The following is a 42870-nucleotide window of genomic DNA, read 5'->3' as shown; positions in this document are numbered from 1 at the left end:
CCCCGCAGGGCGTCGAACGCAACCACCCTCGGCCCTCCGACCCCTGGAAACGTTCGGCGCCCGAGGAGACGCCCCGGCGCGCGCCCGGCCCCGGCGGAACCCTCCGACCCCGCCCGAGCGGCGCAGCCAACCCGGCCCCCGGCCCCGGCGGACCGCACGCCTCGGAGCGCGGGGGCGGGCCGCTGCGCGGAGCCTTCCCCCACCCCGCCCCTTCCCGAAACCGGGGCTCCGCCCCCAGACCCCCACGCCTCAAACGCCGGCGAGGCTGGATGGGTGCGCCTCAAACGCAGGCGAGGCTGAGTGGGTGCGCCTCAGGACGCCGGCGGGGATGGGTGGGTGCGGCTCAAACGCCGGCGAGGGCGGGTGGGTGCGCCTCAAGAACGCTGGCGGGCATGGGTGGGTGCGCCTCGAACGCCGGCGAGGGCGGGTGGTTGCGCCTCAAGATGCCGGCGGGGATGGAACGGCGCGGTCGGCGCCGGAAGGTCCGGGCAGGCCGCAGAGGGTGCGCGCCCAGGCGCCGGCGGGGCCGGGGTTCGGGCGGGCCTCAGGCTTCCGTGGGGCCGGGGAGTACGTACGGCACCGTCACGCCCAGTCTGTCGAAGCCCAGCCGTTCCAGGATCGGGCGGCTGTCGTCCGAGGCGTCCACCTGGAGGTACGGAATGCCGAGTTCCGCCGCGATGCGGGCACGGTGGGCCACCAGCAGCCGATAGATGCCCCTGCCGCGCCACTCGGGGACCGTGCCCCCTCCCCACAGGCCCGCGAACGAGGTGCCCGGCCGCATCTCCATGCGGGCCGCGCTCACCGGGGTGTCGCCCGCCATCGCGAGCACCGCGGCGATGGTCTCCGGCTCGTCCCGCAGCAGGCTCACCATCTGCTCCCGGATGCGCGGCCGCTCGGTTCCGAAGGCCCGCGCGTGGACCTCCATCATCAGGTCCACCCCGGCCTCGTCCGTCACCACCCGCAGCGTGATCCCCTCCGGCGGATCCACCGGCAACCGCGCGAGCTCGGCGACCCGTCCGATCATCAGCGTCTCGGGCGGCTCCGGCACGAAGCCGGCCGCCCGCAGCCGGTCCCCCAGGTCCGCCGGCCGGTCGTAGTCGTACAGCTTCCACTCGAACTCCGACGCCCCGCACTCCGCGACGAACGCGACCTGCGCCGCGATCTCCGCGTCCGCCGTCTCCTCGTCGAGGTCCGACCAGAGCACGCCGCTCCAGCCGAGCCCGGGCATGATCTGCCGGACCACCGCACCCACCCGCTCGACGCGGGCCTGCGCCGCATCCGGCTGCGCGCCCTCGCGCATCTCGGCGTCGAACCTGGCCCGCACCTTCAGAAGTTCATCAAGATCCATCGTCATGGGCCCCAGCTCATCAGTGTCCGACCGGCCCCTACAACTGCATTAGCCTCAGCCCGTGAACGACGACTCCTCCATCTACACCGGCAAGGCCGCCCCTGACGCGGCCGCCGACCGGGGCTGGCTGCTCGGCCACTTCAAGGACCCCGCCGATCCCCGTCACAGCGAGGACGTGGAGATCAAGTGGGGCGTCCACCCGAAGGGCGACGAGCGGGAGCGGTGGGCCACCGCGGAGAAGCGCACCGCGCTGCTGGTGCTGATCAGCGGGCGCTTCCGGCTGGAGTTCCCCGGCCGGACGGTCGTCCTCGCCGAGCAGGGGGACTACGTGCTGTGGGGGCGCGGAGTCGACCACTCCTGGTACGCCGAGGAGGACGCGGTGGTCCTCACCGTGCGCTGGCCCTCGATCCCGGGCTACCGGGTGGACGAGCCCGACGACCAGCCCGACGCACGGCCCTTGGACCACTCGTCCCGGTGACCTACGTCCCCCACCCCGCCACCGCCCTGTGACGATGCACACGAAACGGGCCAACGATCACGAATCGCTGCGATCGTGGCGGTGTATACCATCTGGCCGCGACCCTGGGGCGACCCCCCGAAGGCGCGGCTGGTCCTTCACGAGTTCCAGCGTTCTTTGCGACGGGCTGTCTCCCGGTAAAGATCCGAACCACCAGGGGAGCACGTCCGTTGGCAGCAATCGCACGGTGGTGCATCCGCCACCGTCTCCTCGCCGTCCTGATCTGGCTGCTCGCCCTCGGCGCGACCGCGGCAGCCGCCGGGACCGCGGGATCGGCGTTCTCCAACGACTACGAGGTCCCCGGCACCGAGTCCGGCAAGGCTCACGACCTCCTGCGTCAGGGCTTCCACGGCCAGGGCGGCGACACCGACACCATCGTGTGGCGGGCCCCGCACCATCAGAGCGCCCGCACACCGGACGTCGAGCAGCGCATGACCCGGGCGCTCGACACCATCCTCGGCCTTCCCGGTGTCGGGTCGGTGGTCGGCCCCTACGGCCCCGGCCCCGAGAGCGCCGCCCAGATCAGCCCCGACGGGCGCACCGCCTACGCCGTGGTGACCTTCGACCGGCAGGCCGACTCCGTCCCCAAGGCCCAGGCCAAGGCGGTGGTCGACGCGGCGAAGAACCCGGCCACCGAGACCGACGGCCTCCAGGTCGAACTCGGCGGCCGCGCCATCGGCCTGACCGAGGCCCCGTCCGCCCACCTCGCCGAGGTCATCGGTGTGGCCGTCGCGGCCCTGGTCCTCTTCCTGGCCTTCGGCTCGCTCGCCGCGAGCCTGCTGCCCATCGCGACCGCCCTGGTCAGCGTGGGCACCGCGTATTTCGGGATCACCCTCCTCGGACACGCGATGCCGGTCGCCGACTTCGCCCCCATGCTCGGCACCCTCATCGGCCTCGGCGTCGGCATCGACTACGCCCTCTTCATCGTCACCCGGCACCGCAAGGCCCTCGCCCGGGGCGTCCCGGTCGCGGAGGCCGCCGAGAGCGCCGTCGCCACCACCGGCCGGGCCGTCGTCTTCGCCGGAGCCACCGTCTGCATCGCACTGCTCGGCATGCTGGTGCTCCGGCTGAACTTCCTCAATGGTGTCGCGATAGCCGCCTCCGTGACGGTGGTCCTGACGGTCGCCGCCTCGGTCACGCTGCTGCCCGCCCTCCTCTCCTTCATCGGCACGCGCGCCCTCTCGCGCCGCGAACGACGCAAGCTCGCCGCCGAGGGCCCGCTGTCCGAGCAGACCACGGGCTTCGCCGCCCGCTGGTCCGCCTTCGTGGAGCGCCACCCCAAGCTGCTCGGCATCGCCGCCACCGCCGTGATGCTGGTGCTGGCCCTGCCCACGTTCTCCCTGCACCTCGGCACCTCCGACCAGGGCAACAACCCGGCCACCTCCACCACCCGACAGGCCTACGACCTGCTGGCGGAGGGTTTCGGCCCCGGCACCAACGGCCCGCTCGCCGTCGTCGCCCGCCTCGACGGTGCCGGCGACCGGCTCGCCGTGGAGCACCTCGCGGAGGCGCTCGGCAAGACGAAGGGCGTCGCCTCCACCGGCCCCGCCGTCTTCAACCGCAGCGGTGACACCGCCGTCGTCACCGTGATCCCCGACTCCTCCCCCCAGTCCCGGGCCACGAGCGAACTCGTCGACCGACTCCGCGACGATGTGGTCCCGCGTGCCGGGCACGGCAACTCCATGGAGGTCCACGTCGGCGGCGTCACCGCCGGCTATGACGACTTCGCCGAGGTCGTCATCGGAAAGCTGCCGCTCTTCGTCGGGGTGGTCGTCGCCCTCGGCTGCGTCCTGCTGCTGCTCGCCTTCCGCTCCATCGGCATCCCGCTCAAGGCGGCGGCCATGAACATCGCCGCCGTCGCCTCCTCCTTCGGCGTCGTGGTCGCGATCTTCCAATGGGGCTGGGGCAGCGAGCTGCTGGGCCTGGGCAGCGCCGGCCCCATCGAACCCTTCCTGCCCGTGATCATGGTGTCGGTCCTGTTCGGACTGTCCATGGACTACCAGGTCTTCCTCGTCAGCAGGATGTACGAGGAGTGGCTGGAGACCGGCGACAACCGGCGGGCCGTCCGGGTCGGCCTCGCCGAGACCAGCCGGGTCATCAACTCGGCGGCCGTCATCATGATCTCCGTCTTCCTGGCCTTCGTACTCAGCGGCGACCGGCTCATCGCCATGTTCGGCATCGCGCTCGCCGCGGCGGTGGCCCTCGACGCCTTCGTGCTGCGCACCCTCCTCGTCCCGGCTCTGATGCACATGCTCGGCGGCGCGAACTGGTGGCTGCCCGCCTGGCTCGACCGACGGCTGCCCAAGATCAGCATCGAGCCCCCGGAGCACCGCCCGCATACGAAACTTCCGGCACAGCGGCCGAGTGAGAACAGCGCGGAGTCGGCCGACTCCGTACCCGTGGCCGGCTGACCGTCCGCAAGGCCCCGCCACACGTCCGCGCGCGGGCCCCGCAGATCGTGGGGCCCGGAGCGGCCCCAACCAGCGGATTCTCAGAAAACTCTCAGACAGGGCACCTACGGTGCCCCGCATGGACACCACCAAGACCCCCCACGCCCCCGAGGCGGAGACCACCCCGGCCGACCTGACCAAGGCCGAAACCGACGTCGAGCCCACCGACGTCGAGCTCACCGACGAGGACCTGGACGACGACGAGCTCGCCGACGAGTTCGACGAGCAGGCCGAGCCGAAGGAGCAGGGCCACGTCGGAGCCGCGGCATCCGCGATCGTGGCCGCGGGCCTCGGCGTCGTGGCCCTCAGCGGCAGCTGGGTCGGCGGCATAGTGTCCGAGCGCGCCGGCGTCGTCGGCCGGCTGGAGCTGAGCCAGACCGCCGACGTGAACGGACAGATCGCCGCCCAGTTCGTCCAGCCCTGGCACGCGACCGCCCTGGTGAACGGCATCTTCGCCGCCCTCGCCCTGATCGTCGGCATCCTCGTGCTGGCCCTGCCCGCGCTCGGCTCCCCCCAGCGCACCCTCCCCACCTGGGTCCGTTCCGTCTCCTGGGCGGGCGTCGCACTGGGCGCCCTCGGTGTCCTGCTCTTCGTCCTCATGTACTTCGACCTCCTCCTGACCATCCCGCAGGCGGCAACAGCCGGCTAGGCACCGCCCCACCACCGGCTAAGCACCGCCTTAGGTGTCGTTGGGCCTCCTCAGGGACCATCGGCCCCGGACTAAGGCCCCCTGCCTCTGCCGGATGCGGCATGCGACCGATGTGCCGGTACCCCCTGGGACGCGAAGCTTGGATCACACCGAACGAGGTGACCGAGAAACGCAACCAGGGAGTACGAGATGTTCGAGTACGAAATCGCCACCGCCCGCCGCGCCGACCTCATCCGCGAGGCCGACGAGTACCGGCTCGTCCGGGAGGCCAAGCAGGCCCGCCGCACGTCCTCTCGAAGCCAGGAACCCGAAGGGGCGGTGAGGGGACACCGGAGCCGCTTCGCCCGCGTCGCGTAACCCGCGCCGCGATCCGCGTGGACTGACACGTGATGAGAAGCGCATCGATATCGAGTGCCGCCGAGCAGGACGTCTGTGCGATGCTCGGCGACGTGGAGACCAGATCTGTCAGCCCGGTGTTCGTCGGCCGCGCCGACGAACTGGCCGTACTCACCGACGCACTGACGCGAGCCGCCGGCCAGGAGCCACAGGCGATGCTCATCGGGGGAGAGGCAGGGGTCGGCAAGACCCGCCTCACGGAGGAGTTCCTCAGTGAGGCCGCCCGCCGCGGCGCCGTCGTCGCCGTCGGAGGCTGTGTCGAGATCGGGGCGGAGGGACTTCCCTTCGCCCCGTTTTCGACGGCCCTGCGCAGTCTGCACCGCGCCCTCCCCGACGAGCTGGCCGCCGCGGCCGCCGGCCAGGAGGACGAACTCGCCCGGATCCTCCCCGAACTCGGTGAAACCCCTCGCGGCCCGCACGACGAGGAGAGCACCGCCAGGCTCTTCGAGCTGACCGCACGGATGCTGGAACGGCTCGCCGCCGAGCGCACCGTCGTCCTCGTCCTGGAAGACCTGCACTGGGCCGACACCTCCACCCGGCACCTGCTCTCCTACCTCTTCAGGACCCTCGGCAGCGGCCGGCTCGTCGTCGTCGCCACCTACCGCGCGGACGACGTCCACCGCCGCCACCCGCTGCGCCCGCTCCTCGCCGAACTGGACCGGCTCCGTACCGTCCAGCGCATCGAGCTGGCCCGCTTCAACCGCGCCGAGGTACGCCGCCAGCTCGCCGGGATCCTCGCCACGCAGCCCGACGAGGACTTCGTCGACTCCGTGTTCGACCGGTCCGACGGCAACGCCTTCTTCGTCGAGGAACTCGTCGCCTCCCGGGAGAGCGGATGCCGCGCCGGGCTCACCGAATCCCTGCGCGACCTGCTCCTCGTCCGCGTCGAGGTGCTGCCCGACGAGGCCCAACGCGTGGTCCGCATCGTCGCCGAGGGCGGCTCCACCGTCGAGTACCCGCTCCTGCGCGCAGTCGCCGGCCTCGGCGAGGACGCCCTGATCGAGGCGCTTCGGGCCGCGGTCGGAGCCAACATCCTGCTCGCCACCCCCGACGGCGACGGCTACCGTTTCCGCCACTCGCTGGTTCGTGAGGCCGTCAGTGACGACCTGCTGCCCGGAGAGCGCGCCCGCGTCAACCGCCGCTACGCCGAGGCCATGGAGGCCGACGGATCGCTGATCCGCGCCGAGGAGCGGATGATCCGGCTGGCCAGCTACTGGTACCACGCCAACGATCCGGCCAAGGCGCTGCCCGCCGTGCTGTCCGCCTCCGTGGCCGCCCGCCGCCGGCACGCCTACTCCGAGCAACTGCGCCTGCTGGAGCGCGCCGTGGACCTGTGGGACAGCGTCCCGGAGGAAGTCCGCGAGGATCTTCGCCCGGCGGACTACACCGACGTGTACCCGCCGTGCGGCTGCGACCCGGCCACCACCCCGCTCCAGCGCCTCGACCTGCTGGCAGAGGCGACCGTGGCGGCCCGCTACGGCGGCGAACGGGAACGCGCCCTGAAGTTCTGCAAGACGGCCTTGCGCACGCTGGACGACGGCCACGACCCGCTGCGGGCCGCCTGGTTCTGGACCGAGCGCTCCCGGCTGGTCGCGAGCCTCGGCCGGGGCGACGGCTGGGACGAGATCGCCAAGGCCCAGGCGCTCGTTCAGGGGCTGCCCCCGTCCCAGGTGCACGCCGAGGTCCTCGTCCGGGCCGCGGGCTGGGGCATGCTCCACGACCCCGGCCCGGGCAACATCGTCGCCGCGGAACGCGCCGTCGAGTACGCGCGGATGGTCGGCGCCGAGGAGATCGAGCTCAACGCCCGGATCACGGTCGGCTGTCTGCTCACCGACTCGGGAGACCCCGAACGGGGCCTGGCCGAGATGCACGCGGTCAGGGAACGGGCCACGGAACTGGGCCTCGCCTTGCTCGCGGGACGTGCGCATATCAATCTCACCTCTCAGTTGGAAAGCCTGGGCCGGTCCCGGGAAGCCGTGGAACTGGCCGAACAAGGGGCCGAACTGGTCAGGAAGTCCCGGCTGCTGGACTCCGAGGCCTGGGTTCGCGGCAACATGGCGGAGAGCCTTTACAGCCTCGGCCGCTGGGACGAGGCCGCCGAGGCGGCCCAGCGCACCCTGTTGGTCGGGCAGAGCGCGGCCCCGCGCGGCTCCGGCGCCTCCCGCCTCGCCTATCTGGCACTGGCGCGCGGCGAGTTGACCGAGGCCGCCCAGCAGCTCGCGGCCGCCCACGCCCACTTCGGCAACCACGACATGCAGCCCCAGCACCGGATACCGCTGTACCGCCTCGCGGTCGGTGTCGCCGCGGGGGAGGGGCGGATCGCCGACGTCCGCGCCGAGACGGCCGCCGCCGTCGCCTACGGGTTCCCGCTCGGACAACACCGCTACGCCTGGCCGCTGCTGCTCGCCTCCGCCACCGCGGAGGCCGACTCCCGGGGACTCCCGGCCGCCGACGCGGACCGGGAAGCCGCCCTGGACGTCCTTCGCGGGGCCGCCCGCGCCCTCGCCACACCAGCCCCGGTGTGGCGGGCCCACGCCGAGTACGTCCGCGCCGAGCTGCTCCGGGCCGAGGCCCGGGACACCGTCGCCGACTGGACCGCCGTGGAGGAGGCCGTCCGCCCGCTGGAACGCCCGTACCTGCTGGCCCGCGCCCGCCACCAGCTCGGCGAGGCCATGCTGGCCGCCGGCGGCGACCGGGAGCCCGCCGCCGCCCTGCTCCGCGAGGCCTACGCCACCGCCGACCGGCTCGGCTCACGCCGACTGCGCGAGGACCTGGCCCTGCTCGCACAGCGCGCCCGAATCCCGCTCACCGCCGCCGAGGCGCCTCCGGTCGCCCCCGCACCGGAGGCAGAACCGGTCGAGACACTCGGCCTGACCAGCCGCGAGCGCGACGTACTGCGCCTGGTGGCAGCCGGCAGCACCAACCGCAAGATCGCCGAGGAGCTCTTCATCTCCCCGAAGACGGCGAGCGTGCACGTCTCGAACATCCTGGCGAAGCTGGGCGTCGCAGGCCGCGGCGAGGCGGCCGCCCTCGCCCACCGGCTGCGGCTCTTCGCCCCGTCCGCGCAGGTCAGTGCCCGTTCGGAGGCTGCTCGCCGAGGCGTATGAGCACCTTGCCGGACTCCAGGTCTATCGGACCCCGCCCCGGGTCGCCGTCATTGACGTCGACCCGGGACAGCTCCAGCCGCTTCTTTTCCTCGTCCGTGTGCTTGCGTCCCGGACTGAACAGCTCCTCGATCATGTTGAACACCGTGCCCACCGCGCCTTTCCGTGCCCTGCCGGGGCCTGCGCCCCCCTGAGCCGGCTATCGCACCGTCAGTGTCAGGATCCTGTCGTCGCCCGCTTCCGGCGACCCGCGCCCATCGGTCTCGCTCGTGACCAGCAGCAATCTGTCCCCGCCGAGTGCCACCACCGTGCGCAGCCGGCCGTACTTCCCCTCGAGGAACGCTTCGGGGGGCGCGACCAGTTCCGCTCCGGCCAGGGGGATCCGCCACAGCCGGTTGCCCTTCAGCCCTGCCATCCACACGGAGCCCTGCGCCCACGCGATCCCGCTCGGCGAGGCCTCGTCGGTCCCCCACACCGCCACCGGATCCCGCATCCCCGGTTTGCCCGCCTTCCCCTCGGCCTCGGGCCAGCCGTAATTGGCGCCGGGCTCGATGAGATTCAGCTCGTCCCACCTGTGCTGCCCGAACTCGGCCGCCCACAGCCGCTTGTCCTTGTCCCAGGCGAGGCCCTGCACATTGCGGTGCCCGTACGAGTAGACGACCGAATCGGCCTCCGGATTGCCGTGCACCGGTTTCCCGTCCGGAGTCATCCGAAGGATCTTGCCGCCCAGCGACTTCTTGTCCTGTGCGAGCCCGGTGTCACCGGTCTCGCCCGTCCCCACGTAGAGCATCTTGTCCGGGCCGAAGGCGATCCGACCGCCGTTGTGGATCGTGCCCTTGGGAATCCCCCGGAACACCGTGTCCGGAGCGCCCAGTTGCTGACCGGCCGGTCTCTTCTCGTCGTAGCGCATCCGGGCGATGCGGTTGTCGGACTCGGTCGTGAAGTACGCGTACACGAGCCGGTCCGAGGAGAAGGAGGGCGACAGCGCGAGGCCCAGCAGCCCGCCCTCTCCGCCCGGGGCGACCCCCGGCACCTCGCCGATCTCCGTCACCGCGCCCGAGCCCACGGCGACCCTGCTGATCGTCCCCTTGTCCCGCGAGGCCACCAGCAGATCGCCGCCGGGCAGCGGGGCCACGCCCCACGGCGACTCCAGGCCCTTGGCGATCTCCCCGGTCACCGTCACCGAGCCCTTCGCCGGGGGACCGGAGACCTCCGGCGAACCGGACGGGCTCCCCGACGGGCCCGGTGACCCCGAGCTCGCGGCGGGCGTGCCCGGTGGGGAACCTGTCGGCCCCGCCCCGGCCCCGCCCGGCGGTGAGCACCCCGCCGCCAGCAGGGCGCCGCACCCGGCCAGCGCCACCGCCGCCAGCACGCTCCGACGCCGCGCGCCCGTGCCCTCGTACATCCTCGATCTGTATCGCATCGCCTTGCTCCCCTCCCGTGCCCCGGTGCCTTCCATCTGTCTCAACAGCTCCGGCCGTACCCCAAGTTCCACCCTTCGTACACTCGATCGAGTGGTTGTGGAGCCCGCGAGGGGGCGGCCCCGCTCAGTCCCAGGCTCCCACCGCCGCCGGCAGTGCCGCGATCTCCTCCAGGTCCCCCGCCGAGAGCCGGACCTCCGCCGCACGCGCGTTCTCCGCCGCCCAGTGCGCCCGGTCCGCTCCCGGAACCGGCACCACCTGCGGCCCTTGCGCCAGCACCCACGCCAGCGCCACCTGCGCCGCCGTGACCTCGGCCCCGTGCCGCCGCGCCACCCGCCGCAGGCCCGCCACCAGCCCCTGGTTCGAGGCCATCGCGTGCGCCGTGAACCGGGGATGCCGTGCCCGTACGTCCTGCGACTCGAAACCCTCGCCCGGCGTGAGCGTCCCCGTGAGGAACCCGCTGCCCAGCGGCATCGCCGCCAAGAACCCCACCCCGCGCGCCGCACACCACGGCAGGAGCTGCCACGCCGCCTGCGGCGACCACACCGACAGCTCCGCCTGTACCGCGCTCACCGGGAACACCTGCTGCGCCCGTTCCAGATGCGCCAGCGTCGTCCCGTACGCCCGGTCCCCGCGCCGCCCCGCCCCCGGCCCGGCCCCCGCACCCAGCGCGCAGAACCCGAGCGCCCGCACCTTTCCCGCGCCCACCAGCTCCGCCATCGCCCCCCAGGTCTCCTCCACCGGGACCTCGGGATCCACCCGGTGCAGCTGGTACAGGTCTATGACGTCGGTCCGCAACCGGCGCAGCGAGGCGTCGCACGCGCGCCGCAGGTAGCCGGGCCGCCCGTCGGCCACCACGTGCTGCTCACCCGCGCGCAGCCCCACCTTCGCCGAGACGAAGGCCTCGGAACGGCGCTCCCGCAGCACCCGCCCGAGCAGCAGCTCATTGGTGAACGGCCCGTACACGTCGGCGGTGTCCAGCAGGTTCGACCCCAGGTCGAGCGCCGTGTGCACGGCGGCCAGCGATTTGTGCCCCCGGCGCCGCGAAGGCGCGTACGCCCAGCTCATCGGCATGCAGCCGAGGCCGATGGCACCCACCGCCAGCGCCCCCGCCCCGATCGACCTGCGCTCCACCCCTGAGTCCCCCTCCCGCTCCGGCAAACAAACTAACGGCTTGATCCGGATGGCTTGGCATAGCCTCGTGATCATGACCTCAAAGACCGGGGACGTCTGGCTCCCCTTCCCCGCCGACGAGATCGCCGGCCTGCCCGATTCCTTCCGCTACCGCCTCTGGGACGGCGAGGACACCTTCCCGGCCGACCCGGCGGACTGCGTCTTCTACGTGACCCCGTACATGAAATCCGCCGAGGTCACCGTGCGCCCGCTGGCGGCCATGCGGGCGGTGGAGGTCGTACAGACCCTGACCGCGGGCATCGATCACGTCCTGGGCGGCCTCGGCGACCTGCGCCCCGGCGTACGCCTGTGCAACGCCGTCGGGGTCCACACGGCCAGCACCGCCGAACTCGCCCTCACCCTGACGCTCGCCTCGCTGCGCGGCATCCCCGGCATGGTCCGCGGCCAGGACCGCGAGGAGTGGCGCGGCGGCTTCTACGACGCCCTCGCCGACAAGTCGGTCCTGATCGTCGGCTACGGATCCATCGGCTCGGCCATCGAGGACCGGCTCGTGCCCTTCGAGTGCGGGCCCGTCACCAGGGTCGCCCGCTCGGCCCGAACCACCGCGCGCGGCCCCGTCCACGCCCTCGCCGACCTGCCCGGACTGCTGTCGCAGGCCGACGTGGTGATCATCGTGACACCGCTGACCGACACCACCCGGGGCCTGGTCGGCGCCGACTTCCTCGGCCGCATGAAGGACGGCGCCCTGCTGGTGAACGTGGCCCGCGGCCCCGTCGTCGACACCAAGTCCCTGCTCGCCGAGCTGGAGTCGGGCCGACTGCGCGCCGCGCTCGACGTCACCGACCCGGAACCGCTGCCGGCCGGCCACCCGCTCTGGCATGCTCCGAATGTCCTGATCACGCCTCATGTCGGCGGCAGCAGCTCGGCCTTCGAGCCGCGCGCCAAGCGCCTGCTGGCGCGCCAGCTCGGCCGGTTCGCCGCCGGGGAGCCCGTGGAGCACACGGTGTTGATCACCGAGTGACGTGGGATGCGCACGCTCCGCGTTCGTTCGGATGCACTCGGTCGGCACAACTCCCGTATTGGTGACGGAGCGTAGAGAAGCTATGTCGCTGAGTGACGAAAGTGGTGTATCGTCCGGAAGAAGGGGCTGCGCCACGAACGTCTGGCGCTGGGGAGTGATCGGACACTTTGGGGGGCGACGGGCGATGCACGGCCAATGGACGAAGGATCCGATGCGGCAGAGCCGCCGGAGGCGACGGTGCCGGGACTGGACTGCGCCGGAACCAGCCGGCGAGGGGGACCGGTGAGTGCCCCGGGGGCGGCGCTCCTGAACCGGCCGTCCGTCTCGCGCGGTGGCAGTGGTGCCGGTGGGGGCAGGAGCCTGGCGATGCAGCTGCTCCTCGCGGTGATCAGCGGCGGGTACGCCGTCGGCGCCGCCCTCAACTGGGGCTCGGAGGAACTCGCCGAGATCATGGGCGACTTCGGGCTCAGTGCCGCCGGATTACTCGCCGCGATCTCCTGCTACTCCTACGCCCGGGCGATCGACAGCCGGGAACGCCCCGCATGGCTGCTCTTCGCCTTCTCCTCTCTCATGGGCGCCGGCGGCAACGCGATCTGGGGCTGGTACGAGGTGATTCTCGGCCAGTCCGTGCCGAAGCCCTCGCTCGCGGACTTCGCCTTCCTCTGCTTTGCGCCACCCGCCATCGTGGGCCTGCTCGTCCTCGCCAAACGCCCGGTCACCCGGGCCGGTTGGGTATGCCTCGGGCTCGACTCCTGGCTCATCGGCGGCTCCCTGCTGACGCTGTCCTGGAGCCTGGCCCTCGCCCACGCGGCGCGGACCGCCCAGTCCGGCGCCCCCGGCAGCGTCCCGCGCGCGGCGCTCTCGCTCGCCTACCCGCTGCTCGACATCGCCCTCGTCTCGATGGTCCTGGTCCTGCACTTCCGGCGCAGCGAGACCAACCGCTCCGCCGTCAACACCGCCATCGCGGCGCTCGCCCTGACCGTGCTCAGCGACGCCCTGTTCACCTCGCCCCTGCTCAGCGCCGAGTACCAGTCCGGACAGCTCCTCGACGCGGGCTGGTTCGCGGGCTCGCTGCTGCTCGCGTACGCGCCCTGGGGCGCCCGGCGACCGCAGCTCGGACCCGACCCGGGCGGGCCCGGGCGCGTGGAGCGCCCGCACAGCCGCCCGATCACCGGCTCGCTGCCCGCGCTGACCCCGTACCTCGCGGCCGCCGTGTGCACCCTCGGCATCCTCTACAACGTCGTGGACGGCAGGAAGGTCGACCGGATGGTCGTCTTCACCGGCTGTACGGTCGTGCTCGCCCTCGTCATCCGCCAGGGCATCATGCTGCTCGACAACATCGCGCTGACCCAGGAACTGGCCCAGAAGGAGAACCACTTCCGCTCCCTGGTCCAGGGTTCCAGCGACGTCATCATGATCGCCGCGCCCACCGGCACCCTGCGCTACGTCAGCCCCGCCGCCGCCGGGGTCTACGGGCGCGACGCCGAGGAGCTGGTCGGCACCGAGCTCGCCACCCTGATCCACCCCGACGACCTCGGCCGGGTGGTCCACGAGGTGCGCCGCTTCCTCGCCGCTCCGCCGACCGAGGAGCCCACCACCCGCATCGAATGCCGCTTCAAGTCGGGCGGCGGCGAGTGGCTCAATGTGGAATCCACCGTCAACCGCCACCAGGGCGGGCTCATCCTCAACAGCCGCGACGTCACCGAGCGGGTCCGGCTCCAGGCCCAGCTCCAGCACAGCGCCGAGCACGACCCGCTGACCGACCTGCCCAACCGGGCCCTCTTCACCCGACGCGTGCGCCAGGCCCTGACCGGCAGGCGCGCGGGGGACCACAGCACCGCCGTGCTCTTCATCGACCTCGACGGCTTCAAAGCGGTCAACGACACCATCGGCCACCAGGCCGGCGACGAGCTGCTCATCGAGGCCGCGCGCAGGCTCCAGGACTCGGTGCGCGCCGGGGACACCGCCGCACGCCTCGGCGGGGACGAGTTCGCGGCGCTGATCCTGGGCGACGGCAGCCGCGACCGCAGCGCCCGCGAGTACCAGGTCCACGAGATCGCGGACCGGCTGCGCACCACGCTCTCCCAGCCGTACCGGATCGCGGGCAGCGAGGTCAGGGTCGCCGCGAGCATCGGCGTGGCCTTCGCCGACCCCGGAATCACCCCTTCGGACCTGATGCGCAACGCGGATCTCGCGATGTACCGGGCCAAGGCCGGCGGCAAGGACCGCGTGGAGATGTACGCCCCGCAGATGCAGGCCGAGGTCGTCCGCAAGGCCGAGCTGGCGGGGCGGCTGCGGACCGCGCTGCACGAGGGGGAGTTCGCCCTGCTGCACCAGCCCGTGGTCTCGCTGGCCACCGGCGAGATCGCCGCGGTGGCCGCGCAGGCCCGCTGGCGCTCGGCGCAGGGGATCCTCTTCACCCCGGCGGAGTTCCTCCGGGTCGCCGAGTACAGCGAGGGCGCGGCGGGCGCGGCCGCGGGTCCGGACGCCACGCGCACCGCCGAGCTGGGGCGCTGGCTGCTGGAGCAGGCCGTGGAGCAGGCCGCCGACCGGCAGCGGGCCGGGCACGACGTACCCGTGGCCGTCCGGATGACCGCCCAGCGGCTCCTGGACCACGCGATGCCGTTGGGCTCCGTCGAGGCCCTGCTGACCAGGCACGGACTGCCCTCCGGGGCCCTCGTGCTGGAGCTGGCCGTCTCCGACCCCAGGGTGCCCTTCGACGACCTGGAGCGCCGCCTGACGGCCTTGCACCGGCTCGGCGTGGGAATCTCCCTGGACGGCTTCGGAAGCGGCTACGCGGCCATCAGCGCCCTGCGCCGCCTCCCCGTGGACATGCTCAAGCTGGACCGGGGGCTGGTGGAAGGGGTCGTCGAGTCCCCCCGGCTGCACAAGATCACCGCAGGTCTGTTGCGGATCGCAAACGACCTCGGCATGCGGTCCGTGGCCGACGGCGTCGACCTGCCCGAGCAGGTCATGGCCCTGCGCGCCATGGGCTGCACGCACGGCCAGGGAATGGCCTTCTCCGGCCCACTGGACGAATACCGGCTGCGCCGCGCGCTCGTGCGCGGTACGTTCCCAGTACCGGGCGGAGCGGTCCAACCAGCCCTGGCCGGTGGTTCCCCCGGGGGCTCCATGGTTATCCGTAGAGGCTCACATAATGAGACGGCCGTCCCACCTACTTGACATCGACCTCCCGCCGGAGGGAAGGTCGGTGCCATGCGCACCCGAATTCTCGTACTTGGAAAGCGCGTCGGCTGAAGCCGGGACCAGCATGTCCCCGCTCAACGCATCCGACGCGCTCCCCTCGCTTGCCCAACGGCACGAGGGGTTTTTTGTTGCACTGGCACAGAGCCGAATCCCGTAAAACCCTCAGCTTCGAGAAGAGAATGCCGATGACCGAGCAGGCCACCGGGGCCCACCATCCGCAGCCGCGGCCCCGTTCCGGCGGACAGCAGTCCGCCGCAGTTGAGCACGTCACGGGCGCGCAGTCCCTCATCCGCTCTCTCGAAGAGGTGGGGTGCGACACCGTATTCGGGATCCCCGGTGGTGCGATCCTGCCCGCCTACGACCCGATGATGGACAGCAAGAAGGTCCGTCACATCCTGGTCCGTCACGAGCAGGGGGCCGGCCACGCCGCCACCGGCTACGCGCAGGCCACGGGCAAGGTGGGCGTCTGTATGGCCACCTCCGGCCCGGGTGCCACCAACCTGGTCACCCCGATCGCCGACGCGCACATGGACTCCGTCCCGCTGGTCGCGATCACCGGCCAGGTCTCCTCCAAGGCGATCGGCACCGACGCCTTCCAGGAGGCGGACATCGTCGGCATCACGATGCCGATCACCAAGCACAACTTCCTGGTCACCAAGGCCGAGGACATCCCGCGGACGATCGCCGAGGCCTTCCACATCGCCTCGACCGGCCGCCCCGGCCCGGTCCTGGTCGACATCGCCAAGGACGCCCTCCAGGCGAAGACCACCTTCTCGTGGCCGCCCGCCATGGACCTGCCCGGCTACCGGCCGGTCACCAAGCCGCACGCCAAGCAGATCCGCGAGGCCGCCAAGCTCATCTGCCAGGCCAAGCGCCCGGTGCTGTACGTCGGCGGCGGCGTCATGAAGTCCGGCGCGACCGCCGAGCTGAAGGTCCTGGCCGAGCTGACGGGCGTCCCGGTCTGCACCACCCTGATGGCCCTGGGCTCCTTCCCCGACAGCCACCCGCTGCACGTGGGCATGCCCGGCATGCACGGCTCGGTCACCGGCGTCACCGCCCTGCAGAAGTCCGACCTGCTGATCGCGCTCGGCACCCGCTTCGACGACCGCGTCACCGGCAAGCTGGACAGCTTCGCCCCGTTCGCCAAGATCATCCACGCGGACATCGACCCGGCCGAGATCGGCAAGAACCGAGAGGTCGACGTCCCGATCGTGGGCGACGCCCGCGAGGTCATCGCCGACCTGATCCAGGCCGTCCAGGCCGAGCACACCGAGGGCAACGCCGGCGACTACACCGCCTGGTGGAACGACCTGAGCCGCTGGCGCGACACCTACCCGCTGGGCTACGACCTGCCCGAGGACGGCAGCCTGTCCCCGCAGCAGGTGATCGAGCGGATCGGCGCGCTCGCGCCGAAGAGCACGATCTTCGCGGCCGGCGTCGGTCAGCACCAGATGTGGGCCTCGCACTTCGTCAAGTACGAGGAGCCGCGGACCTGGCTGAACTCCGGCGGCGCCGGAACCATGGGTTACGCGGTCCCGGCCGCGATGGGTGCCAAGGTCGGCATGCCCGAGCGCACGGTCTGGGCGATCGACGGCGACGGCTGCTTCCAGATGACCAATCAGGAACTGGTCACCTGCGCGCTGAACAACATCCCGATCAAGGTCGCGATCATCAACAACGGTGCGCTGGGCATGGTCCGCCAGTGGCAGACCCTGTTCTACAACCAGCGGTACTCCAACACCGTGCTGCACGCGGACGAGACGGGCCACGACACCGTCGGCTCCCAGCTGGGCGAGTCCATCGCCCCGCGCAAGGGCACCCGCGTCCCGGACTTCGTGAAGCTGTCGGAGTCGATGGGCTGCGTGGCGCTGCGCTGCGAGGACCCGGCCGACCTGGACAAGGTCATCGCCGAGGCCAACGCGATCAACGACCGCACCGTCGTCATCGACTTCATCGTCCACGAGGACGCCATGGTGTGGCCGATGGTCGCCGCCGGCACCTCCAACGACGAGGTCATGGCAGCGCGGGGCGTCCGTCCCGACTTCGGCGACAACGAAGACGACTGAGCCGAGAGAGCCGAGAGAGAGAACGCCCCACATGTCCAAGCACACGCTCTCCGTCCTGGTCGAGAACACGCCCGGCATCCTCGCCCGGATCGCCGCGCTGTTCTCCCGCCGCGGGTTCAACATCGACTCCCTCGCGGTCGGTGTCACCGAGCACCCCGACATCTCCCGCATCACCATCGTCGTGAATGTCGAAGACCTCCCGCTGGAGCAGGTGACCAAGCAGCTCAACAAGCTGGTCAACGTGCTCAAGATCGTCGAGCTGGAGTCGCACAACGCCATCGAGCGCGAACTCGTTCTGGTGAAGGTCCGCGCCGACAACGAGACCCGCTCCCAGATCGTCGAGATCGTCCAGCTGTTCCGCGCCAAGACGGTCGACGTCTCCCCGGAGGCCGTCACCATCGAGGCCACCGGCGGCGCGGACAAGCTCGGCGCGATGCTCAAGATGCTGGAGCCCTTCGGCATCAAGGAGCTCGTGCAGTCCGGCACGATCGCCATAGGGCGTGGCGGCCGGTCCATCACGGACCGCAGCCTGCGGGCCCTCGACCGCAGCGCCTGACGCGTCGGGCACACGTCCGGGGTGCGTCCGGCGGAAACGTCGGGCGCACCTGGGACACAACAGACACGCAAGACGCGTCAGACACGCTCACGCTCGCATAGCGAGACCGAAAACTCAGATTCCGTTCCCCGCCGTACGGTGGGTGCAACACCAGCGCACCAAGGAGATATCCCAGTGGCCGAGCTGTTCTACGAGAACGACGCCGACCTGTCCATCATCCAGGGCCGCAAGGTCGCGGTCATCGGTTACGGCAGCCAGGGCCACGCCCACGCGCTGTCGCTCCGTGACTCCGGCGTCGACGTCGTCGTCGGTCTGAAGGAGGGCTCGAAGTCCAAGGCCAAGGCCGAGGAGCAGGGTCTGAAGGTCGTCCCCGTGGCCGAGGCCGCCGAGTGGGCGAACGTCATCATGATCCTGACCCCGGACCCGCTGCAGGCCGAGATCTACGAGGAGTCCATCAAGGACCACCTCAAGGAGGGCGACGCGCTCTTCTTCGGCCACGGCTTCAACGTCCGCTACGGCTTCATCAAGCCCCCGGCCAACGTGGACGTCGCCCTGGTCGCCCCGAAGGGCCCGGGTCACCTGGTCCGCCGCCAGTACGAGGAAGGCCGCGGCGTTCCCTGCATCGCGGCGGTCGAGCAGGACTTCTCCGGCAGCGCCTTCGCGCTGGCGCTGTCGTACGCGGCCGGCATCGGCGGCACCCGCGCCGGTGTCATCAAGACCACCTTCACGGAGGAGACCGAGACCGACCTGTTCGGTGAGCAGGCCGTCCTCTGTGGTGGCGCCTCCGCGCTGGTCAAGGCCGGTTTCGAGACGCTGACCGAGGCCGGCTACCAGCCCGAGATCGCGTACTTCGAGTGCCTGCACGAGCTGAAGCTCATCGTGGACCTCATGTACGAGGGCGGCCTGGAGAAGATGCGCTGGTCGGTCTCCGAGACCGCCGAGTGGGGCGACTACATCACCGGTCCCCGCATCATCACCGACGCCACCAAGGCCGAGATGAAGCAGGTCCTGGCGGAGATCCAGAGCGGCGAGTTCGCCAACACCTGGATGGCCGAGTACAAGGCCGGTCTGCCGAAGTACAACGAGTACAAGAAGGCCGACGAGGCGCACCTGCTGGAGACCACCGGCAAGAAGCTGCGCAAGCTCATGAGCTGGGTCGACAGCGACGAGAGCTGATCTCGCACGCGGCGGGGCCGGAACGCTGGGTTCCGGCCCCGCCGCGCATCACCGGACGGGCCCCGGACGACCCGGCTTGTCCAACCCGGCCAACCACGGACGGGTGATCCTTCCGTACAGGCGGAAATCCGGTCCGCCACCGCCACTACACTGCTCAACACATACGCGTCAGGCCCACAGTGTCGTGCGTCTTCCACGCGGCTACCCCCTCCACCGCCTGCGGCCGTCGGGACGGCCGTCCGCACTGGACTTGTGAGGACCCACGTGAGCTCGAAACCTGTCGTACTCATCGCCGAAGAGCTGTCGCCCGCCACCGTGGACGCGCTCGGCCCGGACTTCGAGATCCGGCACGTCAACGGAGCCGACCGCGCGGAGCTGCTGCCCGCGATCGTCGACGTCGACGCCATCCTCGTGCGCTCCGCGACCAAGGTCGACGCCGAGGCCATCGCCGCGGCGAAGAAGCTGAAGGTCGTCGCCCGCGCCGGCGTCGGTCTGGACAACGTGGACGTCTCCGCCGCCACCAAGGCCGGCGTGATGGTCGTGAACGCCCCGACCTCGAACATCGTGACCGCCGCCGAGCTCGCCTGCGGCCTGCTCGTCGCCACGGCCCGCAACATCCCGCAGGCCAACACCGCCCTGAAGAACGGTGAGTGGAAGCGGAACAAGTACACGGGTGTCGAGCTCAGCGAGAAGACCCTCGGCGTCGTCGGCCTCGGCCGCATCGGCGTGCTGGTCGCCCAGCGCATGTCGGCCTTCGGCATGAAGATCGTGGCGTACGACCCCTACGTGCAGCCCGCGCGCGCCGCCCAGATGGGCGTCAAGATGCTGACGCTGGACGAGCTCCTCGAGGTCGCCGACTTCATCACCGTGCACCTGCCCAAGACCCCCGAGACCCTCGGTCTCATCGGGGACGAGGCCCTGCACAAGGTGAAGCCCTCCGTTCGTATCGTCAACGCCGCGCGCGGCGGGATCGTGGACGAGGCCGCGCTGTACTCGGCCATCAAGGAGGGCCGCGTCGCCGGCGCCGGCCTCGACGTGTACGCGAAGGAGCCCTGCACGGACTCCCCGCTGTTCGAGCTCGACCAGGTCGTCTGCACCCCGCACCTCGGCGCTTCCACGGACGAGGCCCAGGAGAAGGCCGGTATCGCGGTCGCCAAGTCGGTGCGCCTCGCGCTCGCCGGCGAACTCGTGCCGGACGCGGTCAACGTCCAGGGCGGCGTCATCGCCGAGGACGTCCGTCCGGGCCTGCCGCTCGCCGAGAAGCTCGGCCGCATCTTCACCGCCCTCGCGGGCGAGGTCGCGGTCCGCCTCGACGTCGAGGTCTGCGGCGAGATCACCCAGCACGACGTCAAGGTGCTCGAACTCTCCGCGCTCAAGGGTGTCTTCGAGGACGTCGTCGACGAGACGGTCTCCTACGTCAACGCCCCGCTGTTCGCGCAGGAGCGCGGTGTCGAGGTGCGCCTGACCACCAGCTCGGAGTCCCCGGACCACCGCAACGTGGTGACCGTCCGCGGCACCCTGTCGGACGGCCAGGAGGTGTCGGTCTCCGGCACGCTCGCGGGCCCGAAGCACCTTCAGAAGATCGTCGGCGTCGGGGAGTACGACGTGGACCTGGCGCTCGCCGACTTCATGGTCGTGCTGCGCTACACCGACCGCCCGGGCGTGGTCGGCAAGGTCGGTCAGCTGCTCGGCGAGGCCGGCCTGAACATCGCGGGCATGCAGGTCGCCCGCGCCGAGGAGCACGGCGAGGCGCTCGCCGTCCTCACGGTCGACGCCGAGGTCCCGGCAAACGTCCTCGCGGACATCGCCACCGAGATCGGCGCCGTCTCGGCGCGCACGGTCAGCCTCGGCTGACCAGTACGAACCACAGAGAAAGGGCCCGGGGAGATCCCCGGGCCCTTTCTCACGTTCCGTCAGCCGTACGCTGGCTCAAGCCCGGGTCCCTGCGGGGCTTGTCCCCTACCCGCCCTTCCTCCGTTCCTCCCCCAGCTACCGCTGGGTGGGGGTGCCCCCGGACGGAGTCTGGGGGAGTGCCCCCAGGGGCTCCGCCCCGGACCCCGCGCCTCAAACGCCGGCGAGGCTGGATTCGTCCGCCGGGGCCGGGGCCGGGGCCGGGGCAGGGGTGCCGATCCCCCGGAGGAGGGCCGCGGCGAGCAGCGCCGCCCCGAGCAGCAGCGCCGTACCGCCCCAGGCCGCGTACTGCATTCCGTGGACGAAGGCCTCGCGGGCCAGGGCCAGCAGCTGCGCGCCGGCCTCCCCGCCGACCTGGTGGGCGACGGCCACGGCTCCGCCGAGGGTTTCTCGTACGGCCGGGTCGGCGTCGGCGAGGTCGCCGCGGTAGACCGCGGTGCCCAGGCTGCCCAGGACCGCCATGCCCAGAGCCCCTCCGAACTCCTGGCCGGTCTCCAGCAGGGAGGCGGCGGAGCCGGCCTTCTCGGCGGGGGCCGAGGAGAGCGCCATGTCGGAGACCAGGGACATCACGGAGACGATGCCGGAGGCGAGCACCCCGGCGCCGGTCAGCAGCAGCCACAGCGAGTCGGTGTCGACCAGGGCCATCAGGCCGAAACCGACGGCGGCGATGGCGAATCCGCCGGCGATGACGTAGGCCCGGTCCAGCTTCTGGGCCAAGGCGGCGGAGGCCGGGGCGGCGGCGCCGATGAACACCGAGGGGGCGAGGCTCCACAGGGCGGCTTCCAGGGTGCCCATGCCGAGCACGGACTGCAGGTACTGGGTGGTGAAGTAGGCCGAACCCATCATGACGAAGGCGGCGATCGTGTTGAGGCCGACGCCCGCCCCGAAGCCGCGGCCCTGGAACAGCGCCCGGCTGACCATCGCGTCGTCACGGGTGCGCTGGCGGCGGACGAAGACGTAGCCGACGGCCAGGCCGGCCAGCAGGCAGCCGAGGTAGAGGGGCTCGAAGCCCTCGGCGGCGATCTCCTTGAGCCCGTAGACGACCGGCAGTACGGCGGCCATGGACAGCGGGACGGACAGCAGGTCGAAGCGGCCGGGGGCCGGGTCCTTGAACTCGGGGACCAGCACGGGGACCAGGATCAGCAGGAGCAGCATCGCGGGCACGTTGATGAGGAAGACGGAGCCCCAGTAGAAGTGGTTCAGCATCACGCCACTCAGGACCGAGCCGAGGGCGATCCCGCCGGTCATGGCCCCGGACCAGATGGCGATGGCCTTGCCGCGCTGCTTGTCGTCCTGGAAGAGGTTGCGGATGAGCGCCAGCGTGGAGGGCATCAGGGTGGCGCCGCCGATGCCGAGCAGCACCCGGGCCGCGATCAGCATCTCCGCGCTCGTGGCGTAGCCGGCGCCGACCGAGGCGAGGCCGAAGGCGGCCGCGCCGATCAGCAGCAGCTTGCGGCGGCCGATCCGGTCGCCGAGCGAGCCCATCGTGATCAGCAGTCCGGAGAGGGCGAAGGCGTAGCTGTCGAAGATCCAGAGCTGCTGGGTGGCGCTCGGGTCCAGCTGCTCGGTGATGGCGGGGATGGCGAAGTAGAGGACGGAGACGTCCATCGAGACCAGGAGCAGCGGCAGCAGGAGGACCGTGAAGGCGGTCCATTCGCGGCGGCCGGCGAGTCGCGCGGTGGCGCTGGGGTTCGTCATGAGAAGCAATGTACAGACGTCATAAACGTTTGTCTATGACGGGCGTATGGAACGCTTGTCTGGAACTTCCGTCTGTGACGTCCGTCTTGCTACCGTGACGCCATGGGACATCGTGAAGATCTGCTCGAAGGCGCCAAGAAATGCCTGGTCGACAAGGGTTTCGTGCGCACGACGGCACGCGACATCGTGAAGGCCTCGGGCGCGAACCTGGCCTCCATCGGCTACCACTACGGCTCGAAAGACGCCCTCCTCACCGAGGCCTTCATCGCCTTGATGCAGGAGCTGGGCGGCTTCCAGGAGGGCGTGGAAGGCGAGGGTGGCTCGCTGGAACGCTTCCGCGCGGTCTGGGAGGGCTTCCTCGCCCGCCGGGACGAAGCCGGTCCGGTCTGGGCGGCCAGCCTGGAGGTCGCGCTGTCCCGTGACCGGATGCCGGACCTGCGGGCGATGCTCGCGGCCTCCCAGGCCGAGGGACGGCGCGGCCTGATCGCGATGCTCACCGGGACCCCGGAGGAGGAGATCACCGAACGCGAGGAGCGGACGCTGGGAGCCTTCTACCAGGCCCTGCTGAACGGCCTGATGATCCAGTGGCTGTTCGACCCGAAGTCGGCGGCGAACGCGGAGGAGTTCACCGAGGGCATGCGGGCCGCCGCCGCTGCCCTGGCACGCCCGGAGGAGTAAGCGGAGGCGGAACCGCCGCGGAGGCGACCCCGTCCCATCCCCGAATGGGCCCGATACGAGGGGGAGTCGCGATGGTGTCAGGGAGAGCCGGAGCCGGGGCGGCGCTGCGCGGCCTGGTGACGGCGGTGGTGCTGGCGGCGGCCGGATGCGGTACGGCTCCAGGGGAAGGGGGCGGCCGGACCGCTCCGGTGGACACCCGGCCGCGCATGGAGCGGGTGGCCGCGGCCTGGGAGGGCTCGGCCGCCTTCAGGCAGTGGCGGGAGGGCTTCCACCCCTTGGACGAACAGGACTGGGCGCCGCCGGGCGGATTCCGCTCGGGCGAGGACAAGGCCGCCGCGGTGAACGGGAACTTCGTCCTACGGGCCGAGCTGCCCGCCGATCCCTCGCCCGCCACCCCGATCCGCTGGCCCGACGGCGGCGAGCTCACCCTCCCGCTGCTGAGCGCTTGGGAGGCGTACGGCCAGATCAACCGGGCGAAGGGCGCCACGGCGGAGCCCGATCAAGCCCTGCCGGTCACGGCCGTCCGCTTCGGCGAGACGATCGTGCGCACCAGCCGCGGACCGGCCCGGGTGCCCGCGTGGCTGTTCATCATCGAGGGCTACGACACCCCGCTCGCCCGGATCGCGATCCGGGAGCAGGAACTGCCGAAGCCCCCGATCGAGCCGCTGGGCACCTTCGACGAAGGCACGGCCCCGCTGTTCGGCCACTCGGCGGCGTCCCCGGACGCGACCTCCTTCGAGGTGACGGCGGGCCACGGAGCCTGCGACGGCGGAGTCGCCGTCGACGTCCTGGAAGGCACGGACGTCGTGGTCCTCGCCGGGCGGATCCTGCCCGGCGAGGAGACGGGCCCGGGCGTGGCCTGCGCCGCCGTGATGCTGGAGCAGACCGTCCCCGTCACCCTGACCCGGCCCGTGGGGGAGCGGGTCGTCATCGACTCCGAGAGCGGTGCGCCACTGCAGAAGGGCGCCCGGAGCCGCTGAATCCCCGTCAAACGGTGATGACCACCTTGGCGCCGGCGTGCTCCACTTCGACGTAGCGAATGGCCTCGGCCGCCTGGCTCAGCGGGTAGGTGCGGTCGACGGCCGGAGTGAGCGCGCCGCTCTCGAGGAGCTCGCACAGGGCCGCCAGGTTGTCCGCACTCGGCTCCGTCGTCAGGACCCGGATCCGCCCGCCGCGGAAGCGGGACATCAGCGTCCCGCGGATGATGAGGCCCACCGGGCCGAACAGGCTGACCCCTTCGGACACGCCGCCGCCGGACAGGACGAGCACCCCGGTCGGCGTCAGCGCGCGCCGGCACTCGGCCAGCGTGCGGTTCCCCACCAGGTCGAAGAGGAGGTCGTACCGCTCGCCCGTCCGCGTGAAGTCCTCCCGGGTGTAGTCGACCACGTGGTCCGCGCCGAGCGAGCGGACCAGATCCACGTTCCGCGTACTGCAGACACCCGTCACCTCCGCGCCGAGCGCCTTGGCCAGCTGCACGGCGAACGTGCCCACGCCGCCCGAGGCTCCGTTGACCAGGACGCGCTGCCCGGGCCGCACCTTGCCCACGTCGCGCAGGCCCATCAGCGCGGTGTTCCCGGCCAGCGGCACCGCCGCGGCCTGCGCGAAGGTCAGGTTGGCCGGCTTCGGGCCCAGCACCTCCTGCGAGGCGCACACGTACTCGGCGAACGCCCCGTCGGCCTCGCCGTACACCTCGTCGCCCGGACGCAGCCGGGTCACGTCCTTGCCCACGGCCTCCACCACGCCCGCGAAGTCCGCGCCTTGGATCCGCTGCTTCGGTCTGGTCAGCCCGAAGGTCAGGCGCGCCACGTACGGGTCGCCGCGCATGACGTGCCAGTCACGGGCGTTCACCGAGGACGCGTGGACCCGTACGAGGACCTCGGCGTCGCCGGGGACCGGCCGGTCGACCTCCCTGAACTCCAATACGTCGGATGAGCCGTACCGGTCTTGGACGATCGCCTTCATCTGGCCTCCTTGGTCCGCCTGTTCGCGACGTTAGGGGACCTGCGGCCGTGCCGGAATCAGGGAGACCCCCTAGGGTCTGCCGTCGTCGTCAGCCGTGCAGCCGGGACGCCTTGAGGGCCATATGCAGCAACAGGCGGTCCTCGCCCTCGTCCAGGTCGAGGCCCGTCAGCTGCTCCACCCGCGAGAGCCGGTAGTACAGGGTCTGCCGGTGAATGCCCAGGGCCGCCGCCGCGCGCCCCGCCTGACCGGCGCAGTCCAGGAACACCTCGGCGGTGCGGGCCAGTTCGCGGTGGGCCGGGTCCAACAGCGCGCGGGCCGACGGGTCGTCCACCGGGTCGGCGGCGAGGACGGCCAGCAGCCGGTACGGGCCGATCGCCGACCAGCGCGCGACCGGCCCGAGCCGAGGCTGCGCCACGGCCGCCCGCGCCGCCGCGACCGCCTGCTCCCAGGCGGCGGGCAGCGCCGCGAGGCCCCGGGCCGGTTCGGCGACGCCCGCGGCCATCCGGCGGGCTGTCGCCCCGGCCGGTTCGGCCGTGCGCGGGAGCAGCCGGGCCACCGCCGCCAAGGCGGGGTCCAGGGCGTCCGGCGAACGGAGCCGCAGCAGCACCGCGAGGTCGCCGCCGCCGGATTCACCGCGGTCGGAGCCGCGCCCGCCGCCCGCGCCGCCCGAGCCGCCCGCCCCGCGCGGGACCACGCACACCGCAGCCGCGCCGGGCACCGACGCCGGGGCCTCCCCGGACCACGGCCCCACGCACACCGCCGCGTGCAGCCCGTCCCCGCCCGCGCCCAGCGCGAGCCGCAGCGCGGCCACCGCCATGTCCTGCTGCCAGCCCCGCCCGGCCGTGAGCACCGCCAGGAACTCCCGCGAGAGGTCGGCCCCCGCCTTCGCCTCCTCGGCGAGCAGGACCCCGATCCGCTCGGCCACCTCCATGGCCGCGTCCAGTGCCGCGGGCGAGGGGCCGGGGTCGGGGGAGGGATGTCCGGGCGTCCCGGGCTCCGGGTCGAGGAGCCACACGTACCCCTGCACGATGCCCCGGTACCGCACCGGCAGGCAGAGCCGCCCGCGGAAGACCCCCGCGTCGGGCGCCGCCGGGATCCGGACGGGCCCGGTGGCGCGCGCGATGCCGAAGCCCTCGAACCAGGACCGGACGGCCGCCGTCGACTGCCGCGTCAGGATCGACCGGGTCCGGACCGGGTCCATCGCCGAATCGTCCTCGCTGTCGTGCGCGCCGAAGGCGATGAGGCGGAAGTCCCGGTTCTCCAGCGTCGCCGGGGCGCCGAGCAGCGCCGAGATCTCGTCCACCAGGTCCTGGTAATCGCCCTTCACCCGCACATTCTCCCACCCGCGGACCGACTCTTCAGACAGATGTATGAGATCCGGGACACGGATGCGTGACAGCTGTCGATGGCAGAGCATCGAAGCGATCCTTAGGTTTCACGGTGGTTTTACTTGCGCTTTTCAACCGCGCTTTTTCTTCTGCCACCCGTTGGAGGTGCCCCGTGCTGGGTCCCGTGATCCTCGCCGCTTCGCGCAGCGACAAGATGCGTCGAATCGTCTCTGCCGCCCCGGTGACCAAGCCCGTGGTGAACCGGTTCATCCCCGGCGAGACGGTCGACCAGGTGATCCCGATCGTCGAGGACCTCACGCAGAAGGGCCTGGAGGTCACCCTCGACGTCGTCGGCGAGGACATCACCGAGCCGGCCCAGTCGCACGCCGCTCGCGACGCCTACCTCCAGCTCATCGAGCGCCTCGCGGACCTCGGCCTCGGCGAGACCGTCGAGATGTCCGTGAAGCTGTCGATGTTCGGCCAGGCGCTGGAGGGCGGCCACGAGCTCGCCCTCGCCAACGTCCGCCCGGTCGTCGAGGCCGCCGCCGCCATCGGCACCACCGTGACCCTCGACGCCGAGGACCACACCACCCTCGACTCGATGTTCGCCATCCACGAGGAGCTGCGCCGGGACTTCCCGCAGACCGGCTGCGTGATCCAGGCGTACCTCTTCCGCACCGAGGCCGACGCCCGCCGCCTGGCCGCCGCCGGCAGCCGCGTCCGGATCGTGAAGGGCGCCTACAAGGAGCCCGCCGAGGTCGCGTACCAGGACAAGGCCGAGATCGACAAGGCGTACGTCCGCATCATGAAGATCCTGATGGAGGGCGAGGGCTACCCGATGATCGGGTCGCACGACCCGCGCCTGATCGCCATCGCACAGGAGCTCGCCCGGGCGGCCGGGCGCAAGCTGGACGAGTACGAGTTCCAGATGCTCTACGGCATCCGCAGCGAGGAGCACCTGCGGCTCGCCGCCGAAGGCCACCGGATGCGCGTCTACACCGCGTACGGGACGGACTGGTACGGCTACTTCATGCGCCGCCTCGCGGAGAAGCCCGCCAACCTCCTCTTCTTCGTCCGCTCGATGATCACCAAGAACTAGTCCAGAACCAGGTCAAGGAGTTAGCAGAGCCATGGACGCAGTGACCCAGGTCCCCGCTCCGGTCAACGAGCCGGTCCACTCGTACGCCCCCGGCACCCCGGAGCGCGCACGCCTCGAAACGCAGCTCAAGCAGCTGTCCGAGAACCCGATCGACCTCCCGATGACGATCAACGGCGTCAAGCGGATGGGCGGCGGCGAGCGCTTCGACGTGGTCCAGCCCCACGACCACAAGTCCGTGCTCGGCACCTACGCCAACGCCACCCAGGCCGACGCGCAGGAAGCCATCGACGCCGCCCTCGCCGCCGCCCCGGCCTGGCGCTCGATGTCCTTCGACGACCGCGCCGCGATCATCCTGCGCGCCGCCGAGCTGCTGTCCGGCCCGTGGCGCGAGAAGCTCGCCGCCTCGACCATGCTGGGCCAGTCCAAGACCGCGCAGCAGGCCGAGATCGACACCCCCTGCGAGCTCGTCGACTTCTGGCGCTTCAACGTCCACTTCGCCCGCCAGATCCTGGCCGAGCAGCCGGTCGCGAACTCCGCCGGCGTGTGGAACCGCAGCGACCACCGCCCGCTCGAAGGCTTCGTCTACGCGATCACGCCGTTCAACTTCACGGCCATCGCCGGCAACCTGCCGACCGCCCCCGCCCTCATGGGCAACGTGGTCCTGTGGAAGCCGTCCCCGACGCAGACCCACTCCGCGATCCTCCTGATGGAGCTCCTGGAGGAGGCCGGCCTGCCCAAGGGCGTCATCAACCTGGTGACGGGCGACGGCATCGCCGTCTCCGAGGTGGCCCTGAACCACCCCGAGCTGGCCGGCATCCACTTCACCGGCTCGACCAAGACCTTCCAGTACCTGTGGAAGACGGTCGGCAACAACATCGAGAAGTACAAGTCCTACCCGCGCCTGGTCGGCGAGACCGGCGGCAAGGACTTCGTCGTCGCGCACCCGTCCGCGGACCGCGCCGTCCTGAAGACCGCCCTGACCCGCGGCTCCTTCGAGTTCCAGGGCCAGAAGTGCTCGGCGTCCTCCCGCGCCTACGTCCCGGCCTCCATCTGGAACGACGGCTTCAAGGAGGCCTTCGCGGCCGAGGTCGACGGCATCGCCATGGGTGACGTCCGCGACCTGACCAACTTCATCGGCGCCGTCATCGACGAGCGCTCGTTCGCGAAGAACAAGGCCGCGATCGACCGCGCCAAGGCCGACCCGACCTGCGAGATCATCGCCGGTGGCACGTACGACGACTCGGAGGGCTACTTCGTCCGCCCGACCGTCATCGCCTGCACCGACCCGGAGAACGAGGTCTTCACGACCGAGTACTTCGGCCCGATCCTCGCCGTGCACGTCTACGAGGACGCCGACTTCGACGCGATGCTGGCCCAGATGGAGTCCGTCTCGGCGTACGCCCTGACCGGCTCGATCATCGCGGCGGACCGGTACGCGGCCGCGGACGCGATGGAGAAGCTCCGCTTCGCGGCGGGCAACTTCTACATCAACGACAAGTCCACCGGCGCCGTCGTCGGCCAGCAGCCCTTCGGTGGCGGCCGTGCCTCGGGCACGAACGACAAGGCCGGCGCGGCGACCAACCTCCAGCGCTGGACGTCGACCCGCTCCATCAAGGAGACCCTGGTGGCCCCGACCGAGTACGGCTACCCGCACATGGGCTGACCCCGCCCGCTGAACCCCGCCCCCGCTCCGGTACCCCCAAGTCCGGAGCGGGGGCGGTTTCCATTTCCCGGCGGCGCAACCGGTGCCGGCCTGGCCGTGGTTGTCGTGTACGGCGACACGCCCCAGAACTCGGGCCCGGCTTCAGGGGAGCGCCGGCTCCTGGCGGCTTCCGGAGGACGGCGACGGGCTGCGGTATGTGGGTCGCATCGCACCCAGGGCGCCACTTGCGGCCGAACTGGCACGCCCGAGGACGGGTGAGGATCGGGATGCGGCCGGCCTCGGCAGGCCGTGGCGGGCAGGACGGCGGAGCCGCCCCGGGGCAGTCCCCGGAGCCCTCCGCCGGTGAGGTGGTCACACCTCCACGATGACCTGGTCCAGGGACTTGCGGACCAGGTCCGGGACCTCGCAGTCGTCCGCCGGGTAGCCGACCGGGATCACCGCGAAGGCCTTCTCGTTCTCCGGGCGGTCCAGGACGTGGGAGAGGAAGCGCATCGGGCTCGGCGTGTGGATCAGGGCCGCCAGGCCGGACAGGTGGAGGGCGGAGAGCAGCATGCCGACCGCGATGCCGACCGACTCGTCCACGTAGTAGTGCTTGCGCTTCGTACCGTCCGGGCCGAGCCAGTAGCGCTGCTGGAAGACCACGATCAGGGCGGGGGCGTCCGTGAGGTGGGTCTTGACGGCGTCCGTGCCGAGGGGGCGCAGGGCGGCGAGCCACTCGTCGCCGAGGCGGCCGTCGTAGGAGAGCTCCTCCTCCTGCTCGGCTGCGGCGCGGATCCGTTCGCGCACGGCCGGGTCCTTGACCAGGACGAAGGTCCACGGCTGCTGGTGCGCCCCGGAGGGGGCGGTCGCGGCGCACGCGATGGCGTCGCGGACCACCTGCTCGGGCACGGGGTCGGGGGAGAAGTGGCGTACGGTCCTGCGCTCGTCCATCCGCGCCCGCAACTCGGCGGCGCGCGCGAGGGATTCCTGGCGGGGCATCCGCGCGGGCCGGTAGGCGGCGGGACGGTACGGCAGGCCGTGGATCGGGGTCCACGCTTCGGTATCGGGCGACATGGGGCGAGTGTGCCGACGTCGGAACCGGGCCGGCCGGCGTGGCGTCATGACCCACTGTCCGTTGTGTGCTGACAGGGGGGTTATGGCAGTGACGATCACCGGTCGATTCCTGGACTGGGAAGGCTGCTTCAACGTGCGCGAGCTGGGCGGGCTCGGAGGTGTCGCGCCGGGCGCGGTGGTCCGGTCCGACGCCCTCGACGGGCTGACCGCACTCGGCTGGACCACTCTGGCCGCACACGGCATACGGACAGTCGTCGACCTGCGCAACGACGGCGAGGCCGGAGCAGACCACGCGGCCCGCCCGGGCGGGCTGAAGACGGTGCGGATCCCGCTCGACGGGATCGAGGACCGCGAGTTCTGGGACGTGTGGTGGGGGAGTCCGGGTTTCGGAACCCCCGCCTATTTCCGGCCTTTCCTGGCTCGGTTCCCGGAGCGGGTGGCTTCGGTCGCCCGCGCGATCGCCGACGCGCCGCCCGGCGGGGTGGTCTTCCATTGCGGGTTGGGCCGCGACCGTACCGGGATCATCGCTCTGGTGCTGCTTCGGCTGATGGGGGCGAGCCCCGAGGAGATCGCCGACGACCACGGGCTGAGCGAACCGCGGGTGCGCGAGCGGTACGCGGCGCAGGGCCGTCCATACGATTCCGCCGAGATCGAGGAGTACGTCGCAGGGCTCGGTACCACCACGCACGGGCTGGCCCGGGATGCCGCCCGGTGGCTGCTGCCCGAGCCGTACCTGCGTGCCGCCGGGCTGTGCGCCGACGAACTCGCGCGGCTCAGGGCGAGACTGGGGGCATGAGCGAGACACGGCTGCGCACGGCGCACACCTCGGAGCTGGCCCGGGACGAGCTGGAGGAGGTCCGGGCGCTGCTCGACGCCGGGTTCGAGGGGGACTTTTCCGACGAGGACTTCGAGCACGGGCTCGGAGGGATGCACGTCCTGGTGCACGAGAACGGCGAGCTCGTCGCGCACGGGAGTGTGGTGCAGCGGCGGGTGGTGCATCAGGGGCGGGCCCTGCGGATCGGGTACGTCGAGGCCGTGGTCGTGCGGGCCGACCTGCGGCGGCGGGGGCTCGCCGGGCGGGTCATGGCCGAACTGGAGCGGGTGATCGACCGGGCCTACGTGCTCGGCGCGCTGTCGGCCTCCGAGGACGGAGCCGGGCTGTACCACGGCCGCGGCTGGCAGGTGTGGGGCGGGCGGATCGGCACGCTGTCGCCCGCCGGGCCCGTCCTCCTGCCCGAGGAGGAAGGCAGTACCTACGTGTGGGTGCCGCCCGGCGGGGTCCGGTTGGACCCCGCCGGGCGGCTCGACTTCGACTGGCGGGACGGGGACGTGCTCTAGCAGCCTGGGCTAGGAACCCGAGACGCTCGGCGCGCCCGTCTCGATGTGGCCCGTGTAGCGGCGCGACCAGGTGCCGTCGGAGTCCGCGAGGATCGTGAAGTCGTACCAGCCGTTGCTGTACGCCACCGCGTTGAAGTAGTCCTCGCGCGAGGAGTTCGCCGGGACGGTGTACGTCCACGGGCCGTCCGTGCGGTAGGCGTTCGAGCGGATCGTAAAGGTGACCTGCGCGGCGGAGGCGTTCGTCAGCTTGAAGTAGATCGCCGTCTTGCCCGTGCCCGGCTCGACGGCGAAGCGGGCCGCGACCTCGAGGGACTTGCCCGGCTTCGTGGCGTCGCCGAGGAAGCGGCGCAGGAAGCGGTTCGGGCCGTACATCGAGATGTCGTACTTGCCGGAGCCGTGCCCGAGGCCGATGTTGAAGTAGTCGGAGGCGGAGGCGCCGCCGTCCACCGTGTACTGCCAGGCGGCAGTGTCCCGGTACTGGTGCGGGTGGATCGAGAAGTGCGCCGGCCGCTTCGCCTCCGTGCCCTGGTTGGTCATCGAGAACCAGGCGAGGATCTTGCCGGCCGCGCCGAATTCCAGCCGGTCCATGTTGCCGTTCACCTGGTACGGGAGGGCCCGCGCCGGGCGGGTGCCGGCCTCCTGCGCCGGGAGGGCGTTGTTCTGCGGCGCCGGGTTGGGCAGCGGGCCGCAGGTCGACTGGCCGATGACCTTGGCCGTGGACGGGAGGCCCGCGGGCACCCCGTAGACCGGGTGCGCGAAGTCGAAGACGCCGGTCAGGTCGCCGACGACCTTGCGGCGCCACGCGCTGATGTTCGGGCAGCCGGCGGGGGTGCCCAGGGCGGCCGTCCAGGTCTCCATGAAGCGCAGGACGGACGTGTGGTCGAAGACCTCGGAGCTGACCCAGCCGCCGCGCGTCCACGGGGACATCACGATCATGGGGACGCGGAAGCCGAGCCCGATCGGGGTGCCGTCGAGGTACTCGCCGGGGGTGCCCGGCGGGGCGACGGGCGGCGCCACGTGGTCGAAGAAGCCGTCGTTCTCGTCGTAGTTGAGGAAGAGGACGGTGGAGTCGAAGACCTCCGGGTTCGCGGCGAGCGCCCGGTAGACCAGGTCCACGAAGTGCGCGCCGTCGCCCGGCGGGGCGTAGGGGTGCTCGGAGAAGGCCTCGTTCGCGACGACCCAGGAGACCTGGGGGAGGGCGCCGGCGACGACGTCCGCGCGGATGGCGGCGGCGATGTCGTCCGGGGTGGAGCCGGTGACCTTCGGGACCGATCCCATGCCGCGGTCCCACAGGGGGTCGCCGGGCCTGGCGTCGGTGAACTTCCTGAAGTAGGCGAGCCCGTTGTCCCCGTAATTGTCCTGGGCGTTCTGGTAGACCTTCCAGGTCATCCCGGCCCGCTGGAGGGCCTCCGCGTACGTCTCCCAGGTCAGCCCGGACTCCTCGCCGCCGTCCTTGCTGCCCGCGTCGACCTTGCCGCTCCACAGGAAGGTGCGGTTCGGGCCGGTCGCGCTGAGCGCGGAGCAGAAGTAGGCGTCGCAGATCGTGTAGTTGTCGGCGAGCGCGTAGTGGAAGGGGATGTCGCCCCGGTCCAGGTGGCCGAGCGTGTGGGTCTTGCCGACGCCGGCGACCCAGTTGTCCATCCGGCCCTTGTTCCAGGCCGCGTGCTGCGAGGTCCAGCTGTGCGGGAGGTCGCCGGTGCACTGGGCCAGGGTCTCGCTGTCGGCCCCGCCCGCGGCCGGGGTGTCGGACAGCTTCCACGGGTACTGGCGACCGCCCCAGTTGGGCTGGTTGAAGGTGCCCCAACCGCCCGGGATGTTGCCGGCGGCGCGGTCACCGAAGCCGCGGACACCCTTCAGCTTGCCGAAGTAGTGGTCGAAGCTGCGGTTCTCCTGCATGAGGATCACCACGTGCTTCACGTCGGTGATGGTGCCGGTCGCGGCGGCCGCGGCCGCCGTCGTCGGCAGCAGCGGGGGCAGGGCCGCCCCCGCCACCAGTCCCGCGCCGATTCCCACGAAACCTCTGCGGCTGATCGGTGTCACCGAGCCCTCGCCTCCAACTCCAGTGCCCCGTTGGCACATTGACGCAAAGAGTGGCGGCAGCCGGTGCAAAGGTCTACATCCGTGCGGTAAGAAGTCGGTGAACATCCGGGTGGCCGGAATCAGTCGTCGATCCGCACGAGCATCTTGCCCAGATTGTCCCCGCGGAACAGACCCAGGAAGGCGTCCACCGTGTGATCGAATCCCTGGACAACGGTGGTGTCGGTGCCGATCCGGCCACTGCGCAGGTGCGGGACGAGGAAGTCCTCCAGTTCGTCCTGCAGATTGGTGTGATTTCGAACCAATACCCCTTCCAGGCGCAGCGACTTGTGCACGACCTCGAAGAGGTTGCGGGGCGCGGACGGGGACCGGTCTCCGTTGTACGTGGAGAGGGCGCCGACCCAGGCGATCCGCCCGTACTCGCGCAGCACGTCGATCGCTCCCTCCAGGTGCCCGCCGCCCACGTTGTCCACGTACACGTCGATGCCGTCGGGCGCGGCCTTCGCGAGCTGCTCGCCGACCGGGCCGTCGTGGTAGTCGAAGGCCGCGTCGAAGCCGAGGCTCTCGGTGAGGTGACGGACCTTCGTCGCCGAGCCGGCGCTGCCGATGATCCGGCCGGCGCCGAGCAGCCGGGCGATGCGACCGGTGGCCGTGCCGACCCCGCCCGCCGCGGCCGAGACGAAGACGTCCTCGCCCTCGCGCAGGGCCGCGGTCCGCGTCAGGGCGGCGTACGCGGTCAGGCCGGTGCCGCCGAGGATGGAGAGGTACGCCTCCAGCGGGACGCCCTCGTGGCCGCGCAGCTTGCGCGTGCCGTCGGCGCCGAGGGTGACCAGGGCGTGCGTGCGCCAGCCCGCGCGGTGGAAGACCAGGTCGCCCTCGACCAGGCCCGGGTCGCGGGAGGCGAGGACCCGGCCCACGGAGCGACCTTCCAGCGGGGCGCCGAGCTCGAAGCCGCCTTCGCCGCCGTCCATCATCCCGCGGTGGTACGGGTCCACGGAGAGCAGCAGGTTCTGCACGAGGGCGGTACCGGGCCGGGGCTCCGGGACGGAGGATTCGACGTACGTGAAATCGGAGGCGGCGGGGAAGGCCTTCGGGCGGGTGATCTGGTGCACGGCGTAAGCGGTGTTCGCGGTCATGGCGCCGACGCTAGGAGGGAATCACCGGGCCGGGCAGAGGGTTTGGCTCATGGAAGCCACACATCCATGAACGACGCTCATAGAACGAGGTGAAAGCCATGGCGGCCGGCGCCGGTGGTACCGGATCCAGCGCGACCCGCAGTGCCCGTGGCGGCGGCCCGGCCGAGCTGATGCCGCAGGAACTGCGGGTCCTGGTCGCCGTCGCCGAGACCGGGGGCTTCTCCGCCGCGGCGGCCCGGCTCGGCCTCACCCAGTCGGCCGTATCGCACTCGGTCCGCGGCAGCGAGGCCAAGCTCGGCGCGGTCCTCTTCGAGCGCGGCCGCTCGGGCGCCTCGCCCACCCCGGCGGGGGAGCGGGCCGTCGGCCACGCCCGGCGGATCCTGCGGCTGTACGAGGTCATGGGCGCGGAAGCGCGCGGCGCGGCCGGGGGCTCCGGCCGGGACGTGGTCGGCGGCGTGCTCCGTATCGCCGCCTTCCGCAGCGCGGCCCTGCACCTGCTGCCCCCCGCCCTGGAGCGGCTCACCGCCCGCCACCCGGGCATCCGCCCCGAGGTCAGGGTGGTGCGCGAGCTCGGCGCCGGCACCGCCGGGGAGGTCGCCGCCGGGCGGGCCGACCTCGGCATCGCCACCCTGGGCGCCTCGCAGGGCGTGCCGCCCGGCCTCCTGACCGGAGTGCTCGTGGAGGAGGCGTACTCCCTGGTCCACCCGGCCGGGCACCCGGACCCGAAGGCGCTTCCCCTGCTGGACTGGGACGAGAACTGCGGGTCGTACACCCGAGCCTGGTGGCTCGCGCAGGACTGGATCCCCCGGGCGACCGTCAAGGCGGAGGACGACGCGATGGTGCTGACCATGGTCGGCCGCGGGCTCGGCATGGCGATCATGCCCGAGCTCTCCCTCCGGGAGGCGACCGAGGCCGTGGACATCACCGGTCTGGGCCCCGAGAGGCCTGTGAGACACGTGGGGTACGTCACCACTCCGGAATCGGCCGCCACCCTCGCCGTCAGGGCCCTGATCAGGGAACTTCGTTCCGAGAAGGTCTGAAACGGACCCCGCCGAGAGGTCCTTTCGAGGGGTTCGGCGTCTCAGATAGTAGGAAGTCCGAGTAATTGCGGAGACAGACAGCGGGACCTGCCCTAGCTTTGTAGAAGCCGAACGTGTCGCCGATCAGGCGAATGGCGGTAGAGAGCGTGCGCCCCCGGCAGGCAACCCCTGCGGCGCACCGTTCCCCGCCTCTTCCGGCGCCTTGAAGGAACCCCTCATCCGTGGCCTCGCCACGCCGTGATCTCAAGGAGTCGATCACCCATGAACGCCACCACCTCCGCAGCCCGCCGCGTCCGCCGCTCCTCCCCGGCCGACGTGGACCGCAAGAACGCCGCCGCCGCCCTCCAGCGCGCTCTCGACCGCCGTGACAACGGCGGATCGACCGGCCACTGATCGACCCGCTCATCGGACATATTGCGATCCGCGTCCATATGGTGGACGCAATATGTCTGAGGGCTGGGACAGGGAGTACGGTTTCGCCATGTCGACCAGCATCAATCTCGCAGTGATCCCCGGTGATGGCATCGGCCAGGAAGTCGTGGCTCAGGGCCTCAAGGTCCTTACCGCGGTCCTGCCCCAGGATGTGAAGCTGGAGACCAAGGAATACGACCTCGGCGCCCAGCGCTGGCACCGCACCGGTGAGACCCTCCCGGACGCGGAGCTCGAGGCCCTCAAGCACCACGACGCGATCCTGCTGGGCGCCATCGGCGACCCCTCGGTCCCGTCCGGCGTGCTGGAGCGCGGCCTGCTGCTGAAGCTCCGTTTCGCCTTCGACCACTTCATCAACCTGCGCCCGTCGAAGCTCTTCCCGAACACGGCCACCCCGCTGGCCGGCCGTCCGGAGATCGACTTCGTCGTGGTCCGCGAGGGCACCGAAGGCCCGTACACCGGCAACGGCGGCAGCCTGCGCACCGGCACCCCCGCCGAGGTGGCCACCGAGGTCAGCATCAACACCGCCTACGGTGTCGAGCGCGTCGTCCGTGACGCGTACGAGCGGGCCAACGCCCGCCCGCGCAAGAAGCTGACGCTCGTGCACAAGAACAACGTCCTCGTGTACGCGGGCCACATGTGGAAGAACATCTTCGACAAGGTCGGCCAGGAGTACCCCGAGGTCACCACCGACTACCTGCACGTCGACGCCGCGACGATCTTCTTCGTCACCCAGCCCGAGCGCTTCGACGTCATCGTGACGGACAACCTCTTCGGTGACATCCTCACCGACCTGGCCGCCGCCGTGACCGGCGGAATCGGCCTGGCCGCCTCCGGGAACATCAACCCGACCGGCGCGTTCCCGTCCATGTTCGAGCCCGTCCACGGCTCGGCCCCGGACATCGCGGGCACCGGCAAGGCCGACCCGACCGCGACGATCCTCTCCGTGGCCCTCCTGCTGCGCCACCTGGGCTACGAGGCCCAGGCCGTCCGCATCGAGGACGCGGTCTCCGCCGACCTCGCGGAGCGCGACGGCACCTTCCGCTCCACCGACGAGATCGGCGACGCCCTCGCCGCGCGCGTAGCCGGCTGACCCGGCCGCACCACTCCAGGAAGCCGTCGGGTCACATAGGGGACCCGGCGGCTTTTCCTGCGCGGCCCCGGGTGCCACCATCTCCCCTGGGCCGCTACCCCCGCTTCTCCGAAGTCCTCCCGCGCGCGATAATCGAACGCGAGGCCGCGGAATGCGGGGAAGCTCGGACGTCCTAGTACGCCGTGAGCGCGGTCCGCCATACACAACCGGTGAAGGACAAGCACTCATGACGACGCCCACGATCGAGCTCAAGCCCTCCTCGAACCCGCTGTCCGACGCGGAGCGCGAGGCGATCCTGGCCAGCCCCGGCTTCGGCCGCCACTTCACCGACCACATGGTGACGATCAAGTGGACCGAGGGTCGCGGCTGGCACGACGCCGAGCTGGTCCCGTACGCGCCGCTGTCGATCGACCCGGCGAACATGACCCTGCACTACGCGCAGACGATCTTCGAGGGCCTCAAGGCCTACCGCCAGCCCGACGGCACCGTCGCCACCTTCCGCCCCGAGGCCAACGCCGAGCGCTTCCGGTCCTCCGCGCGCCGCATGGCCATGCCGGAGCTGCCGACCGAGCTGTTCATCCAGGCCTGCGACGCCCTCGTCCAGCAGGACCGCGCCTGGGTTCCGGACTCCGGCGAGGCCTCCCTGTACCTGCGGCCCTTCATGTTCGCCTCCGAGGTCGGCCTCGGTGTCCGCCCGGCCAACGAGTTCCTCTTCATCGTCATCGCCTCGCCCGCCGGCGCGTACTTCCCCGGCGGCGTGAAGCCCGTCTCCGTCTGGCTCTCCGAGGAGTACGTCCGGGCGGTCAAGGGCGGCACCGGCGCGGCCAAGACCGGAGGCAACTACGCGGCCTCGCTGGTCGCGCAGGCCCAGGCCGCCTCGCACGGCTGCGACCAGGTCGTCTGGCTGGACGCCGTCGAGCACCGCTGGATCGAGGAGATGGGCGGGATGAACCTGTACTTCGTGTACGGCGACCGCATCGTCACCCCGGAGCTCACCGGCTCGCTCCTCCCCGGCATCACTCGCGACTCCCTCCTCACCATCGCCCGCGACCTCGGCTACACCGCCGAGGAGGGCCGCCTCACCACCGAGGACTGGGAGCGCGACAACGCGAACGGCACCCTCACCGAGGTCTTCGCGTGCGGTACCGCCGCCGTGATCACCCCCGTCGGCTCGGTCAAGTCGGAGCGCGCCAACTGGACCCAGGGCGACGGCGAGCCCGGCCAGGTCACCATGCGCCTGCGCAAGGCCCTGCTGGAGCTCCAGACGGGCCACGCCGCCGACGTCCACGGCTGGATGCACCCGCTGGGCTAGTCCCGCCCCGAACCGGCCCGAAGGCCCCCCGTGCGTCGCGCGGGGGGCCTTCGGTCGTCAGGGGCGGAGGGCGGGCCGGAGGGAAGGGGCGTGGTCAGCGCTCCTCGTCCGCCTCGCCCTCGCGCTTCTTCTTGCGCTCCTGGTTCGTCCCGTCCGGGCCGAGGCCCACCAGGACGTCGCCGAAGGCGTAGGCCAGGCCCGCGACGCCCTTGACGATCTTGCCCGCCACGTATGCGAGTTCTTCCACGACGTCTCCCCGTGTCGTTCGTGGCGGCCCTGTCCCGTTCGGCCGCCGCCGTACCGGTAGACGCCGCCGCGGGCCCGAAGGTTGAACGCCGAGGTCGAACCGGGGAACCTGGAGGGGGGACCGTACCGAGGTGGTGTGCGATGTCCGAGGCGAGCAACTACTGGGCTTCCGGCAACTGGAAGGTCTCCGAGGGCAAGGAGGACGAGTTCGTCGACCGCTGGACGGCCTTCCTCACGTGGACCAAGGAAGCGAACGAGGGCTTCCTCTTCGCCCGCCTGATCCGCGATCTGGGCAACCCGGGCCACTACGTGTCCTTCGCCTCCTGGCGTGACGTGGACGCGATGAAGGCCTGGCAGGACAGGCCCGAGTTCGCCGAGTACTTCGGCGGCTGCCGCGCCCTGTGCGAGGACATGCAGGGCGGCGGCTTCGCGCTGGCGCGGGCGGTGGACGCCTAGCGCTCCCGCCCTCCGTACGTACGAAAGGCCCCGCTCAGACGGCCGCGGCCACCGGCTCCGGCTCCTCCGCGGCGACGGAGGCAGGGGCGGTGCGGGCGGTCAGTGCCGTGTAGACGAGACCGCCGGCCAGGCCGGAGAGCACGAAGGAGCAGTCCACGCCGCCGGTGAGGGCGAGCAGCGGGCCCTCGTAGAAGGGAGTGGTCACGGCGAGCAGGCCGACCCCGGCGCCGATCGCCCAGGAGGCGGTGGCGGCCACGTTCCAGCCGCCGCGGTACCAGTAGATCCCGCCCACCGAGCGGCGGTTGAAGACCTGGAGCGCGTCGGCGTCGTACCGGCCGCGGCAGCGCACGTAGCCGATGAGGGTGATCACGGCCCACGGGGTGCCGATCGCGGTCAGCAGCAGGACGAACGAGGTCATCGCGGCCTGGACGTCCCACTCGAACGAGCCGATGAATACGAAGGTGGTGGCGACGGTCGCGGCGACCAGCGTGGCCGTGGTCCGGGTGGCCTTGGGGACGATCGCGTCGAGGTCGAGGCCCATGGAGTAGAGCATCAGCCCGGCGTTGCCCACCGAGCCGGCCGCGGCCGCGGCGAGCAGCGGCACCAGGTACCAGAACGGCGCGGCGTCCACCAGCGGCCCCGCGTAGTCGGCGCCGGCCTTGGCGGCGAGCGCGGTGTAGGTGCCGAAGAGCTGCGGGATCAGCAGGCCGACGAGCAGGCCGAGACCGGTGGCCCAGTACACCTTGCGGGGGCTGTGCTTGCGGGGGGAGATGTAGCGGGTGTAGTCGCCGAGCAGGGTGATGAAGGCGACGGGACCGCTCAGCCCGGCGGCGACGGCCGCCAGCAGCCAGGTCGGCCAGAAGGAGCCCAGCAGGTACGCGGTTTCCGGCGGCGCGGCCGCCGTGAAGTCCGGGGCGTACGCGTACACGCCGACGGCCAGCAGGATCACCATGCCGATGGACAGGACCTTGCTCAGGCGCAGCAGCAGCCGGTAGCCGAAGACGGCCCCGACGACGGTGCACGCGGCGAGTACGCCGTACATCACGGCCCGTGAGACGCCGGTGTTCGGCAGCCCCGTGAGCCGGGACAGTACGCCGACCATCACGTCGCCGCCGATCCACAGCGTGAGCGCGGTGTACCCGAGCGAGAGCAGCAGGCCGACCACCGACCCGACGAGCCGGCCGCGGACGCCGAACTGGGCGCCGCTGGAGGTCGAGAGGTTGGTGGCGGTCCGCAGGGAGACGAGCGCCAGCGGCGCGGTGAAGGCGATCCCGACGAGGGTGCCGGTCACGATGGCGGTGACAGAGGGCCACAGGCCCAGCCCGAAGGACGGGGGCAGCCAGCCGAAAACGATCACGCCGAGGCAGAGGTTGGAGCCGAGGAGGATCGAGATCAGGTCACGGGGACCGCTCGTCCGCTCCTCCTCCGGGATGGTGTCGACTCCGCGCTGTTCGATGGGCATGGGGGACTCCCTTGGCAGGGCGGGGATGGTTGCGCATTTGTTTGAGCGACACTCAATGTGACTTACTCCCTGGTCCCAGGTCAATGATTCCCTGCAAGGAAATGAAGAGTTAGAGTGATGCTCTAACCCATCGACTCAAGAGGTGGTGGATCGGCGTGCGGCTGACCCCTACGGAGCGCGACCGGCTGCTGCTCCGCAGCGCTGCTGAACTGGCCAGGGCCCGACGGGCCCGGGGCCTCAGGCTCAATGTCCCGGAGGCCACCGCGTTGATCGCGGACACGGTCTGCGAGGCGGCGCGCGACGGCAAGCGGCTCGCGGAGGCCATCGAGGAGGCCCGCGGCGTGCTGGGCCCGGACGACGTCCTGCCCGGCGTGGCCGACGTGGTCACCGAGGTGCACGTGGAGGCCGTCTTCGACGACGGATCCCGCCTCGCGGTGGTCTCGTCCCCCATCCAGGGCGCGGTGCCGCTCGGCGACGACGCCCCCGGCGCGGTCGTCCCCGGCCCCGGCGTCCCCCAGCCGGAGCCCGTGCTGCACCTGCGGGTGCGCAACACGGCCTCCGTGCCGGTGAGCGTCACCTCGCACTTCCACTTCTTCGAGGCGAACCCGCGCCTCGACTTCGACCGGGCCGCCGCCTATGGGATGCGGCTGTGCGTGCCGGCGGGCTCGTCCGTCCGGTTCGACCCCCACGGCGAGGGCGAGGTCGGCCTGGTCCCGATCGGCGGCGACCGCATCGCCGTCGGCTTCGCCGGCCTGGTCGACGGCCCCCTGGACGCCCCCGGCGCCAAGGACGAGGCCCTGCGCCGCGCGGCGGCCTGCGGCTACCTCGGCGTCACCTCCGACCGGGAGAACGCCGACCACGAGGACGGAGAGCAGGCGTGAGCCGCCAGACCCCCCACAGCGACCACTGCGCACCCGGCAGCCGGCACATCGACCCCCACGAGTACGCCTCCGTCTTCGGCCCCCGCGCCGGGGACCGGGTACGGCTCGGCGACTCCGGGCTCACCGTCCGCGTGGAGTCCGACGCGCAGAAGCCCGGTGACGAGTTCCTCGCGGGCTTCGGCAAGACGGCCCGGGACGGCCTGCACCTGAAGGCCGCCGCCGTCCGCGAGACCTGCGACGTCGTGATCAGCAACGTGTTGGTGATCGACGCGGTCCTCGGCATCCGCAAGGTCTCCATCGGCATCCGCGAGGGTCGTATCCACGCGATCGGCCGGGCCGGCAACCCCGACACCCTCGACGGGGTCGACGTGGTCGTCGGCACCGGTACCTCGATCGTCTCCGGCGAGGGCCTCATCGCCACCGCCGGGGCCGTGGACACCCACGTCCACCTGCTCTCGCCGCGCATCATGGAGGCCTCGCTCGCCGCGGGCGTCACCACGATCATCGGCCAGGAGTTCGGCCCGGTCTGGGGTGTCGGCGTCAACTCCCCGTGGGCGCTGAAGCACGCCTTCAACGCCTTCGACGCCTGGCCCGTCAACATCGGCTTCCTCGCCCGTGGCTCCTCCTCGGACGCCGCCCCGCTCGTCGAGGCCCTGGCCGAGGGCGGCGCGTCCGGCTTCAAGGTCCACGAGGACATGGGCGCCCACACCCGCGCCCTGGACACCGCCCTGCGCGTGGCCGAGGAGTACGACGTACAGGTCGCCCTGCACAGCGACGGCCTGAACGAGTGCCTCTCCGTCGAGGACACCCTGCGGGTGCTGGAGGGCCGCACCATCCACGCCTTCCACATCGAGGGCTGTGGCGGCGGGCACGTCCCGAACGTGCTGAAGATGGCGGGCGTGCCGAACGTCATCGGCTCCTCCACCAACCCCACCCTGCCCTTCGGCCGGGACGCGGTGGCGGAGCACTACGGCATGATCGTCTCCGTCCACGACCTCAAGCC

Annotated in this window: 36 protein-coding genes; 24 read left to right on the top strand and 12 right to left on the bottom strand. The window is 71.5% G+C overall.

Going from position 1 to position 42870, the window contains the following annotated elements:
- Positions 1 to 544: 544 nt before the first annotated feature.
- Positions 545 to 1348 carry a GNAT family N-acetyltransferase gene (locus tag ACFV9H_RS32140; RefSeq protein WP_385405204.1) on the bottom strand — a complete coding sequence of 268 codons (804 nt, stop codon included), beginning with the start codon at positions 1346 to 1348 and terminating at the stop codon, positions 545 to 547.
- Positions 1349 to 1409: 61 nt separating this feature from the next.
- Between ACFV9H_RS32140 and ACFV9H_RS32135 the strand changes: the two genes are divergently transcribed.
- From ACFV9H_RS32135 to ACFV9H_RS32115, 5 genes are all read left to right on the top strand, one after another.
- Complete coding sequence (locus tag ACFV9H_RS32135) at positions 1410 to 1826, top strand: signal peptidase I (protein WP_385405194.1); 417 nt, start codon at positions 1410 to 1412, stop codon at positions 1824 to 1826.
- 209 nt (positions 1827 to 2035) lie between these two features.
- Positions 2036 to 4276, top strand: a complete 2241-nt coding sequence (locus ACFV9H_RS32130; RefSeq protein ID WP_385405192.1) for an MMPL family transporter — start codon at positions 2036 to 2038, stop codon at positions 4274 to 4276.
- Between the two features lie 118 nt (positions 4277 to 4394).
- The gene (locus ACFV9H_RS32125) at positions 4395 to 4964 is read left to right on the top strand and encodes a hypothetical protein (protein WP_385405190.1); all 570 of its coding nucleotides are present in this window, start codon (positions 4395 to 4397) and stop codon (positions 4962 to 4964) included.
- A 189-nt stretch (positions 4965 to 5153) separates the two neighbouring features.
- Positions 5154 to 5321 (top strand): hypothetical protein, encoded by a 168-nt coding sequence (locus tag ACFV9H_RS32120; protein ID WP_385405188.1) that lies wholly within the window; start codon positions 5154 to 5156, stop codon positions 5319 to 5321.
- An 80-nt stretch (positions 5322 to 5401) separates the two neighbouring features.
- Positions 5402 to 8467, top strand: coding sequence for an AAA family ATPase (locus ACFV9H_RS32115; protein WP_385405202.1), 3066 nt, complete (start codon positions 5402 to 5404; stop codon positions 8465 to 8467).
- On the opposite strand, the gene ACFV9H_RS32110 is transcribed toward ACFV9H_RS32115, so the two are convergent.
- The 3 genes from ACFV9H_RS32110 to ACFV9H_RS32100 form a co-directional block, all read right to left on the bottom strand.
- Entirely contained in the window at positions 8430 to 8609 is a 180-nt protein-coding gene (locus tag ACFV9H_RS32110; protein WP_385405200.1) for a DUF6191 domain-containing protein, read from the bottom strand. The two genes, ACFV9H_RS32115 and ACFV9H_RS32110, sit on opposite strands and share 38 nt — an antisense overlap.
- A gap of 54 nt (positions 8610 to 8663) precedes the next feature.
- The gene (locus ACFV9H_RS32105; protein WP_385405186.1) at positions 8664 to 9887 is read right to left on the bottom strand and encodes a PQQ-dependent sugar dehydrogenase; all 1224 of its coding nucleotides are present in this window, start codon (positions 9885 to 9887) and stop codon (positions 8664 to 8666) included.
- 124 nt (positions 9888 to 10011) lie between these two features.
- On the bottom strand, positions 10012 to 11019 hold the full coding sequence (locus ACFV9H_RS32100; protein ID WP_385405184.1) for an aldo/keto reductase: 1008 nt from the start codon (positions 11017 to 11019) through the stop codon (positions 10012 to 10014).
- Between the two features lie 73 nt (positions 11020 to 11092).
- Between ACFV9H_RS32100 and ACFV9H_RS32095 the strand changes: the two genes are divergently transcribed.
- From ACFV9H_RS32095 to serA, 6 genes are all read left to right on the top strand, one after another.
- Positions 11093 to 12040: a 2-hydroxyacid dehydrogenase gene (locus ACFV9H_RS32095; RefSeq protein ID WP_385405181.1), complete on the top strand. Its 948-nt coding sequence runs from the start codon at positions 11093 to 11095 to the stop codon at positions 12038 to 12040.
- Between the two features lie 282 nt (positions 12041 to 12322).
- On the top strand, positions 12323 to 15223 hold the full coding sequence (locus tag ACFV9H_RS32090) for a putative bifunctional diguanylate cyclase/phosphodiesterase (protein ID WP_385405178.1): 2901 nt from the start codon (positions 12323 to 12325) through the stop codon (positions 15221 to 15223).
- Between the two features lie 203 nt (positions 15224 to 15426).
- Positions 15427 to 17313 (top strand): acetolactate synthase large subunit, encoded by a 1887-nt coding sequence (locus tag ACFV9H_RS32085; RefSeq protein ID WP_385405175.1) that lies wholly within the window; start codon positions 15427 to 15429, stop codon positions 17311 to 17313.
- 31 nt (positions 17314 to 17344) lie between these two features.
- A complete protein-coding gene (gene ilvN / locus ACFV9H_RS32080; protein ID WP_031150278.1) occupies positions 17345 to 17869 on the top strand; it encodes an acetolactate synthase small subunit in 525 nt (174 codons plus the stop codon).
- Between the two features lie 174 nt (positions 17870 to 18043).
- Positions 18044 to 19045, top strand: coding sequence for a ketol-acid reductoisomerase (ilvC, locus tag ACFV9H_RS32075; protein WP_385405172.1), 1002 nt, complete (start codon positions 18044 to 18046; stop codon positions 19043 to 19045).
- A 264-nt stretch (positions 19046 to 19309) separates the two neighbouring features.
- Positions 19310 to 20899, top strand: a complete 1590-nt coding sequence (gene serA / locus ACFV9H_RS32070) for a phosphoglycerate dehydrogenase (RefSeq protein ID WP_385405169.1) — start codon at positions 19310 to 19312, stop codon at positions 20897 to 20899.
- Positions 20900 to 21109: 210 nt separating this feature from the next.
- On the opposite strand, the gene ACFV9H_RS32065 is transcribed toward serA, so the two are convergent.
- A complete protein-coding gene (locus ACFV9H_RS32065) occupies positions 21110 to 22654 on the bottom strand; it encodes an MFS transporter (protein ID WP_385405167.1) in 1545 nt (514 codons plus the stop codon).
- A gap of 102 nt (positions 22655 to 22756) precedes the next feature.
- Here ACFV9H_RS32065 and ACFV9H_RS32060 point away from each other — a divergent pair, with 102 nt between their 5' ends.
- Together ACFV9H_RS32060 and ACFV9H_RS32055 are read left to right on the top strand one after the other, a co-directional pair.
- On the top strand, positions 22757 to 23332 hold the full coding sequence (locus ACFV9H_RS32060; RefSeq protein ID WP_385405165.1) for a TetR/AcrR family transcriptional regulator: 576 nt from the start codon (positions 22757 to 22759) through the stop codon (positions 23330 to 23332).
- A 71-nt stretch (positions 23333 to 23403) separates the two neighbouring features.
- Positions 23404 to 24312 (top strand): hypothetical protein, encoded by a 909-nt coding sequence (locus ACFV9H_RS32055; RefSeq protein ID WP_385405163.1) that lies wholly within the window; start codon positions 23404 to 23406, stop codon positions 24310 to 24312.
- A 7-nt stretch (positions 24313 to 24319) separates the two neighbouring features.
- Here the strand turns inward: ACFV9H_RS32055 and ACFV9H_RS32050 are convergent, their stop codons facing one another.
- Together ACFV9H_RS32050 and ACFV9H_RS32045 are read right to left on the bottom strand one after the other, a co-directional pair.
- A complete protein-coding gene (locus ACFV9H_RS32050) occupies positions 24320 to 25294 on the bottom strand; it encodes an NAD(P)-dependent alcohol dehydrogenase (protein ID WP_385405161.1) in 975 nt (324 codons plus the stop codon).
- 88 nt (positions 25295 to 25382) lie between these two features.
- Positions 25383 to 26621: a PucR family transcriptional regulator gene (locus ACFV9H_RS32045; protein WP_385405159.1), complete on the bottom strand. Its 1239-nt coding sequence runs from the start codon at positions 26619 to 26621 to the stop codon at positions 25383 to 25385.
- A 173-nt stretch (positions 26622 to 26794) separates the two neighbouring features.
- Here ACFV9H_RS32045 and ACFV9H_RS32040 point away from each other — a divergent pair, with 173 nt between their 5' ends.
- Complete coding sequence (locus ACFV9H_RS32040; RefSeq protein ID WP_385405157.1) at positions 26795 to 27721, top strand: proline dehydrogenase family protein; 927 nt, start codon at positions 26795 to 26797, stop codon at positions 27719 to 27721.
- Positions 27722 to 27752: 31 nt separating this feature from the next.
- Positions 27753 to 29384 carry an L-glutamate gamma-semialdehyde dehydrogenase gene (pruA, locus tag ACFV9H_RS32035; protein ID WP_385405155.1) on the top strand — a complete coding sequence of 544 codons (1632 nt, stop codon included), beginning with the start codon at positions 27753 to 27755 and terminating at the stop codon, positions 29382 to 29384.
- A 351-nt stretch (positions 29385 to 29735) separates the two neighbouring features.
- On the opposite strand, the gene ACFV9H_RS32030 is transcribed toward pruA, so the two are convergent.
- Positions 29736 to 30437, bottom strand: coding sequence for a nitroreductase family protein (locus tag ACFV9H_RS32030; protein WP_385405153.1), 702 nt, complete (start codon positions 30435 to 30437; stop codon positions 29736 to 29738).
- Positions 30438 to 30519: 82 nt separating this feature from the next.
- Between ACFV9H_RS32030 and ACFV9H_RS32025 the strand changes: the two genes are divergently transcribed.
- On the top strand, positions 30520 to 31233 hold the full coding sequence (locus ACFV9H_RS32025) for a tyrosine-protein phosphatase (protein WP_385405150.1): 714 nt from the start codon (positions 30520 to 30522) through the stop codon (positions 31231 to 31233).
- Positions 31230 to 31775 (top strand): GNAT family N-acetyltransferase, encoded by a 546-nt coding sequence (locus ACFV9H_RS32020; protein WP_385405147.1) that lies wholly within the window; start codon positions 31230 to 31232, stop codon positions 31773 to 31775. Before ACFV9H_RS32025 ends, ACFV9H_RS32020 begins: the two co-directional genes overlap by 4 nt.
- A 9-nt stretch (positions 31776 to 31784) precedes the next feature.
- On the opposite strand, the gene ACFV9H_RS32015 is transcribed toward ACFV9H_RS32020, so the two are convergent.
- Entirely contained in the window at positions 31785 to 33815 is a 2031-nt protein-coding gene (locus ACFV9H_RS32015) for a phosphocholine-specific phospholipase C (RefSeq protein WP_385405145.1), read from the bottom strand.
- Positions 33816 to 33934: 119 nt separating this feature from the next.
- Positions 33935 to 34948 (bottom strand): NADP-dependent oxidoreductase, encoded by a 1014-nt coding sequence (locus tag ACFV9H_RS32010; RefSeq protein WP_385405143.1) that lies wholly within the window; start codon positions 34946 to 34948, stop codon positions 33935 to 33937.
- Positions 34949 to 35118: 170 nt separating this feature from the next.
- On the opposite strand from ACFV9H_RS32010, the gene ACFV9H_RS32005 reads away from it, so the two are divergent.
- The 4 genes from ACFV9H_RS32005 (at position 35119) to ACFV9H_RS31990 (ending at position 38822) form a co-directional block, all read left to right on the top strand.
- Complete coding sequence (locus ACFV9H_RS32005) at positions 35119 to 35988, top strand: LysR family transcriptional regulator (protein ID WP_385405197.1); 870 nt, start codon at positions 35119 to 35121, stop codon at positions 35986 to 35988.
- 261 nt (positions 35989 to 36249) lie between these two features.
- A complete protein-coding gene (locus tag ACFV9H_RS32000) occupies positions 36250 to 36381 on the top strand; it encodes a hypothetical protein (protein WP_385405142.1) in 132 nt (43 codons plus the stop codon).
- 88 nt (positions 36382 to 36469) lie between these two features.
- Positions 36470 to 37510 (top strand): 3-isopropylmalate dehydrogenase, encoded by a 1041-nt coding sequence (locus ACFV9H_RS31995; RefSeq protein WP_385405140.1) that lies wholly within the window; start codon positions 36470 to 36472, stop codon positions 37508 to 37510.
- Positions 37511 to 37736: 226 nt separating this feature from the next.
- The gene (locus tag ACFV9H_RS31990) at positions 37737 to 38822 is read left to right on the top strand and encodes a branched-chain amino acid aminotransferase (RefSeq protein ID WP_385405139.1); all 1086 of its coding nucleotides are present in this window, start codon (positions 37737 to 37739) and stop codon (positions 38820 to 38822) included.
- 94 nt (positions 38823 to 38916) lie between these two features.
- Here the strand turns inward: ACFV9H_RS31990 and ACFV9H_RS31985 are convergent, their stop codons facing one another.
- Complete coding sequence (locus tag ACFV9H_RS31985; protein ID WP_385405137.1) at positions 38917 to 39069, bottom strand: hypothetical protein; 153 nt, start codon at positions 39067 to 39069, stop codon at positions 38917 to 38919.
- Positions 39070 to 39209: 140 nt separating this feature from the next.
- Here ACFV9H_RS31985 and ACFV9H_RS31980 point away from each other — a divergent pair, with 140 nt between their 5' ends.
- Positions 39210 to 39524 (top strand): antibiotic biosynthesis monooxygenase family protein, encoded by a 315-nt coding sequence (locus ACFV9H_RS31980; RefSeq protein WP_385405135.1) that lies wholly within the window; start codon positions 39210 to 39212, stop codon positions 39522 to 39524.
- A gap of 34 nt (positions 39525 to 39558) precedes the next feature.
- Here ACFV9H_RS31980 and ACFV9H_RS31975 read toward each other — a convergent pair whose 3' ends face one another.
- Complete coding sequence (locus tag ACFV9H_RS31975; RefSeq protein ID WP_385405132.1) at positions 39559 to 40986, bottom strand: cytosine permease; 1428 nt, start codon at positions 40984 to 40986, stop codon at positions 39559 to 39561.
- A 155-nt stretch (positions 40987 to 41141) separates the two neighbouring features.
- On the opposite strand from ACFV9H_RS31975, the gene ureA reads away from it, so the two are divergent.
- A complete protein-coding gene (gene ureA / locus ACFV9H_RS31970; RefSeq protein ID WP_385405130.1) occupies positions 41142 to 41867 on the top strand; it encodes an urease subunit gamma in 726 nt (241 codons plus the stop codon).
- Positions 41864 to 42870: urease subunit alpha (locus ACFV9H_RS31965; RefSeq protein WP_385405128.1), on the top strand; the 1007-nt coding region annotated here is incomplete at its 3' end. The genes ureA and ACFV9H_RS31965, both read left to right, overlap by 4 nt.

The sequence above is a fragment of the Streptomyces sp. NPDC059874 genome (genome assembly GCF_042731135.1).
Lineage (GTDB): Bacteria > Actinomycetota > Actinomycetes > Streptomycetales > Streptomycetaceae > Streptomyces.
The sequence above is the reverse complement of the archived record's forward strand: the minus strand, read 5'-3'. Positions and strand labels throughout refer to the sequence as shown.

Excerpts from the sequence above, each read along its gene's own strand:
- ACFV9H_RS32025 (WP_385405150.1), top strand. The coding sequence starts at position 30,520 with ATGGCAGTGACGATCACCGGTCGATTCCTGGACTGGGAAGGCTGCTTC.
- ACFV9H_RS32055 (WP_385405163.1), top strand. The coding sequence starts at position 23,404 with ATGGTGTCAGGGAGAGCCGGAGCCGGGGCGGCGCTGCGCGGCCTGGTG.
- ACFV9H_RS32125 (WP_385405190.1), top strand. The coding sequence starts at position 4,395 with ATGGACACCACCAAGACCCCCCACGCCCCCGAGGCGGAGACCACCCCG.
- ACFV9H_RS31995 (WP_385405140.1), top strand. The coding sequence starts at position 36,470 with ATGTCGACCAGCATCAATCTCGCAGTGATCCCCGGTGATGGCATCGGC.
- ACFV9H_RS32095 (WP_385405181.1), top strand. The coding sequence starts at position 11,093 with ATGACCTCAAAGACCGGGGACGTCTGGCTCCCCTTCCCCGCCGACGAG.
- ACFV9H_RS32050 (WP_385405161.1), bottom strand. The coding sequence starts at position 25,294 with ATGAAGGCGATCGTCCAAGACCGGTACGGCTCATCCGACGTATTGGAG.
- ACFV9H_RS32060 (WP_385405165.1), top strand. The coding sequence starts at position 22,757 with ATGGGACATCGTGAAGATCTGCTCGAAGGCGCCAAGAAATGCCTGGTC.
- ACFV9H_RS31990 (WP_385405139.1), top strand. The coding sequence starts at position 37,737 with ATGACGACGCCCACGATCGAGCTCAAGCCCTCCTCGAACCCGCTGTCC.
- ACFV9H_RS32000 (WP_385405142.1), top strand. The coding sequence starts at position 36,250 with ATGAACGCCACCACCTCCGCAGCCCGCCGCGTCCGCCGCTCCTCCCCG.
- ACFV9H_RS32115 (WP_385405202.1), top strand. The coding sequence starts at position 5,402 with ATGCTCGGCGACGTGGAGACCAGATCTGTCAGCCCGGTGTTCGTCGGC.
- ACFV9H_RS32030 (WP_385405153.1), bottom strand. The coding sequence starts at position 30,437 with ATGTCGCCCGATACCGAAGCGTGGACCCCGATCCACGGCCTGCCGTAC.
- pruA (WP_385405155.1), top strand. The coding sequence starts at position 27,753 with ATGGACGCAGTGACCCAGGTCCCCGCTCCGGTCAACGAGCCGGTCCAC.
- ACFV9H_RS31975 (WP_385405132.1), bottom strand. The coding sequence starts at position 40,986 with ATGCCCATCGAACAGCGCGGAGTCGACACCATCCCGGAGGAGGAGCGG.
- ACFV9H_RS32020 (WP_385405147.1), top strand. The coding sequence starts at position 31,230 with ATGAGCGAGACACGGCTGCGCACGGCGCACACCTCGGAGCTGGCCCGG.
- ACFV9H_RS32105 (WP_385405186.1), bottom strand. The coding sequence starts at position 9,887 with ATGCGATACAGATCGAGGATGTACGAGGGCACGGGCGCGCGGCGTCGG.
- ACFV9H_RS31980 (WP_385405135.1), top strand. The coding sequence starts at position 39,210 with ATGTCCGAGGCGAGCAACTACTGGGCTTCCGGCAACTGGAAGGTCTCC.
- ACFV9H_RS32120 (WP_385405188.1), top strand. The coding sequence starts at position 5,154 with ATGTTCGAGTACGAAATCGCCACCGCCCGCCGCGCCGACCTCATCCGC.
- ACFV9H_RS32005 (WP_385405197.1), top strand. The coding sequence starts at position 35,119 with ATGCCGCAGGAACTGCGGGTCCTGGTCGCCGTCGCCGAGACCGGGGGC.
- ACFV9H_RS32010 (WP_385405143.1), bottom strand. The coding sequence starts at position 34,948 with ATGACCGCGAACACCGCTTACGCCGTGCACCAGATCACCCGCCCGAAG.
- ACFV9H_RS32085 (WP_385405175.1), top strand. The coding sequence starts at position 15,427 with ATGCCGATGACCGAGCAGGCCACCGGGGCCCACCATCCGCAGCCGCGG.
- ilvN (WP_031150278.1), top strand. The coding sequence starts at position 17,345 with ATGTCCAAGCACACGCTCTCCGTCCTGGTCGAGAACACGCCCGGCATC.
- ACFV9H_RS32140 (WP_385405204.1), bottom strand. The coding sequence starts at position 1,348 with ATGGATCTTGATGAACTTCTGAAGGTGCGGGCCAGGTTCGACGCCGAG.
- ACFV9H_RS32065 (WP_385405167.1), bottom strand. The coding sequence starts at position 22,654 with ATGACGAACCCCAGCGCCACCGCGCGACTCGCCGGCCGCCGCGAATGG.